This is a genomic window from Austwickia sp. TVS 96-490-7B, from assembly GCF_019331795.1.
In the GTDB taxonomy this organism is placed as follows: Bacteria; Actinomycetota; Actinomycetes; order Actinomycetales; family Dermatophilaceae; genus Austwickia.
Genome location: NZ_JAHPZL010000007.1, coordinates 488,537 through 546,207 on the forward strand (window position 1 = coordinate 488,537; position 57,671 = coordinate 546,207).

A 57,671-nucleotide genomic window follows, 5' to 3' on the forward strand; every position below is an offset into this window, starting at 1 on the left:
GCTTGGATCGTCCAGCAGCGCGGGATTTCGTGGCAGCGTTGGGAGTTCCGGTCGTCGCGAAGCAGGGGTGGACCGATGTGGCTCGTTTCTCGGCCTTAGGGGTGCCAGCGGTCAACTTCGGGCCGGGTGATCCGTTGTTGGCGCACAAGGACGACGAGCGAGTCCCGGTGGTGCAGTTGCGGGCTGCGGAGGAGGCATTGGCGCGCTGGCTGTCCTGACGGGAGCTGCTCGGGGGTGTGGGTGGACGGAGTGACCTGATTCGCGTTTCCCAGCGGACCAAAGGAGTTGCGTGGGAGGAAGACTGCTGTGTCCCAACGGTGTTGCCATAGCTCCCCCCTATGGGGGGCATCCATACAAACGATCGACGTGACCTCGTAAAACCCGATGTTTCGATATAGAGTTCTTATCGGAAGCTCACCCGAGACCACGAAGGAGCATCAGACACCATGTCGTTGATGAACACCCAGATCCTCCCGTTCAAGACCACGGCGTATAAGGCCGGTGAGTTCGTCGAGGTCTCCGACGCGGACGTCAAGGGCAAGTGGGGCATTTTCTTCTTCTACCCTGCCGACTTCACCTTCGTCTGCCCGACCGAGCTGGGCGACCTGGCCGACCACTACGACGAGCTGCAGAAGCTGGGCGTTGAGGTCTACTCGGTCTCCACCGACACCCACTTCGTCCACAAGGCCTGGGCGGACACCACCCCCACCATCGGCAAGATCAAGTACTTCATGCTCGGTGACGCCAGCGGCGAGATCACCAACAACTTCCAGAACATGCGTCCGGGCGTCGGCCTCGCCGACCGTGCGACCTTCCTGGTCGACCCCGAAGGCGTCATCCAGTACATCGAAACCACCGCCGAGGGCATCGGCCGTGAGGCTGACGCGCTGCTGCGCAAGGTCAAGGCTGCCCAGTACGTCGCGGCCCACCCGGGCGAGGTCTGCCCGGCCAAGTGGCAGGAAGGCGAGCAGACCCTCAAGCCGTCCATCGACCTCGTGGGCAAGATCTGACCCAAAGGGCCGATCGGCTTTTCCGCTGCTCCGCAGCACAGAGTTTTTCCGTGGTGGGCGGCCTCACTGGTCTACGGAACAATCTGTCACAGATGTTCCTTGCTGACCAGGTAGATGATTTCACCATCGACAGCTTCTCGAATCTATTGCAGGATGCTCCCGGTCGTCAATGAAGCTCTCCTCTTGACAGGTATCCCCATAGAGCAAGCAGCAAGTGATGGCCGAGCCATCCTCATCGACGGCACATACGTCCCAACTGGCAACCGCCCAGCTCAGGGGCAAGATCTCACCAAAGCCAACTACTCCGGTCAACGCCGTTGCCAGTGTGTCAGCATCCAGGTCGCTTCCACCTTGACCGGACAACTCTGAGCGATCTCCACACCGGTTCCCGGAGCTCGACATGACTCTGCTGCTCTCGACCTCACCGGCTGGTCACAGATCCTCGCAGAAAACCACACGCCATGGATTACAGACACCGCTGACATCGTCCATGGAGCACGAACGTCTCTCACAAAGAAGAAAAGACAAGAGCGAACCGACAACGAAAAACACTACAACACAGAATATCCAGTATTCGCAGCCATTTCGAACACGCCATCAGACACCTCACACAATGGACAATCCTCGCCACCGGCTATCGAGGCAGAACATCGACCCCCCCGATATCATTGCCGTCATCACCCGACTCGAGCTCTATCGACTTGGCTGGTAGCCAAGAATGACCTGGAAATACCTCGTGAATAACGCCCTATTTTTCTAAAAAGAGTTTTAAAGAAAAGAATCGGGAGCCGCCGAAAGTTAGATCGGCGAGCTCCCGATGCCTTATTCATCTCAGATGAACTGTCCAGAATATGGGAAAGGGGTGCCTAGGGATTGGCCACGAACGGCTGGCTTTGATATCACGTTTCCCCAAAAGACCGAACCGCTTCCGTTGGCCCCTACTCCAAGCCCTTTGAATACTTCGCGGTAACCCTTATACCCACAATCGGAACCAGGGAGAGGGACAGTAACATAATCGACGCATTCGTATCCTCTGGCTTGAACTACTGCTTGGGTGAATACACCATCATTCGCCTTCCAGGTGTATCCTCGAGTGTAACCCTTGTGGCCAAATACTCCACAGTTCTGCTCGGCTACTGGGCCAATTACGAACGGTGGCGCATAGAAGCTAGTCCAATCGCCACATCCTCTCATGGATTTTCCTCGCTGCATCTTATCAGCCGATTGTCCTGGTACCAGGGTTCCATCCGGGTAAAAAAGAACAGTACTCTTGTCGATGCTGCTGTCGATGTGAACATTAGAGTTCTTTGCTGCATCTGGAAGGCTCTTGAGTAAATCGAGGGAAAGCTGGGGGTTAGCTTTCACTAGAGGTAGATTCAGCAAATCGGAATCATGTGGTAGTGCAGCCAGAGACTCAGAGATTTTGGTTCGAGGTGAAGAAAATACTCCTCCATTCTCAGTGTCATTTGTTGCTGCATTAGCAGCCAAAACACCTGATGTGCAAGTGAAAGCTAAAACGGTCGGCACTGAGATCAAGATTTTCTTGACGGGTTTCACAGAATCCTCCAAAGTTGCGCATCGAGAGTGGATCACTGGACACATTTAGGGGTTCCTGATTGGAATTCGCTAGATACTAGTTGAATTCAAGCCGCTTAACTTATGTGAGCTTAGCGGGTACACCCAGGTTGCCCCATTTCGTGTACATTACAGGCAAAATGAATTTTTCATTGGAGATCGAAGCGACAATTCTGCATCTAGTTACGTCAGATATCTCTTGCCATCGTATATCTTTTTACAAAAGAAGTATGGGTGCCACTCAATGGTGGTGATCTAAGCATGCGAGAGTGATCCACTGTGCCATATGGGACTATTGGTCTAAGAGTTCAGATTGGTAAATCTGCGACTGGAAATACATAAGTGTTAGTTGAGATAGAAATCAAAACTCATCTCAGTTAGGAGCTGGAAATCTAGTGTCTTGAGTCGTTGATTCGTTGGCAGTAGCTGGCGAGGGTTTCGAGGATCTGGTCGGCGGATTTGGTCCACACGAACGGCTTGGGGTCCTTGTTCCAGTTCTGGGTCCAGGTGACGATGTCGCGTTCGAGCTCGATGACGCAGCGGTGGGTGGAGCGCTTCAGTTTGCGGCGGGTGAGTTCGGTGAACCATCGTTCGACCAGGCCCCGCCAGGACGGGCGAGGTTGGCGTGAAGTGCAGGACCACGCGGGGGTGCTTGAGTAGCCAGGCCTTGACGGCGGGCGTCTTGTGGGTGGCGTAGTTGTCGAGCACGAGGTGCAGTTCGAGGTCCGTGGGGGTGGCCTTGTCGACCTCTTTGAGGAAGCGGAGGAACTCAGCCGAGCGGTGGCGGCGGTAGTTCCGGGCGATGACCGCTCCGGTGAGAACGTCCATGGCCGCGAACACCGTGGTCGTGCCGTGACGGACGTAGTCGTGGGTCGCCCGCGCGGGCGTGCCCGGCATCATCGGCAGGATCGGTACTGTCCGGTCCAGCGCCTGAACTTGGGACTTCTCATCCACCGCCAGGACCAGGGCGTTCTCCGGTGGGGACATGTACAACCCGACGATGTCACAGGGCCTTGTCCACGAACGCCGGGTCTGTGGACAGCTTCCAGGAGTCCACCGCGTGAGGCTTGAGCCCGAACGCCCGCCACATCCGCGACACCTGGGTCTGATTCAACCCCTGATCGGCGGCCATCGAACGGGTCGACCAGTGCGTATCACCGTTCGGCGGCGCCCCTTCCAGCGTGCGCGAGATGAGTGCCCCGATCTGCTCATCGCTCAGCTTGCGCGGCTGCCCCGGACGAGGAGCATCCTCCAAGCCGTCCAACCGCGAGACCAAGAACCGGTCACGCCACTTCGTCACCGTCGGCGCACTGACCCCCAGCCGCCGCGCTACACCCGCAACAGAGGGCTCCTCCGCATATGCGAGCACAATCGAGGCCCGCTGAACCAACCTCACCGACGACGTCGGACGCTTCACCCACCCCGCCAAGACCGACCGTTCATGATCGGTCAGGACAAGAGACTTCGCGGCAGGACCCGGCACACACAGATCCTACCCGACCACCAGCGAACTAATGACTCAGGACACTAGCCTGGAGATTTTATGGCGGAGAGTGTGCCGTGACGTGAAAAATGCCCTTGAACTGCGAGGACAACGATTGTCGAATTCGGTATCCGCAGGTTAGAAGGGCACTTCATAGGTGAGTCGGCGTAGTGGGTCCCTAACCCAGATGTTGCATGGGGCGTTGCTGGTGGGGGCTGGGCCGTCGGTGACGCTCCGGTGGGGTTGATTGTGGTCGGTGGGTATGACAACGTGCCGGGGTGTCGCTCCCGGGTGAGTGTCGTCTTCCACGGGCGAAGGGGTGTCGGGGCCGTCGCTGGGATGGGGTGTCTGCTGTTCAGGGTGGGGACAGGCCGGTGAGGCAGTCCCAGCCGGTGGTGAACAGGACGGCCCAGGGCGCGGACTTCTTCACGTGCAGGAGACGTTGCCGGCTGGTGTGGGCCAGGGTCGCTGCGATGGTGAACAGCCGCAGCCGTAGCGTTTTCGGTTCCCACTGGCGGGCTTGGTGCTCGGGGTAGGCGAGCAGCCCGGTCCAGGTGAGGAGGTCGTTCGCGAGTTGGACGATGAGCAGCCAGATCCGGTTCTGGTCGAAGCCCTGCAACGGGAGGTTGGCCAGGCCACAGTCTTTGGCGATCCGGATCCGGTCTTTACAGCGGGCCCGGCGCCGATGGCGTAGTTCCAGGTCGGCGAGCTGCCCGCGGGTGGTGGGGGCACCTCCCGCTGCGATGATGGCGAAGCCATGCAGCGGGGGAGTGGTGACGAACGCGGTCAGCCGGTACCCCTCGACATCGCTGAACCGCAGTTGCGCGCCGGGGTGGGGCCGTTACTTCCGCACGATGACCCGCATCCCGGCTGGATACCCCGTCAGGAGGCCCTTGCTGGCGCGCAGGTCGGTGAACTCCACCACGGCAGCGCCCTGGCGGACGTCGCCGTCGGCGTCCAGGGCGACCTGCCAGGCTCTCTCGGGGATCAGGGCGTACAACGCCAGCGTGGCCGCGGGCAGGGTGTACCCGATCGAGTACGAGACCCCGCGGCAGTCCAGGAAGGACAAAAACTCGCGGGTGCCACCGCCGCCGTCAGCGCGGACCAGGACTTTCTTGCCCGGCCGGGACGGGTTGACCCCCGGAACGGCCGCCAGCGCGGTCTTGAGCACGGTGATGTGGTCGGCGGCCGTGTTCGAGCCGGCGTTGCCCGGGCGTAGCAGCATCCCCAGCGGTTCACCGGTGCCGTCGGGGCCATGGTCGACGAAGGCACACAGAGGATGGAACCCGAACCCGTGTTTGAACGTCGCCGCGGCCTGCTCCTTCTCGGAATGGGCCGTGATCAGCGTCGCGTCCAGATCGATGACCAGTGGATCCGCAGCCGAGGCCTGGTGGTTGGGAGCATACTGCCCGGCCCTGGCCCAGACGTGGGCCCGTGCCGCGGTACGGGCCGCGGCCACAGCTTTCTCCACCGAGTCGACGTCGGCGGTCAGGGCCGCGATCGTGCGGGAGATCGTGGCATCAGAGGCCACCAGGCCATACAGGCCCGGCTCAGCACGGATGAGCGCCACATCACGGCAGGCATCCCCACCCAACGCGAGAGTGATCGCCAGGTCCAGCAGCACCTTCGCCGGGTCGTGCCGCGCGAACGGCTTACGCCACGGCGACAATGCCGCACTCAATGCCCCGGTCAACCCCGCGGTCGCGCAGGCGGGGGCGTGTTGCTGGCCCGGCCCGCGAGAGTCTCGGGCCTGGCAACGGCGTCGAGCACCGCGGTGGCGCCGTGGCCCAGGCCGTTTGCTTGACGTGATCCGGCGAAGGTGCTGCTGGATGTAGCGATCTCGCTGGTCCTGGGCGGGTACGCCTGCCGTGATGTGGCGCTCATCCGTTCCGAGCCGGTCCTGTACGCCCCGATAGCTTCTGACGCCACGATTTCCCGCACGATTACAGCCTTGGCCACTGACGTGGCCGCTGTGGAAAAATCAGTGGCTGCTACGCATGCCGCGGCCCGGGCGCACGTGTGGACTCTGGCCGGTGGCCATGCCCCCTACCAGCAGAGGACGGTGACAGATCCGCAGGCCATCGACGTGGACGCGACGCTCATCATGGCCCATTCCGAGAAGGAGCAGGCCGGGGCCACGTTCAAGCACGGCTACGGGCTCCACCAGGTGCGTGCCTTCGCCGACCACACCAGACTGCTCAAGACTGCGCTAGCTGGGCTACCCCGGGATCAACACCTCCTTGTCCGGGGCAAAGTGTTGGTCTGCACCGATGGCGCCGGCAGCACCCGCGAGTTCTTGACCTTCCTGGGTCGCCGGGGTGTGTCATACTCGATCGGGTTCACCCTGCCCGCGTCGACACCAACATCATCTACGGACAGCTCGCCAACCTCGAACTAGGTCACCGGTGCCGGGACCGATACGAAGACCGAATCCGGATCGCCAAGGAGACTAGCCTGGCGAACATGCCGTTGCAGGGCTTCAATCAGAATTGGGTCGGGCTGCTGATCGTGCAGCTCGCGAACGACCTGCTCGGCCGGATTGGTCTGCTGCGTACCCCAACCAGGAAACCCTCCGCTGGGGACCCAAAACCTATGACTGCGGCTCTTCACCATCGCGGCGGTCCTGGCCCGCGCAAGCAGACAACGCTATCCCCACATCAAGAAGAACGCACCATGGGCTGATCTCTTCAACACCGGATGGGACCGCTTCGCTGTGCTACCCCCACCCTGAGCAGCACATACCCCTCCAAAAGACCGCCGTGACACCCTCGCCCCTAAACCATGACGCCCACCCGGGAGCGACATTCTGGTCGGTTCCACACCCAACAATCACAACCAACCCCACCGAGACGGCACCGACACTGCCACCCACACCAGAAACCCCCTATGCAACATCCTGACTAGACGGTATGTTAGCGACCCGGTCGTTGTGACGGGGTTGCGGGCCGGGGCCTCGCTCACGAGATTCGTGGGTTACCGGGCAGGCCGCCTGCTTGGCCTATCCGACATTCGTGGGAGGCCCCGGTGTTGACCGTGCGTACGAGCGTGGGGCTTGACGTGCACGCACGATCGGTCGTCGCAGCAGCGATCGAGGGCGTCACGGGCGAGCTCATCCAGACCAGACTGACCCCGTCGCATGAGCACATCCGTTCCTGGCTCGCCGATCTGCCGGGCCCAGTGGCGGTGGCTTACGAGGCGGGCCCGACCGGGTTCGGCCTGTCCCGGTCGCTGAGCGCAGCAGGGATCCGGTGCGAGGTCGTCGCGCCGAGCAAGCTCCAGGCGACCTGATGCGTGCCCGGCATCGGTTGTCCAAGCTGTTGTTGCGCCAGGGCATCGTCTACTGCGGCGGCCAGGCGTGGACCGAGGCCCACGACGTGTGGCTGCGCCGCCAACGGTTCGATTCACCGGCCCTGCGCATGACCTACGAGTCCGACTATGACGCGGTCCTGGCGGTGAAGACACGCCGGGACCGGCTCGATGAGGCGATCGCGGTGATGGCCGGCAACAGCGAGTTCACCCCCCTGGTGCGGCGGCTGGGGTGCCTGCGTGGTGTCAGCAACCTGAGGGCGCTGGCCCTCACGGTTGAGATCGGCGACTGGAACCGGTTCACCGGCAACACCATCGGCGCGTTCGTCGCTCTGGTCCCATCCGAGTACTCCTCCGGTCAGTCACGGGTGCAAGGCTCGATCACCAAGACCGGCAACACCCACGTGCGCAGGTTGCTAGTCGAGGCAGCTTGGCATCACCGTGCCCGCTACGTCGTCGGCAAGACCATGCACCAGCGGTGGGAACTCGCCTCACCCGCGGCTCGTGCCCGCGGGGACGCCGTCAACCGTCGACTGCACGCACGGTGGAACACCGTCCGCGAGCGTCGCAAGCGGCACGTGGTCGCCAACGTCGCCACCGCCCGCGAGCTGGCCAGCTGGTGCTAGTCCCTGGCCGTGCTCGAGGAGTAACCCGCCACCCACAAGCCGCTTCGTCGACCAGCGCGATGGAAGCAGCGCGTGCAGCGACCCGCGAAACAACTAGGAGCAGCCCAGCCGTGCTGGACGACGCTCGATCCTAGACACGCGGTCCGCTCCTGGCGAACACCCCGTCCTGCGGTAACCAACCCGCGCATATCAGTCTGACCGCGCGTCGCCAACGACACGCTCACCGCCGACCAGGTCGATGAAACAGAGACACCCGCCCCCACCAACGGGGACGGGCGCCTCACCCTGCCTCGTGACAGGCAGCCACCACATATCAGCTGTTGCGGGGCAGGAGGTTGGTGACGCGGTAGTGCGTTGAGGTGGGCAGGTCCCTGCGGCGACAGGATGAGGGTGTCGAAGCCTTCATCACGTCGAGTCAGCCGAGGAACCTGCCCTGTGTCGCACAGTAACGCCCCGTTGAGCCTGGAAGGCCGCCGACGTCTGGTCCAGCGCTGTCAGTCCCGCCCGATCAGCCATGTCGCAGCCGAGATGGGAATCTGCCGTGCGTGCGCCTCGAAATGGGTCAACCGGTGGCGGCGCTACAGCGACCTGAGCTTGCAGGACCGGCCCAGCACGCCCCGACGTACCCCGAATGCGACCCGCCCCGAGGTCGTCACCCGGATTGAGCGCTGGCGCCGGGAACACAAGTGGTCAGCGGCCCGGATCGCCCACGAACTGGCTGCCCAGGGCGTGTGGATCGATCGACGCACCGTCACACGCCACCTAGCCCGGCTCGGGATCGCACGACGGAAGTTCCTCGATCCCGACGCAACCACGACCCGTGAGCCCTAACCCATCGTCGCCCGCTGGCCAGGGCACATGATCCACATCGACATCAAGAAGGTCGGAGGGATCCTCGACGGTGGCCGGTGGCGCGCCCACGGACGGGACAGCGCCGCGCATCGCGCCGCCGCTCGGGCCAAGACCACCGGCGCGCGAGGCGGCTACGTCTACCTGCACTCGGCCGTGGACGGGTTCTCCCGCCTGGCCTACACCGAACACCTTCCCGATGAGAAGGGCACCACCGCCGCAGCGTTCCTGACCCGCGCGAAAGCCTGGTTCGCCGCGCACGGGATCAACCACATCCACCGCATCGTCACCGACAACGGGGCCTGCTACCGCGCCGGTGAGTTCAACCTGATCATCGGCACCGCGACCCGCCATCAATACACCCGGCCCTACACCCCACGACACAACGGCAAGGTCGAGCGGGACAACCGGATCCTGTCCGAAGAGCTGCTCTACGCCCGCGTCTACACCAGCGAAAACCGAACACGCCAACGCCATCGCGACCCGGAACATGCACTACAACTACCATCGACCCCACAGCACCGCAGGCGGCCTCCCCCAGCCTCACGCGTCCGCGACGCTGTCACCAACGGCCTGCCCTGCTACAACTAGATCTTCAAAGACGATTGCCATGCCGATGTCGACATCATTTGAAGCGCCTGCCAGCGGATCATCGTCGCCGACTCTGACCCCGATCCACCCATCTGGAAGACGAGGAAGGACTCTCCTGATCGACACCATCACCTGAAGCGACCCGGCAGCCCTAAGCGAGGCCATCCGCGTCAACTGGACACTGAACTATCGCGCCCGCAGCCTCACCTACACCGACAGAATCAAGTAGCACCCATACCGATGATTGGGAGGTGCTGAAAATCTCTCCGACGGCAACATAGACAAGAGCGATGCACCGTCATCTGGATCCCACCATTCCAAAGGTCGCCGTCCACTGCCCACAGCTACTGGTCCAGCTTACAGATGGAACCTCAGAGTAGCTCAACATGCCGCAAGCCTCTGTTAAGCAACGCAATGAGTACTTTATGGTAGTTTGAATTTCAATGTCTATTCATCAACTCTAAAGGAAAGGAAAAAGATGAAATTGTTGCATTAGGGCGTTATTCACGAGCGGTTAGAAGTCGGACGACCCGCCCGTTGCAAGGGCCTGCGACCTGCAGGTTTCCTGACTCTCCTTAAGGGGGTAAAACCCTCGTGAATAACGCCCTTAGTAGCAAGTATAAAAATACCCATCATTGATCCGATGTCGCATCGATTTCACAAGAAATCGGTTATGGAAAGAGGGCGTTATTCACGAGGGTTTCACCCCCTTGAGGAGAGTCAGGAAACCTGCAGGTCACAGGCCCTTGCAACGGACGGGTCGTCCGACTTCTAATCGCTCGTGAATAACGCCCAGAGAAGTCAATCCAAGAGTTTAACTTGTGGAATCAGTTAATAAAGGCGTTATTCACGAGGGATTAAACGTCAGGCGACCCACCCGTTGCAAGTGCCTGTGAACTGCAGGTTTCCTGACTTTCCTCAAGGGGGGTGAACCCTTCGTGAATAACGCCCTAATTAGGGGCTGCTTATCTCATCATTCCTACCGTAAACAATAGAAAGGCAAGTGGGCATCATGGAGAAGGTAAAATCTGATCTGCGGCGTGCAATCCTTCCATTTCTCATATTAAGTCTTCTGAAGGAAAAGCCTTGGTATGCATATGGGGTGGCGCTTCATCTGCAAAAAATTGCCCCGAATGCGTGCAGGAATTGTGATATCAGTACAGTTTTTACACGCCTCGCAAAGGATGGGCTTATATCTCCAACTAATGGCCCCTCCCCTCAGGGAAAGTGTCGTTTATATTACCAGATCACGCCAAGTGGGGCCAATGCACTCGAACAGTTTTATGAAGAATTCAACTTATGGCATACTTATGTCATGGAAGTTTGAAGCATTATATATCAGAGATTTATGCCCTTGGTGCAAATCTGAACGGGTGCGTCTCAAGGTCCACTCAGGCAATTGATTTGATCCAGTTCTCGGCATTCATGAATAACGCTCTAAAGGTTGCAATTATGGGGTGTTTAGTGCGTTATTCACGCGGCGTTTCTAGGCTATTCATGGTTGCTGGTCGATTCGGTAGAGCCCGAGTCGTGTGACCACGGCAATGACGTCGGTGATTTGGGTGAGTCTTCATGGCATCTTCATGGCAGCAGGTGGCGAGTGTTTTTCATTGTTTGAGGTGGCTGATGGCGTGTTCGCCATGGGGGCGAATGTAGGGGATGCTTTTGTTGTAGCGTTTTCGTGGTCGGCTCATTGTTATCTTTGCTTTTTCTTCAGTGGTGTCAGTGTGTCATGGGTGGCATAGGCGATGTCTGCAATCCATGGGCTGTGGTGTTCTGTCAGGATGTGTAACTTGCAGGTGAGGTCGAAGGATGCAGAGCCGTGTCGTACTCCTGGAACTGCTATGGAGGTCGCCAGGAGTTGCCCTTCCAAGATGGAGGCGACCCTGGATGCTCAGGCATTGACAGCGGTGCTTCCCTGGGAAGGCGACTTTTGTCACTGCTGTTCCTAGGGCTGGGCCGAGACAGTTCGGGACGGAGGTACCGTCGATCAAAATCACTCATCCATCACCAGCGGCTTCCTCTAGGGAGATAACGGTGAAGGTCAGGGATTCATCGATCACAGGGAGTATCCTGCGGTAGATCCTAGAAGCTGTCGATTGTGAAATGTCCACCAGATCAGCAAGGAACATCTGTGACAGATTGTTCCGTAGAAGTTCCAGGATGAGGGTGACTTTCTCTTTGGTTAGCAGCCGATGTTTTTATATATGTGTAAGGTGACAGGTGTGTATCGGCTGTTTCCTGGGGTGCGGGGCGCGGGTGGCTAGCACCCCAGGAATAACGCACTTATCTGATAAAATTTATGTTTGCTTTCTCGGTGTAATTTTTACTGCCGAGGAGTAAGTGCTCTTTCCCCTGGGCTGAGGGTGTTATTTACGAGCGGTGAGACGTCGGGCGACCTGTCCGCTGCAAGAGCCTGCTACCTGCAGGTCTTCTGGCTCTCCATAAGGGGGTAAATCCCTCGTGAATAACGCCCTGAGAAGATTTGCCGTAAAGATATTCCAGGATGCAGGGGTGGAGTCAGTCGAGAGATGAACGACGTTGTGAAAGACCGGGCCTGGCCGCAGTCGCATGCTGGCCGGTGGGCCATGGGAGTGGCCATGTGCCTACCGTTCGGGGTGTTCACCATGCTGGGCCTGCGAGGCGGCAGCAATTTGTGGCGCCCCAGGAGTTCACCGATCCAGTCGTCGAGGCACTGAGCGCGGCCCGACAACCTCGACTCCCAATGGGGTGACCCGGGACATCAGTCCCCGATCAGCGGTGGCCACGGTGACGACGACAGCTGGGCCGGCCACGGTGAGAGCTTCACAACAGTTCACGATCTCGTCATCGCCGCTGCCAGCCGCGTGCACTGTCTCCACCTTTCCCGCGATACCCGCGTCGACGCCGCTGCGGGCCCGCCCTTCCAGCACTAAAACCACTCGGTCATAGGTCAGACGGCCTGCCTCCACCGCAGTTGACACCGCTTGATGCAGACGCCGAGCCGCGCCAGCCCGGTCCCGCCACCAACCGTCCGGGACAGAACCCATCACGTTGGCGACGTCGACCACTAAGACGTGCTGGCCTCGTCCGGTCATCGCAGCACAGCTGGGTCGAGACGAGTGATCTCCACGACAGGCATGGCTCCATCCTCCGACACGAATGCCACCCTCCCCGCACTGGGTTGCCTCGCCCGGCAAAAGACCTGGTCCGGTGAGATGCGACCAGCTTTAAGCCTTCACGAAAAAGTCCACGAATGACCCCGCCCCCATCGGATCCGATTTGCGGAGATCGCCACTGATCGGCATTTTGTTGGCATCACGCCAGCAAACGCAGGGGGGCGGAGCGAAGTCCGACGGCATGTCAACGCCGACACCTCGAACTCGCACCGGGGATTCGCTGGTCGGCAACCGGAAGGACGCGGTGAACGCGCACCTCGTCAGTGTTCATGCCCGAGATGAACACGGTGTCGCCCCTAGCGTTGGCCACGCCAATGAGCTGGAGGGTCAACCGGAGGAAAGGCCAGACGCGGTATCGGATGGAACGCAAGGTGAGACGGTGGCGTCAGCTCGTCGTCACCAGGGGAGCAATCATTAGCAGGAAATCCTGCGCCGTCGACTCCGGGAGCAAATTCGGGTCCAGAGCGGCCACCGTCGCTGTCCCGCAAAGCCAGGCCAAGACATGCCCTGCAAGGTCCGGGGCGTGCTCTGACCACGACGGCTCCGAGGAACGCCGAAATAACGCCTCGCATCTGGCGTGCCAGGCCATCAAAGTGCCTGTCGGGACGGTCAATCCATCAGTGATAGACAGCGTGGGATGGAGTGTCAGTGACATGACGTCGCGGAATTGCCGGTCGCAGCGCAGCGCCTTCACCCACCGGTCCAGAAATAGCGCCAGGCGATGGGGCAATGGAGCATCAATGGCGAAGACCTCCCACGGGGCTTCAGCCAGCGACATCCAGTAATGGTCGACTACTTCGTCGTACAGCGATCTTTTGTCCTGAAAGTGGTGGTAGACGGCGCCGCGGGTGACTCCGGCGAGCGCGGCGACGTCGGCGAGGCGGGTCGGTCCGTAGCCGTCACGGGCGAAGACACTCAATCCTGCTGCGAGGATGTCGAGCCGGGTTTGTGCGGTGAGTTCCGCTGTGCGCCTCATGGTTTCAAACCTACCGTTGCGCTGAGCGGGGGTTCCGAGGGTCGGCGGCGGGGTGGCAGTGCCCGGCTGGTTGTCGGGTGTTGGCGCGCTGCGTCGAGTCAATCGGCGTACGTCGGTGCCGGTCGTCGACGCTGAAGGTCACGTGTTGGACACGTGCCCATGACGGGTGAGTCACACCCCCCCTGTCAGGGGTGCTCGGTCAATACGATCGGTGCCATGAAGGCGCCCCTAGCCGTGCTCGTCGCCGGCACACTCATGTCTCCTCTGCCCGCCGCTGCTGTCGGGTCCGCCCCCTCGCTCACCTCGATCCCTGCCGCCGTCTCGGCCGCCGCGGCATCAGCAGCTGCCACGCCGATCGCCGCGGCACCGGCCGCTGCCGCTGGGGCCGCCCGGTGGGGCACTGCTGGCCGGTGGATCACCGATGAGCAAGGTCGAGTCGTCATCACCCACGGTGTCAACGAGGTGGAGAAAAACAGCCCGTTTGCGCCTGATGCGGTCGGTTTTGATGAGGAGGACGCCAAGTTCCTCCAGCAGCAGGGATTCACCAGTGTCCGGTTGGGGACCATCTGGGCTGGAGTTGAGCCGAAGCCTGGCCAGTTCGACGACGCCTACCTGGCGCGGATTAAGCGCACCGTGGACATGCTGCACCGGCACGGGATTGCTTCTCTGCTGGACTTCCACCAGGACATGGTCAATCCCAAGTTCCAGGGGAACGGCTGGCCTGACTGGGCGGTCCTCGACGGTGGCGCGCCGAACGTCATCAAAGCGGGATTCCCCGGCAACTACTTCCTCAACATGGGTGTGAAGAACTCGTACGAGAGTTTCATGAACGACAAACCGGCATCTGACGGGGTCGGTATCGCCACCCATTACGCCAAAGCGTGGGCGCACACGGCGGCGTACTTTAAGGGCACCCCCGGGGTGATGGGTTTTGACCTGTACAACGAGCCGTTCCCTGGCCACGACTACCTGGGCTGCATCATGCGCGTCGACGGTTGTCCCGCGCAGGACGCGAAGCTGTCTGCGGTGCAGCAAAAGTCGATCGACGCGATCCGTGCGGTCGACCCGGCCACCACGATTTATTACGAGCCGATGCAGTTCTTCAACATCGCCAAACCCACGAATGTGGCGGTCAAGGGCAAGAACCTCGCGTTTTCCTTCCACGACTACTGCACTAACCAGGCCGTGTTCAAGAACTACTACGGGTGCAAGTCGCCGGACCGGAAGGTCTTCGAGAACGCCGAGCAGCAGTACCGCAAGCACGACCACGCTTTGCTGATGACCGAATTCGGTGCGATCACCGCTAAAGACGTGTTGCACGCTCAGACGAACCTGGCGATGGAAAATCGGGTCGGCTACCAGTACTGGGCCTACACCGGTGGCGACCCCACCACAGCTGGTCCGGGCAACGAGCAGGCCTTGGTCTTTGACACGAAGAAGCCCCCGACGGGCAACAACGTCGACTGGAAGAAACTCGAAGCGATCGCCGTGCCTCATCCCGACCGGGTCGCAGGTGTCCCGGGACGGTATGGCTACGACCGCAACACCAAGACCTTCACTATGAAGTGGGTGGCAGATAAAGCCACCAGCGGGGTCTTCGGGGCCGGATCGATCACTACGGTGCGGATCCCCGCTATCGCCATGCCAAAGGGCTACACCATCAAAGCAACTGGTGCGAAGGTGGTGTCCAAGCCGGATGCTCCGACGGTCGAATTGGCCTGGGAGAAGGGCGTGACGGCGGCTGAGGTGACCATCGTCGCGAAGCGCTGACCTGCGTCATCATCGGTGGCTTTGCCGGTTCACCCCGACAAGGCCACCGATGGTTGACCAACTTGACTGATTCTTGAACAGCTGTTGACGAGGCCGGGATGTGACTGGCCCCGTGCGTGTCGATGAGAACGGTGTACGGCAGACAGGGGGCCGGTCGGGGGACCGGAACGGGGAGTCGCCGTCCACGGGGTCGGTCGTGGAGACCGGATGGGGGGCTGTGGTGTGGGGCCACGGGGTGCGGAAAGTGGGGACGGGGAAAACAGGGGAAGGGGAATTGGGGGAGGGGAATGACGTGGATCGGGGACGGACGCCGGGGACTAGCGGGTCCCGGCGTCCGGATCCACGCTGGCCAGACTTTCCAGCACGGGCAGAGCAGCAGCCAATGTGGCTTGATCTGCGGGGGAGAGCTCACGCACTCGGTCATGGAGCACTTGAAGCCGGTTACCGCGTCGCGAGTCCAACATGGACCGTCCATTGTCGGTGGCAGTCACCAGATGCGCCCGCCGGTCTGCGGGATCAGTGGTGCGTTCGACCAGCCCAGCGGACTCTAGAGTCGCCAAAACTCGCGTCGTTGACGGCGCTGAGATTCCTTCGAGTTCCGCGAGTCGTCCCGGCCGGATCGGTCCTTCGGCCAACAGCGTGGACAGCGCGGAAAACCCGCCATGACCCAGCGGGGTCGGTGGCGCAGCTCGTCGGACAGACCGGGTGATCCGTCCCAGGGCGACATACAAGCGGGCACCGATGTCCTCGGTCATAGGGGCAGCGACCTCCTGGGCATAGCGGTGCCCGGCCCGCGCGCGATTCACGCTCGAGATCCATGTCAGGGCACCAGGTGCAACGGGGTAAGGGTAACTGTCGCACCTGAATTGGGAAGACCCTGGGGGCTGAGTAGACAACTGTGCACCCCAGAGCGCCACGCCGAGGACCAGATGCACCCCGCCCCGGATAAATCTGAGACGGTTAGGGGCAGACCGGCACCACCGCAGACCGGCCATCCCGCACCGAGGAGATGACGGGTGACCCTACGACTGGGACGACACCACTTCGACGACGACACCCCCCTGATCATGGCCATCGTCAACCGCACCCCAGACTCCTTCTACGATCGCGGAGCCACCTGGGCCGATGACGCAGCCTATGCGCGCGTCAGCCAGGTCATTGCCGAAGGGGCACAGATCGTCGACATCGGTGGCGTCAAAGCAGGCCCAGGCGCCGCAGTCGATCCCGCCGAGGAACAAGCTCGAGTCGTCGACCTCGTCGCCCGCATCCGCACCGAGTATCCGCAGGTGGTCATCTCAGTCGACACCTGGCGCGCTGAGGTCGCCGACGCTGTCTGCCACGCCGGAGCAGACCTCATCAACGATGCCTGGGGTGGAGCCGACCCCGACCTGGTGCACGTCGCCGCAACCCACGACGTCGCCCTGGTATGCACCCACACCGGCGGAATGACTCCACGCACCGCGCCCTACCGAGTGACCTACGACGACGTTGTCGCGGATGTCATCACCGCCACCACCAGCTACGCCCACCGCGCCCTCGCCGCCGGAGTCGCCCGCGAGTCCCTCCTGATCGATCCAGCCCACGACTTCGGCAAAACCACCTTCCACTCCCTCGAAATCACTCGACGACTCAACGAACTCGTCGCCACCGGATGGCCAGTCCTGGTCTCCTTGTCACACAAAGACTTCATCGGGGAAACCCTGGATGCCGCGCTCGACGACCGGCTCCTCGGCACCCTCGCCGCCACCACCGCCTGCGCGCTCGCCGGCGCTCGCGTCTACCGTGTCCACGACGTCCCACCGACCCTGCAGACGCTCGACATGGCCTGGTCCATCGCTGGACGCCGACCCCCTGCCCGGGCAATTCGAGGACTGGAATGACTGAGCATCTCGCACCAAGTCTCTCCGCCGTTGTCGCTCCCGCTGCGCCGCCCTCCCGGGTGGTGCTGCTCCCGGGGACCCCTCTGCTGCTGCGCCGGAATGCCTCCCTTCACGACCCCGTCGCGGAGCTGCGTGCGGCCTGCCACGCTGCCCTCGCCTGGGTAGGGCCGCACCCGCAGGTCATTGCTAATCCGGCAGGCGGAGAGATGGTGGAGGATCTTCTCGCCGCAGCTGCTGGTGACCCTCGGGAGGGTGAGGGCTGCCGGGGCGGGAGCGGCATCCTGACCGGCACGACGTACGTCGTCGTGGGCAATGGGACCGCGTGTCGCACACCGAAAGCCCCAGGGATGTACGACGAACGCGCCGCCGCTTTTGACGCCCTCATCCGGCGGGCCCTGGTCAACGCTGACGTGACCACACTGACCAGGCTGGACCCGGCGCTGCTCAACGACTTGAAAGTCGACGCGGCAGCACTTCCCGCGCTGATCAGACTCCTTGACACTCCCGGGCACGACCACCCGCCCCTGCGAGGTGAGGTGACCTACGACGATGCGCCGTACGGCGTGCAGTACTGGGTGATGCGATGGGAGCGCACGATCCGTGGCTGAGGGGGCGTCCCACCTGTCGATCAAGGTGAGCTCATCGATGACGACACGCCGACGGCGCACCTGGACGATGATCAGGCGCGCCGTCGAACGTGGACTGGTGCTCAGCCCTTGTGGGTCTTCAGCTGCAGGCCAAACTTCTGCAGCGCCGGGTTCAGCGGCTGGTAGTAAGCAACGTTCTGCTGACCGACCTTCTCCAGGCACTGGGCGCGCCCGTTGGGGCCGGGACGTCCGGCGCCACCACTGGTGATGCCTTGGGCTTGGCTGCCCGAGATCCACGCGCCACCGGAGTCGCCAGGCTCGGTGCACGCATTGGTCTGGGTCAGACCGGTCATCCGGTCGAAACCGCCAGGACGGGTGAAGTTGACTGAGACGTTCTTGGACTGGATCACTCCGCAGGTCCATTGGGTGGTGCGACCGGACTTGCAGATGGCCGCGCCGACCGGAGCTTCTTCGCTGCCCTGGACCGCGACGCCGCGGCCGTTCCACTTGTCGACGCCTGGCTGGCCGGTCCAACCTTGCTCCAGGACGGCGTAGCCCATGTCGGGGCCGGGGAACTCACCCTCGACCGGCCGAGCCAAAGGCTGATTGTTGTGGGTGAAGGGGGCCCGGTTAGGCATGCAGTGACCAGCAGTGATCAGCACATCCTTGCCGTCTTTGGTGGCATTGAAAGCGATGGAGCATTTGCTGCCACCAAATTCGATCTGCTGGCCGCCATAAATGTCGGCTTGAGCAGTGACCTCGGCGTCGGTGCCTTCGACCTCGACGCCGTCCATGCTTTTGGCGGTGTCCTTGGCCGGGTTGACCTGGTCCTTCTTCACCGTGGCCACGACGCGGTTCTTTTCCACGTCAACACGCGCGGAGACCAGCTTGTCGCCGAGCTTTTCGGTGAGTTTCTTGGCCTGGTCCTCCAAGGTCGACATGGACCGGGAGACGACCTTGATCTCGGTGTCCTTCTTGCTGATCTTGTCCTTGACCTTGTTTTTGGCCTCGTCCTTGGTGGCTTGGACCACCAAGACGCCGCGCTTCTGGTCGATGTAGGACCCAGCGTTCTCGCCACTCAGCTCATCTGATGCTTTCTTGGCCTCCTTGCCGAATTCGTTCTGAGCGTCGACGCGCTTCTTGGCGGTCTCCTGGTCGAGGCCGTATTGCTTGGCCAAGTAGTCGGCGGTGATCTTCTTCAGGGAGTCCATGTCCGACTCAATGGACGATGCGGTGCCACCGCGGTTGTTGTCGGCCTTGTTGTCAGCGGCTTGGGCACCGACGGTGGTAGGTGCGATCAGCAGCAGGCTGGCGGTGACGGCCAGCGAGGCGATGGTGGAGGTCTTCACGCGGAATTCCTTAGGGAGGGAACAGTAGAGAAGGCGTGACGGCCGTGGATGACGGGTGGTGCGCCTGAGAGTCTGCCCATGCGGTTAGCGCTAGTCAAGGCGAGACCACTTCCAATAAGCAAGCACCAGAAGGAAATTCATCGAGATATCATCGCGACGGCGCCCCAGGACGATGATCTGAGGCGCCGTCGAGCAAGGACTGGTGTTCAGCCCTTGTGGGTCTTCAGCTGCAGGCCGTACTTCTGCAGCGCCGGGTTCAGCGGCTGGTAGTACGCGGTGTTCGTCTTACCAAATTTCTCCATGCACTGCGGGCGACCGCCAGACGGCGGGGCGATGACATTGGAGCCACTGGTGATGCCCTGGGCCTGGCTGCCCGAGATCCACGCGCCACCAGAGTCACCCGGCTCAGCGCAGGCGTTGGTCTGCGTCAATCCGACCATGCGGTCAAAACCGCGTCCGCCGGGACGGCTGAAGTTCACCGCGACGTTCTTGGCTTGGATCACACCGCAGGTCCACTGGGTGGTGCGACCGGACTTGCAGACCGCCGCGCCCACCGCTGCTTCTTCGCTACCTTGAACGGCGACGCCGCGGCCGTTCCACTTGTCCACACCCGGCTGGCCGGTCCAGCCTTGCTCCAAGACGGCGTAGCCCATGTCGCTGCCCGGGAAGTCCTTCGCAGCCGGGCGGGCTAGCTGCTTGTTGTTATGGGTGAATGGCGTCTGGCCCGAGAAGCAGTGACCAGCAGTGACGAAGACGTCTTTGCCATCCTTCGTGGCGTTGAAGGCAATGGAGCACTTGCCGCCGCCGAATTCGATCTGCTGGCCGCCGTAAATCTCAGCGGTGGCTGTCGGCAGGGTCTCGGTGCCTTCGATGTCGACGCCGTCCATGCCTTTGGCAGCGTCTTTAGCGGAATTGACCTGGTCTTTCTTCACGGTCGCGATGAGCTTGTTGCTCTGGACGTCGACGCGGGTGGAGACCAGCTTGTCACCGAGCTTTTCGGTGAGCTTCTTGGCCTGGTCTTCCAGGGTGTTCATCGACCGAGAGACGACCTTGATCTCGGTGTCCTTCTTGGTGATCTTGTCCTTGACCTTGTTCTTGGCCTCGTCCTTGGTGGCCTGGACCACCAGGACGCCGCGCTTCTGGTCGATGTAGGACCCCGCGGAGTCACCGCGCAGTTCGTCGGAGGCTTTCTTCGCTTCCTTGCCGAATTCGTTCTGAGCATCGGCGCGCTTTTTGGCAGTCTCGTTGTCGAGGCCGTACTTCTTGGCTAGGAAGTCGGCGGTGATCTTCTTCAGGGTGTCTGAATTGGCGTCGATGGACGAGGCGGTCCCCGCTGGTTTGTTATCGGCCTTATTGTCAGCGGCTTGGGCACCAACGGTGGTAGGTGCGATCAGCAGCAGGCTGGCGGTGACGGCCAGCGAGGCGATGGTGGAGGTCTTCACGCAAGATTCCTTAGGGAGGGACTGGTACGGAAGAGGCGTGACGGCCGTGGATGACGAGTGGTGCGCCTGAGAGTCTGCCCAGAGCAGGACCCTCAGTCAAGCGAGCTCCGAATGAAATCACCAGAGCCAGTGGGGAATTCAAACCTTGGGGGCATAGCAAAGTGGCACGCCCGAAAGATCGGGCGTGCCACTTTAGTCACAAGAGAAGACGATCAACGACGGTTGCGGTACCGGTTCCGGTTGTTGTCGTTGTTGTTGTTGTCGTTGCCACCGTTGCCGTTGTAGGTCTTCAGCTGAAGGCCGTACTTCTGCAGCGCAGGGTTCAGCGGCTGGAAGTAGGAGATGTTCTCCCGGCCGACCTTCTCCAGGCAGCGGTCGCGACCGTCAGGGCCAGGAGCGCCGGCGCCACCACTGGTGATGCCCTGAGCCTGGCTGCCCGAGATCCACGCGCCACCGGAGTCACCGGGCTCGGTGCAGGTGTTGGTCTGGGTCAGACCGATCATCCGCTCGTAGCCACGGCCGTCCTTCTTGGTGTAGTTCACCGAGACGTTCTTGGCCTTGATGGTGCCGCAGGTCCACTGGGTGGTGCGACCGGACTTGCAGACCGCCGCGCCCACCGGGGCCTCTTCGCTGCCCTTGACCGCGACGCCGCGGCCGTTCCACTTGTCCACACCCGGCTGGCCGGTCCAACCCTGCTCCAAGGAGGCGTAGGCCATGTCCGGGCCCGGGAAGTCAAACGCGATCGGGCGTCCCAGCGGCTTGCGGTTGTGGCTGAACGGAGCCCGGCCGGCGGCGCAGTGGCCAGCGGTGATGAAGACGTCCTTGCCGTCCTTGGTGGCGTTGAAGGCCACCGAGCACACGCTGCCGCTGAACTCGATCTGCTGGCCGCCGTAGATGTCGTCCTGAGCCTTGGGCACGATTTCGGTGCCTTCGACCTCAACGCCGTCCATACCCTTGGCGCTGTCCTTGGCCGGGTTGACCTGGTCCTTCTTCACCGTGGCCACAACGCGGTTGTTTTCCACGTCGACGCGGGTGGAGACCAGCTTGTCACCGAGCTTTTCGGTGAGCTTCTTGGCCTGGTCTTCCAGGGTGTTCATCGACCGAGAGACGACCTTGATCTCGGTGTCTTTCTTGGTGATCTTGTCCTTGACCTTGTTCTTAGCGTCGTCCTTGGTGGCCTGGACGACCAGCACGCCACGCTTCTGGTCGATGTAGGACCCCGCGTTCTCACCGCCGAGCTCGTCCTTGGCCTTCTTGGCCTCTTTGCCGAACTCGTTCTGGGCGTCGACGCGCTTCTTAGCGGTCTCCTGGTCCAGGTTGTACTTCTTGGCCAGGTAGTCGGCGGTGATCTTCTTCAGGGCATCCATGTCCGAGTCGATGGACGATGCGGTACCACCGCGGTTGTTGTCAGCCTTGTTGTCAGCGGCTTGGGCGCCGACGGCGGTCGGGGCGAGCAGGAGCAGGCTGGCCGCAGCGGCGACAGAAGCGAGGACAGGGGTCTTCACGCGGATTCCTTAGGGAGGGAAGGGTACGGAGTGACTTGTCTGTCGGGGGTGACAGGTGGTGCGACAGAGAGTCTGCCCACGACTCACAGAAATAGTCAAGATTTCTCACAGGGCCTTGGCAGGCTTGAGTGCGTCCCGCATTGAGCAGGAGGAATCCGCGGCAGTGGTGGCGAGTTAGGTCGGCAAGAACCGGGATTCGCGCTGAGTGCCGCTCTGCTGCGCGAGGTGCGGCAGGGAGGTGGTGGGCCCCGGAATGGGGCTCCCGGCGCCGCAGAGAGGCTGTGAGGGTGCTTGAGTGGGTCGTTCGTCCAGCTTGCTCTCGGCTGGGGTGGAGACTGCCCGAAGGGGGCTCCCAGTGTGCCCCCGTGCTGTGCGGGGCTGATTCTCAGGTTTGATTCGGATTTCTCATCGTGGGACCAATCCCGGGCGGTGTCTCTCTTCGTGGACACCGGCTTCTCAGCGAGGAATGACGAAGAGGGCGTACCCGATACCTCGGGTACGCCCTCTTCGTCTCGATCGAGACTCAGCCCTGGTGGGTCTTCAGCTGCAGGCCGTACTTCTGCAGCAGCGGGTTGATCGGCTGGAAGTAGGCGTTGTTGGGTCGGCCAGCCTTCTCGCCGCAGACCCGCTTGCCGCCGACGTTGACACCGGAGCCGCCGCTGTGGACGCCCTGGGCCTGGTCACCGGAGATCCAGGAACCACCAGAGTCGCCACCCTCGGTGCAGGCGTTGGTCTGGGTCAGGCCCTGGACCACCTTGCCGCCGTAGTTAGCTGTGACGTTCTTGGCCTGGATGGTGCCGCAGGTCCACTGGGTGGTGCGACCGGACTTGCAGACCGCCGCGCCCACCGGGGCTTCTTCGCTGCCCTTGACCGCGACGCCGCGGCCGTTCCACTTGTCCACACCCGGCTGGCCGGTCCAGCCCTGAGCCAGCGGAGCGTAAGCCATGTCGTTGCCGGGGAAGGCGTACGCCGCCGTACGGGCCAGCTCGCGGCCGTTGCGGGAGAACACGGCGTTGCCGACGGCGCAGTGACCGGCGGTGATCAGGACGTCTTTGCCATCCTTGGTGCCATTGAAGCCCAGCGAGCAGACGTGACCGGTGAATTCGATCTGCTGACCGCCGTAGACATCGTCCTGGGTGCTGATCTCGACGTCGGTGCCTTCGACCTCAACGCCGTCCATGCCCTTGGCGGCATCCTTGGCGGAGTTGACCTCCTTATCGGAGACCATCGCGACGACCTTGTTGTTCTGGACGTCGACCCGAGCGGAGACCAGCTTGCTGCCCAGCTTGTCGGTGAGCTTCTTGGCCTGGTCCTCCAAGGTCGACATCGACCGGGAGACCACCTTGATCTCGGTGTCCTTGTCCTTGATCTTGCCCTTGACCTTGTTCTTGGCCTCGTCTTTGGTGGTCTGGACCACCAGCACGCCGCGCTTCTGGTCGATGTAGGACCCCGCGGACTCGCCGCCGAGCTCGTCCTTGGCCTTCTTGGCCTCCTTACCGAAATCGTTCTGGGCGTCGACGCGCTTCTTGGCGGTCTCCTTGTCCAGGCGGTACTCCTTGGACAGGTAGTCCGCGATCATGCCCTTGATGGCGTTGGAGTCGCCCTCGATGGAGGAGGCGCTCCCGCCGGGCCGCTTGTCATCGGCAGCCTGGGCGGCGGTGGCGGTCGGCACGAGGAGGAGGACTCCGGTCATGGCGGCCAACGAAGCGAGAGCTCGGGTCTTCAAAACGATTCCTTAGAACGAATGCGGTAGGGGAACAACGGGACTGACAGGGAGGACAGGGCGTGCAGTGAGTGTGCCTGGACGTCACAGATGGCGTCAAGGAATCTCATAGTTGTTTGACAGAAACGTCGTGGCGCTCGAAGATGGCCCCTCGGGCGAGGGTCACCCCTGGTAGGTCTTCAGCTGCAGACCGTACTTCTGCAGCAGCGGGTTGATCGGCTGGAAGAGGGCACGGTTGCCTCGCTGATTGTTCTTGCCACAGGTCGGTGAGCCCGCCTTGACCGGCACTGATCCGCCAGCACTGTGCACCCCCTGCGCCTGATCGCCGGCGATCCACGCGCCGCCTGAGTCGCCAGGCTCAGTGCACGCATCGGTCTGGGTCAGTCCATAGCCCATCCGACCACTGCCGCCGTAATTGTTGGTGACGTTCTTGGCCTGGATGACCCCGCAGGTCCACTTCGTCGTCCGGCCTGACTTGCAGATGGCTGCGCCGACCGGGGCTTCTTCGCTGCCCTTGACCGCGACGCCGCGGCCGTTCCACTTGTCCACACCCGGCTGGCCGGTCCAGCCCTGAGCGAGCGGAGCGTAAGCCATGTCGTTGCCGGGGAAGGCGTACGCCGCCGTACGGGCGATTTCTTTGCCCTCGCGGAAGAACGCGGCATTCCCGACGGCGCAGTGACCGGCGGTGATCAGGACGTCCTTGCCGTCCTTGGCGCCCATGAATCCGATCGAGCACATCCCGCCGCCCGATCCGACCTGGATTTGTTGTCCGCCGTACAACTCTGCCTGGGGAGTGAATTGGGTCTCGGTGCCTTCCACCTGAACGCCGTCCATGCCCTTGGCGGCGTCCTGGGCAAAGGCCACCTGATCCTTCTTGACCTCGACCACGACCCGGTTGTGGGCCACATCGACCCGCGCCGTGATCAGTTTGTCGCCGAGCTTGTCGGTGAGCTTCTTGGCCTGGTCTTCCAGGGTGTTCATCGACCGAGAGACGACCTTGATCTCGGTGTCTTTCGTGGTGATCTTGTCCTTGACCTTGTTTTTGGCCTCGTCCTTGGTGGTCTGGACCACCAGCACGCCGCGCTTCTGGTCAATGTAGGACCCCGCGTTCTCACCGCCGAGCTCGTCGGTGGCCTTCTTGGCCTTCTTGCTGAACTCACCCTGAGCCTCCACACGGTGTGTGGCGGTCTCCTTGTCCAGGCCGTACTGCTGGGCAAGATGCTCTGCGGCCATTTTTTTGACTGACTGAACGTCGGTATCAATTCCACCGGGGGAACCGGCATCAGCAGCCTGAGCGCCGGTCGCCGTAGGGGCGACGATCAGCACACCGGCTGCAGCAGTGACAGCAGCGAGGATTCGAGGTCTCACGAGTTATTCCTTTGATGACGGACCAGGTAGGGGAGGAGGAGTGACAGGTCAGCCCTGGTGCAGTTTCAACTGCAGGTTGTATTTCTGTAGGAGCGGGTTGATGGGTTGGAAGAACGCCGTGTTGCCACGGTCTTTGTTTTTGCCACAAGCTGGCGCGCCAGGCTGGAGGGGGACTGCTCCACCGGCACTGTGGATGCCCTGGGCCTGATCACCAGCGATCCATGCGCCGCCGGAGTCGCCGCCCTCAGTGCAGGTGTTGGACTGGGTCAAGCCATGCCCCATGCGACCGCTGCCGGAATAGTTGATCGTGACGTTTTTGGCGGTGATGGTGCCGCAGGTCCATCCGGTTGTCCGGCCAGATTTGCAGACCGCCGCGCCCACCGGGGCTTCTTGGCTTCCTTTAACACCGACGCCGCGGCCGTTCCACTTGTCCACTCCCGGTTGTCCGGTCCACCCCGGTGCGAGGAAGGCATAGGCCATATCGTTCTGCGGCCAGGTGAACTCAGCGACCGTGGCGAGGGGCTGACCCTGCCGGGTGAGGTTGGGGCTGAGCTCGGCGCAGTGACCGGCGGTAATCAGGACATCTTTGCCGTCCTTGGTGCCCATGAAGCCGGTGGAGCACATGGTCCTGGCCAACTCGTACTGCTGCCCGCCATACAGGTCGGCCTGGGGCTCGGGAATGGCTTCCGCCCCCTCGACGTCGACACCATCCATCCCCTTGGCGGCCTCTTTGGCGGGGTTGACCTGGTCTTTTTTGACTGCCACCACAACTTTGTTGTTGGGTACGTCGACGCGGGCAGAGACCAGTTTGTCGCCGAGCTTTTCGGTGAGTTTCTTGGCCTGGTCCTCCAAGGTCGACATGGACCGGGCGACGACCTTGATCTCGGTGTTTTTGTTTTTGACCTTGTCCTGGACTTTATTTTTGGCGTCGTCCTTGGTGGCTTGGACGACCAGGACGCCGCGTTTTTGGTCGATGTAGGACCCGGCGGAGTCGCCGCCTAGCTCGTCAGTGACCCGTTGCGCCCGGGAGCTGAACTCACCTTGGGCTTCCACCCGCTTCGTCGCGGTTTCTTTGTCAAGGCCGTATTGCTTGGCTAGGTAATCGGCGGTCATCTTCTTCACCGAGTCCAGGTTGGAGTCGATGGACGACGCGGTGCCGCCACGGTTCTTGTCGGTAGGGGCATCCGCCGCCTGCGCGCCGGTGGCGGACGGCGCGAGGAGGAGCAGGCCAGCCAGGGCGGCCAGCGAAGCGATGGTAGGGGTCTTCAACGTGAGGTTCCTTAGGTCGGATGCGGTAGGGGAACGGCAAGACCGTCAGGGAGGACAGGTGGTGTGCAGCGAGTGTGCCCGGGTGTCACAGCTGCCGTCAAGGAAAGCCATGGTTGGTTGACAGAAACGCCCCAGTAGGCCACTCTTGCTTAGCGAATACCTTGCAGCAGAACAAAATTCAGGTTTTTCGCGGTAGCTCGAATGGCCCGTGACAGTGGTCTGTGAGCGCCATTCGGTAGACGCCAAAGCGGCGTATCCGACCATGTCGGATACGCCGCTTCAGTGGCTGGTAAGTGACCTGTGGTCGGCTCAACCTTGGTAGGTCTTCAGCTTCAGGCCGTACTTCTGCAAGATGGGGTTGATCGGCTGGAAGTAGGACACGTTCTTCCGGCCTACCTTCTGGCCGCACATCTTGCCGCCTGGGCCATAGCCGGATCCGCCGCTGGTGACGCCTTGGGCCTGGTCACCTGAAATCCACGAGCCGCCGGAGTCGCCGCCCTCGGTGCAAGTGTTGGTCTGGGTGAGGCCGTAGACCATGTCGTAGCCACCCCGGTCACGGGTGTAGTTGACTGTGACGTTCTTTGCCTCGATGGTGCCGCAGGTCCACTTGGTGGTCCGGCCGGACTTGCAGACCGCCGCGCCCACCGGGGCTTCCTTGCTGCCTCTGACCGCGACGCCGCGCCCGTTCCAGCGGTCGACCCCTGCTTCACCCTTCCAGCCGGTGCCCAGCGATGAATATCCCATGTCACGTCCCGGGAAGTCATAGGCGAGGGTGCGGCCAAGGGGCTGACCTTGGCGGCGGAAAGTCGCATATCCCCGTCCGCAGTGACCAGCCGTGACAAAGACGTTTTGGCTGCCCTTCGTGGCATTGAAACCCAGGGAACAGACGTAGCCGTTGTTGAACTGGATCTCCTGGCCGCCGTACACGCTGCCCTCTTGAGTGGTCGGCGCAGCTTCGGTGCCTTCGACGATGACCCCGTCCATCGCAGCCAGGCTTTCGCGGGCTCGGCGGACGTCTTTGTCAGCGACCGTGGCGACGACCACATTGCGGGCGACGTCGACTCGGGTGGCCAACAGGCGCTTGCTGAGCAAGCCAGCGATGGACTGCTTGGTGGCCTGCAAGGTCGACTCAGATCGCGCCACCACCTTCACCTCGGTGTCGGCGGCTTTGATCTTGTTGGTGGCCTCGGCCCTGGTGGTGTGGACGACCAGGACGCCGCGCTTCTGGTCGATATAGGACCCTGCGGACTCGCCGCCAAGCTCGTCCTGAGCTTTCTGGGCGACCTTGGTGTGTTCTTCCTGGCTGCGGACTCGCTTGATGGCGGTGGCGCCATCAAGTCCGTACTGCTTGGCGAGGTATTCGGCCGTCATCTTCTGGACGGTGCTGAGGTCGGTCTCGGTGGCGCCGGCGCCATTGTCGGCGGCCTGCGCGCCACCGGCGGCGGGGATGAAGAGGGTCAGGCTGGCTGCGGCAGCCAGGGAGGCGAGGGCCCGGGTCTTCACGTGAGTTCCTTAGGGATGGAAGGGCAGATGTGACGGTACGGATAGGGGGTGCCGTCGTTGCGGAGGAGAGTCTGTCCTGCATTCTCAGCTTGAGTCAACATGGCGTTCAGCAATTTGACAGGAAAGTGGTTTAACGGCGACGCTAGGCGATCTCACGCCTCTGAACAGCAAAAATGTGTGTCACATAGTGGCCGACAGCCCCAGATGCGCGCCTCAATGCGGCATCTTGCGGCGTTTTGACGTCCCGCCGCCGTCGTCCATCCGCCGTATCGCTGTGATTCTGATCACTTATCGGCGGAGGTGTGACGGAGTCAGCCCACCTAGTCAGACCCTCACATCGGCGAAGCTGCGCGCCTCGCCGCCCCGCGAAAACCCAATTCCGCAAACAGTCCTCGCCGTACATCCCCTGAGGCCAGGTCGACCCTGCCCACCGATGTCCTCACGCTCCCCATCCACCCCGCCAGGCCTCTCCACGACGATCACCCTGACCGTCTTATCCGCTGAGACAACGGTCGCCGGGGGCTCACCCCCGGCGACCGCGTGACAACAACCGTCAGCCCAGCGTCGTGCTCTGCTGCTGGACCGTCGCCGAATCAGCCTCGATCTCCACGCCGTCAAGGTCCTCGATCGCCTCAGTGGCCGCATCCAGATCAGCGGGATCAACACCGATGATCACTGAGTTGTGCTCAGTGTCGACCCGGGCACTGCGGAACCGCTCACCCAACTTGTCCAGGGCCAGCTGCTGCAGTTCGTCCAACTTCTCCTGAGAACGAGCGACGGCCTTGACCTCAGTGCCATCGCCACGCAACTGCTCCGCCGTCTTCTCATCAGTGGTGAAGATCGTCAGGACGCCGCGCTTCTGGTCGATGTGGCTACCGGCATACGCCTTACCCAGGACCTGTCGCGCTCGCTGGTCGGTTTTGGAGTGCTCGTCCTGCTGCTTCACCCGGACGACAGCAACGTCCGGTTCGAGTCCGTACTGTTCGATCAACATTCGTGCCTGCATCTGCTGCAGCTCACTCAGGCCCGAATTCTCCACAGGGGAGGGCGAGGGATTAACGACGTAGCTGACCGGGGGAGGGGTCGCGGGAATCATGACTGCCAACCTAACAGTGCCATCGCCGCGAATCACCAGGTCCCCGACCGGATTGCCCCCCTGGCAGCGGCACGCACGTCGCCATCGCAGCTGGCCGTGGTTGCCGCGAGGTCGATCAAACCTGAGGGTCGGATTCAGGGAGCTATAGCAGGATGACGCTCCGCGGGAGCGCGCAGGCCGGTCGAGGGAGCGCCATGAGCGGTCGGACCTGGGGCGATGCCGCGTCTCATCACATCTGCATCATGATCCGCCCGGAGAGTGGGTCCGTCCTGGACCGCTGATGTGACATGTCGTTGACCGAGACCGATGAAGGGGAGTCCGCGTGTCCGACGCAACGTCGCCACGACCCGTCTACCACCATCCACCGGAAAAGGTGGAGACCTACCGTTTCCGTTTCATGCTGAAGCCGGACCTGCTGGAGAACCTGTTCTTCGGTGTGACCGCCCTGTTTACTTTGGTGTTCGCGGTCGTGCTGTTGAAGCAGTCCGTGAGTGGCTGGAGCGCGGCCGCCTATGTCATCGTCTTCTGGGCCGTCCTGGCGTACCTGGCTCTGCCCCGGGTGCATCGAGTGTTGACCTCACTTTACGTTCCCGACTACTTCATCGCTCGCTCACGCACCAGCGACGGGCTGCTCGGCGACCCGATCAACCTGGCTGTGACCGGCACCGAAGCCCAGATTCATCAAGCCATGCAAGACGCCGGATGGGTGCTGGCCGACCCGGTCAACCTGACCACTAGCTGGCGGATCGTGATGGCCTCGGTGACACGACGCAGTTACGCCGAAGCTCCAGTCAGCCCGTTGATGCTTTTCGGAAAACAACAGGCCTTCGCCTACCAGCAGGAAGTCGAGGGAAACCCAGCACAACGCCACCACGTCCGTTTCTGGCCGTGCCCCGACGGGTGGCTGCTGCCCGGCGGACACCGAGTGGACTTCTTGGCCGCTGGGACCTATGACCGGTCAGTCGGTTTCTCCTTATTCACCTTCCAGGTCACCCACAAAATCGACCGAGACATCGACGTCGAACGTGACTACATCATCGACTCGATGTGTTACGTCCGACCTGAGGTCAGCGTCACCACACTGGTGGATTTCTCCACCGGCTACCACTCACGCAACGGCGGTGGCGATGTGGTCACGACCGACGGTGACCTCCCCGTCGTCCATGTCGACGCCGTCCCCGTCACCGACGCTCGGCTCACCCCCCAAGACGATGCTGACGACCTGCTGCACAAAGTGGGACGCCGCCCCTTCTCCGTCGTCGCCGCTGGGGTGCTCACCACCTTGTCTCTGCTGTTCTCGCTCGGGGACATCCTCATCGACCTGATCAGCGGCACTGGCGAACTCACCGGCGGCGCTGGTGCCAGCACAGAAGAAGCCATCGGCGTCGGAATCATCGCCGTCATCGTGCTGCTCGGCTGGACCATCCTCGCCATCCTGGCCTGGTACACCTACCAAGGCCGTCGCGGAGCCCGATGGGGCATGCTCGCCCTGCTCAGCCTGGTGATCTTCGGTGAACTGAACCAGTCCTTTGAAGAACAACGAGTCACCGTGGACACCATGTTCTCCATGAGCGTGGATGTGCTGACCCTCTACGCCCTCACCAGCCTCTCCGCCCGTGAATGGACCCAACGACGCAGCAAAGAACACCTTCCCGACGAAGAACTCGGTGAAGTGCACTGGCAAAGCGCTGCCGTCGAACCCAGCGGGACCTATCACACCACCACCGAGCCTCGCCCCCACCAGGTAGAAGCTCTCCCCGAAGCTCCCTACGTGGTCGATCACGAATCCCCTGGACCCTATGTCGTTGAGCCTGTTCCCACCGGCCCTTACGTCGTCGAATCCGGATATCCCTATATCGAACCCGAACGGCCTAGCCGAGCAGATCGACCGCTCAGCCCACCGCCGGAGCAATCCGCCCCGACCACCCGCCGGGAACGTCGCAACAGGTGACAATCGCTTCATGAGCAAGGAGCGCTCGTCCTCAGTCGAGACCCCTCCCGCGCCCTCAGGTCTGCCGACCTCCGCCGGGGCGATCATCCTCGACGAGGGCGGCGACCTGCTCATCCTCAAACCGACGTACAAGAAAGGGTGGACGATCCCCGGAGGCATCGTCGAAACCGACGGGGAGTCGCCCTGGGATGCCTGTCGTCGCGAAGTCGAGGAGGAGACCGGTCTGATCGTGCGGACCGGCCGCCTCGTCGTCGTCGACACCCGACCGGGCCAGATAGCGAAACGCGGCGACAGCGCGCCCCCGCAGGCGCCCGCCCCACCAGTCGGCCTGCGCTTGCTCTTTCACTGCGGGGTCATCCCCCGGATCCAGACCCGACATGTGCGGATTCCGCCGCACGAGATCGCCGCATTCCGATTCGTCCCGCCGCCCCACGCCCTGGCACTGCTCCGACCCGCTGTGTCTCGTCGGGTCCGAGTCGGACTAGAAGTGGCGCATTGCGTTTACCTCGAAGACGGGCACCGTCTCGACGGCGTCTGCTGATCTCGCGCCTCCTCGCCGTCGACGACAGCGGCGGCAGCCTCCTGATCGTTGACGATGGCAGCAGCGGCTTCCAACGCCATCCAGGCCTGCAACTGGGGAGTGAGCTCACAGACCGAGCCGACCGGAAGGTCCACCTCCGCAGGGGTCATCGGATCCCGGGAAAACACCACCGCCGTACGCCGCCGACCCCGGGCGTCCTGCACGTCCTCATCCCACCGGCCGCCCTGCCACCATGCCTGAGCGGTGTCCAGCACCATGGCTGACGCGAGCCGCCTGGCCTGTGACGACAGTAGGGACTCCCGAGCTGCTACCCCCAGATACCGGATCAAGATGCCAGTGAACAACCCGCCATCACCGTCACCATGCGCCGTCACCACCCGTGGGGCGGAATCCTCCTCGGCGCACCACCGCCGATTCACCGCCGCAATCAACGCCTCAGCCGCCGCCATCTCAGCGGGGCCACCCACCGCCAACAACGCCCCCAACAATGTCCCCTGGTTGTAGGTATACACGGTGTCATCCCGCCGACCATCGACATATACGGTGTCTAATGCCAACCCAGCGGTCTCATCGAAACGTTCCCGGTAAATCCAATCCACGAGGTCTCGCGCCCGGTCAACATCACCCGAACGTGCTGCGTGAATCGCCGCAGGAGCGGTCGCCGGTACGTTTTTCCGGTCCCGCTGGACCGTCCAATACACCCCGCCGCCCAGAACATCATCCTGCGCTTCAATCAGCCGCGCACCGATCCGACGTACTGCCCGCTCCGCCTCCACCACCGGAGGTGCCCCCACGACCTGGCCCAACTCGGTTACCCGCCCGGCAGCCAAAACCAGCCAGCCCATGTCATCGAAAAACGCATTCGTCCAACGGCCCCCATTGCGCAGCCATATCCCACGCAATAACTCCCGACCCAACCGCAGGTAGGCGCGGGCAGCGGCATGCCCAGCAGGTGTGCCATCCCAATGCCGCCACCCCGCATCCACGATCGCATCGAGATGATGGGCCTGCCACCAATAGTTCCAACTGAGATCAACAGGCGGAGGGACCGGCAATGCGCGCACCGCCAGATGGGTGCCCGGGATCCCCCAGACCGCCCGTCCGTACGACGGCACCACGCTGCGGGCTGCCAGGTCGGCGCGGGTGGCAGCGGTGACAGCAGAGACGGGCCGTTCGGTCCGATCACAGGGTGAGTTCACCTGCCCAGCCTGCCCTATCACCGGCACGGACATCGACCTGCACACGGATCCGTTTACCGCAGTAGGGAGTCCCCGCCGTACTGTCATTCGCGCAAGCCTCAGGTTCGCGCTCTGGCGACCGTATCAACGACTGTGAGCGAACTGCGTCGAGACATCGTGGAGGCGGCCTCCCGGATGGCCGTCACCTTCGGCACGCGCTCCGCCATGCGCGACCTCGCCGAAGAAGTCGGTGAAACCGAGATCGTGGACGAACTTGCCGCCTGTACGTACGCCGGCGCCGCCGGACTCGTGGCACTCACCGACCAACGCGTCATCGCGATCCGTGACGACTACAGCAAACACCAAGTCCAGTCAGTGCAACTCGCCGACGTCGTCACCGTGGACTACAACCCGACCGTGCATGATGGCTTCGCGCTATTCACCACCAGCGGTCGGCTCGTTGTCCGCAAAATGCGACGAGACGACGGGGACCGGCTCGTTGACGCCTTGCTCACCCAAGCTCCCCACATCTCTATCTCAGTGACCCGCCCCTCCGGCGCCCCCGGCGCTGCACCGCAATCTTTACGCCCTCAGTTGGGCCGACACCGCAAACCAGCTGCGGTCAGTCCGGCCGCAGCAGCAAACGACCCCAGCCGAATGGCTCGCCCCCCAGCCGGAGCGACACCAGATCCCCTGGTCGCCCCCCGCATCTCACCGACCGTGGCCGCGCAAGCCAACGCCGCCCACGTCGCCAGCCAAGCTGTCCTTCACCAGCCGGGGGTGGCCCAGCAGCCTGCGCAGCCCACCTACCCAGGGCAGCAGCCCCTCCCAGGCGCCGTCGACCCGCACCAGTTCAATACGGCGGCAGCGTTTCCGGGAGCAGCGTCACTGCCCGCGGTGGGATCACCCCCGGGGACGCCGTACGGCGGGGCACCAGCTGGTGCGCCGGGGATCGGACCAGTGGGATCTGCGCCCCCTGCCGCACCCGCGATGCCCCCAGGACCCGCCGTGACCCCGACGACCCCCGCGCCGACGCCAGCCTCACCGGCTTCTGCTGGGCAACCCCCGGGAGCTCGGCCCGCTACCGATAAAGAGATCCTCCTGGGTGTCCTGGCTGATCTTCATGCCCAAGGGGTGTTGACCGCGGAAGAATTCGCTGCGAAAGTGCGACTCATCGTCTCCCAGCCCTGAGAAGCGGTCTCCCAGCCCTGAGAAGCGCTAGGAGAGATATGGCTTTTTTCGGGACGAGATGCCCTGCCATGCGGTAAAATTCGGAATTTTCCGATGGGTGAATCATGTCGGAAAAATGATCTGCTCTCGTTAAATCTGTGGGAACGAATAGGTAAGGCTTCGCCGCTCCCACCCCGCGGGTCGTCTGCTCTGACTACGTTGAAACCCGTCAGATGTCATGCCCTTCCGATGGGAGCGTCTCCACATGTCTTCAACGATGAAAGTCGGTCGTCCCCTCAGTGCTCTCGCCGCAGTCGCGATGATTGGCGCCTGCCTCATCCCCTCGGCCCAGGCCTCCGCCAAACCTGGCGACGTCGTAGACAAGCCAGACATCATCGGCGGTGTCGCCGCGTCCAGTGACGAGTTCCCCTTCATGACCTCGTTGCAGTACGACAACCAGCACTTCTGCGGCGGATCCTTGGTGAATCCACGAGTCATCATGACCGCAGCCCACTGCGTCTCCGACCTGGTCCCGTCTATGCGAGGGAAAGTCAAGCCGCACGGGGCGAAGATCGTTACCTTCCCCTTGGCGGGCAAGGCCGCTGCCAAACCAACCACGCCGACCACCACCGCGCCCAAGCCAACCGCCACCGCGCCGAAGCCGACCGCCACGGCACCCAAGCCCAAGGAAGACGACAGCCCCGCCCGCAAGGTCAGCCTGGTCATCGGCCGGACAACCCTGTCGGACAAGACCCAGGGCGTGGAACGCGCGATCCAGTTCCGTGGCGATGAGCCGATGATCCAAGTCCACCCGAAGTACGGCCAGGGCAGCGGATATGACATCGCTCTGGTGATCTTGGACAAACCAGTCGAGCAGGTGGTCCCAGTCTCCTTGCCCACCACGGGCACCGACTCACTGCTGACCCCCGGCGAAAATGCCACCGTCTCCGGATGGGGCAACACTGACGTCGTCCTGCCCTCCTTCCCCGACCGGCTGCGGAAGGTGAACGTGCCGATCCTGGCAATGAACGAATGCCAGATTGCTGGCAACGGTAACTTCAACGCGGCCACCGATTTCTGCGCTGGCAAACAAGGAAAGGATTCCTGCCAGGGCGACAGCGGCGGCCCGATCATGCGCAAGGTCCCCGGACGTGATGAGTACTACCAGATCGGTGTGGTCTCCTGGGGCTTCGGATGTGCAGGGCAAGGCGCTCCTGGTTTCTACACCTCAGTGGGCTCCCAAGAATTGTGGAACACCTTTGACGGGAACGTGCTGAAGCGCTGACCCGACCACCTCTGTTTTCGGCGTACCACCACCGGAACCGATCTGACTGGTGCCTCATCGTCTTTGACGGTGGGGCACCAGTCGTGTGGTGCACAGAGGCACCCGCACAGCCGCCCGTGGGTGGGTGTGGTCGGCGTGGTTGTCGCCCGTGGGTGGGTTGTGGAGGGGGTTTCTTGGGGTTTTGTGGTGGGAAAGCCGCCCGTGGGTGGGTGTGGTCGGCGTGGTTGTCGCCCGTGGGCGGGTGGGGTGCGATGTCCCGGGACGAGCGCAGCAGTACCCGTGGAAACTGACGTGTCTTGACTGAAACTCTCAGTGCGCCAAGGGGTCTCGCCGATAGGAGGGGGTCGGCTCTCGGCGCTGTCAGGAAACGAGGTCGTCCATGGCCGGTGGAGAAGCTCGCTTGCAGTGCGCTCACGTCCGTGACGCAGCTCGCCGGCACGGTGTCCTCGCAGATCCTGATGGACATCCGTGCGCTGGTGTCGGGGGACGTCGGCGGCGTATGTCGATGGTGTTGGTGCTCTGTGTCCTGGCTCAGCTTCTGGCTGCAGTGGCAATCGGTGATCGCGGGTGGGCGTCCGCCCCTGGCTGGCCGTACAACATCGCTGAACATCGCGGCACTCCTGATGGGAGCACTCCGGGTGCCGCGGCGACGATGTCTGTCATTCCTCAGGTGGCGCTGCCCGGTCAGATGGTGAGTTACGCCGCGACTGTCACGGTGCGGCGACCTACCAGTGGTCTCCCACTCACTGACGTTGTGGTGGTCCTCCAGCCTGCTGCGGCAGCGCCGTTCACCTCGAGCACTGTCACGGTGAAGGATGCTTCGGGAGTGACCCGGACCGCCTCGATGTCAGTCGCTCCAGATGGTTCGGGGACGCTGCACTGGTCTGGGAGCGCGATTCCGAGCTCGCCGTTCACGGTGACGGCGTCTGGGCGGGTCTCGGTGTCTGCCACTCCGGGGCAGGCTCTCACCCCAACGGTGACGGCGCAGGCGTATGCCGTTGTTCCGGGTACGTGGAATAGTGACGCTCGCGACTATTTCACGGGGGGTGGAGCTGGGTACGTCGAATATGTCTTCCAGCTGTCCAGTCTTAAACCTGGTTATGGCAGCTGGATTGCTGGGTTGAGTCTGGGCGGGTATGGGTATTCCTGGAATGGATCGATGACTGTCACGGCGACCAGTTCCACTCCGGGTGTTGCCACCCAGTTGGCGGCGATTCAGACGGATTTCACTGTTCGTAGCGCTATGCCGTTGCTGTATCCCTCTGCGCAGGACGATCCGATCGCTACCTATGACCGGCTCCTCCAGTATGCCTACGATCCGCAGACTTTTACCGGGGCCACCTGGGTGCCGGATAACACTCGTATCACGGTGCGGCGTTACTTTTCCGCCTCGTCGTCATACCGGCGGCAATATTTCCATATTGATTCCGGTGACCCGCCAACGAAAGCCGTCACCACTGCCACAGCGACTGGCTGGATAGGTGGACATCCGGCGATCTCGATCGACGTTGCTGCAGCTGGTGCTTCTGTTGCGGCGACGGCTGCGAGTCCTGGACCGGCTGCATCGTCGGGGTCGGTGCCGATGGTCTATACGGTGCGCAACACCGGTGATCTGACGGTGAAGGGGCTGCAGGTCACCGATCCAGCGGTCACCGGAATGAGCTGTGCTGACACCACGGTGGCGCCGGGAGCGAGTACGACGTGCACTGCGAGCGCTGCGGTGCAGGTTGGCGAACTGGTCACGCTGTCTCCGGTGGCGAGCGCTGTCCCTGATCTTGGGGTTGGCGCCCCCAATCAGTCGGCTGTCACTGCCAGCACCACCGGCTATGTTCATGCGCCTGGGGTGGTGTTGCGCACCTTGATTAATGGCGTGGATGCCAATGACATTGGTGCGCGGGTCCCGGTGACATCGGGCCAGACCTACACGGTCACGTATCAGGTCACTGCGACCGGCCCGGCAAACTTGACCGGGGTGAGTGTCATTGACACGACGGGGGGTGGTGCCGCCACGGTGCCGGGGTGTCCTTCCACTGTCCCGGCGCGCAGCACCCGGTCGTGCTCTCAGACTCGGACTGCTCCTGGTGATGGGGTTTTCGTTGATGAAACTGCAATGGTCCAGGGCGCTGATGGTGCCATAGCGGTCACCGCTTCTGATCCGGCGTACGCCGTGGCTACTGCTGCTGCGCGTCTTGTGGTGAGCGCGACGGTTGAGGGGTTGGCTGTCCCTGACGCTGCTGGTGTGCCTCTCGATCAGGGCACCCTTGCGACGGTGGTGTATACGGTCGCTAATGAATCCGGCTCGACGTTGACCGGGCTGACCGTGGCCGTCGATGTGGGAGCGACCCCGACTTGCGCGGCGACGACGATCTCCGCGCATGGCTCCACCACGTGCACTGTGCAGCTGACGGTGCCTTTTGCTCAGCAACTGACCGCTGATGGGTCCGCCGGAGCCAGTGCGGTCAGTGCCACTGCCACGGCTGCTGCCTTTGCGCCGTCGCTCACGGTGGATGTGGAGGTGAAGGACAGCTCATCAAGCACCTGGTCTGGTGCGCAGGGGGTGCCTGGTGCGTTGGTGCCTGCCGGTGCGACGGTCGATGTCCGGTACGTCGTGACGAACACTTCTCCAGTCTCTTTAACTGATCTGAATATTGACCTCCCAACGTCAGCGTCGAGCACGGTGACCTGCCCCCAGTGGACTCTGGCGGTCGGGCAACAACTCACCTGCACCTCTCAGCAGGTCGTCACCTCAGCCGGTGCCGTCACCACCACCCATCGCGGCGATGTCCGTGCGGTACCAACCGGATACACCCATCCGATGGCGGCAGCCACCGATCAGGCCACCACCACGACCGAACCGGTCTCGACGATCACCGCTGCCCTCTTTGTCGACGGCCAAGCTCTGACCGCCAACCCTGGGATGGATCCGGCTCAACGGTCTGTCCTTGAGGTGCAGGTGCGCAACACCGGCAATGTCCCCGTTGACACTCTCACCGCACCGCTCACCGTGAGCTGGCCGGATGGCCACGGCGGGACCCATACCGACACCGTCACGACGACATGCGATAGCGGCCACCTGGATGTCGATGCTGTCACCACGTGTCGAGCCCCGCTGACCGCGCCTTTTGCGCCGGTCGACGTCAACGTCGTCGCCCAGGTCAAGGCCACTCCGGTGGTGCCGCTGGGAGTTGCTCCGCCAGCTGAACCGACGGCCACGCCTACCGGGGTGGTCTCTGTCCATGCCGCACCGGGGGTGCAGATCTTGACCCGGGTGGTGACTCCATCTGGGGTGGATGAGGCTGATGTGCTGCCGGGAGTGTCGCTGCCCGCGGATGCTCCGGTGCAGTTGCACTACGTGGTGAGCAACACCGGGAACGTCCCGATGACGTTCACGGTCAGTGGTGCTGCACTTCCGGCTGGGACTCAACCTGACTGCGGCGGCACGCTTTCCTTGCCAGCGTGGTCCGGCACAGGCACACCACCGTCGACGACATGCACCGCCACGACCACCACTCCGCCACCCACCCAGAGCGCCAATGCCCTGGGCAGCGTCGACGCTCTGTATCAACTCCCCGGCGGGGTGACACAGCCTGGGTCGGCGAGTGATCCCGCCTGGATCCGTGCTGCTACCCCACCGGGGCCAGTCCCACCAGGACCGGTCCCGACTCCGCCGACGACGCCACCCGCCCCGACCGGCCCGACCCCATTCCCGACGCCTGAACCGTCACCGCTCACGCCGTCGCCCTCGGAGCATCGGCCACAGCCCTCTCCGGTCCCGCCGCCGTCACCGTCGCCGAGTAGGCTGCCCACCTCGGCACCGACCACCATCGTGAGCACCGATCACCCTGCCCCGAATCCGGATGCCCGGCCTGCTGTGGTCCCGTCGTCCCTGCCGGTAACCGGCACCGACGTGGGCTATCTCCTGATCTTGGACGTTGGCGTCATCGCCGTTGGCGTTGCCTTGATGAGAATGGGGCGCGGGTCACCCCATTCGGCACGTCGATACGCCGGGCGTCACCGTCCCACGAGATGACGGGAGATCACCAGTCGCTGAATCTGGTTGGTGCCTTCGAAGATTTGGGTGACTTTGGCCTCCCGCATGTAGCGCTCCGCCGGATATGCCTTGGTGTAGCCCACCCCGCCCAGGACTTGGACGGCATCGGTGGTGACCCGCATTGCGGCATCGGTGGCCACCAACTTCGCCACGGACGCCTCCTTGCTCATCGGCAGTCCAGCGTCCTTCAGCCGCGCCGCATGCAGGTACGTCGCTCGTGCCGTCGTCACGGCGGCTTCCATGTCGGCCAGCAGAAACGCCAGCCCCTGGAATTCACTGATACGACGGCCAAACTGATGCCGCTGTCCGGCGTACTCAACGGCGACATCCAACGCCGCCTGCGCTAACCCAGTCGCTGCTGCGGCGATCCCCAACCTGCCTGAGTCGAGCGCGGACAGCGCGATGGTCATCCCTTGGCCCTCGTCACCGATCCGTTGTGTCACGGGAACCCGCACTCCGTCCAGGACGACCTGGCCGACCGTGTCACAGTCCAAGCCCATTTTGCGTTCCGGTGGGGCAAACACCAGCCCTGGGGTGTCCGCTGGGACATGGAAACAGGACAGCCCGCGCGGGCCGTCCGCGCTGGTCCGCGCAAACACGGTGTAAAAATCGGCGTGTCCCGCGTGGGAGATCCACGCTTTGGTCCCGTCCAGGCGGTATCCGTCACCATCACGGGTGGCGCTGGTCGAGATGGCTGCGACGTCGGATCCGGCGTCCGGTTCGGAGAGGCAGTATGCACCCAGGGTGGATCCGTCCAGCATGGCTGGCAGGAACATCCGTCGCTGGTCGTCGGTCCCGAACGCTACCAGCGGGTTGCAGGTCAACGAATGCACTGACACTCCGACCGCCACGCTCATCCAGGCGCTGGCGATCTCTTCGATGACCTGGAGATACACCTCGTACGGTTGGCCGCCGCCGCCGTGTTCTTCCGGAGCAGGCAATGACAACAGGCCAAGCTCACCTAGGTGCGCGAAGACGTCGCGGGGGAAACGAGCCTGAGCTTCGGCGTCGTCGACGACGGGGCGCATCTGCTCGTCGCAGAACTCACGCACCATCGAGATCAGGGTGCGGGCTTCGTCGGTAGGCAGGTGACGTGTCACGGGCATGGGATGACAGTAGGGGGAAGGCCATCGACGACGGGCTGTTAAGCCTGAGTCAATCTCCCACAACGACAGGGAATGTCATTGTGACGCCGCGTCGATATCCTGACAGGGTGACCGCTGAGAGACCTCCCACGATCGCCGATGTCGCCGCTGTCGCAGGGGTCTCCCGGGGCACGGTCTCCCGCGTTCTCCGAGGAGGGGACCGAGTTTCCCTCACCGCCCAACGGGCCGTCCGCCAGGCCATCGACACTCTCGGCTACACCGGTAACGCCCACGCCCGGTCACTGTCGACCGGGCGCTCCGACTCCATCGCCTTCCTACTCAGCGAAACCGAAGAACGACTCTTCGCTGACCCGACCTTCTCGGTGCTGCTGCGCGGCTTAGCCAAAGCGCTCGCCCCCACCGACCTCGCCCTGACCCTGCTGATCGCCGGTGACGACGCAGGCCGGGAACGGGCCGCCCGTTTTCTCAGCGGGGGACACGTCGATGCGATCGTTCATGTTTCCGCCCACGAAAACGACCCCATCAGCGCCGATCTCGTCAGGTGTGATCGCCCCGTCGTGGTCTGCGGTCGTCCCCTCCAGGATCATCCTCGGTTCTGGGGTGTGCGGGCCGATGATTGCGGCGGCGCTCGACACGCGGTGCGACATCTCAAAGAACGCGGCTGCCGTCATATCGCCACCATCACCGGTGCATTGGACAGTGGTGGCGGCCAAGATCGACTTCGCGGCTATCTCCAAGAGGTGGGCGAGGACGTCCGGCCGGAATTGATCGTCCCCGGCGACTACACCGCCACCAGCGCGGTCACCGCAGTGGATCGGCTCCTCACTGAGGCCCCCGACCTGGATGGCCTTTTCGTCGGCAGCGACCTGATGGCCCGGGCAGCGCTGGTCCGGCTACGTGACCACGGGCGTCGCGTCCCGGAGCACGTCAAAGTCGTCGGATTCGACGATCTTGAAACGACCGTCAATGACGACGTCGGCTTGACTTCGGTGCGCCAACCCATTGAGCAGATCTGCACCGAGATCGTCCGAGCCGTGCACCGTGGCCGTGACGGCGAGGATCCCGTCGATGTCATCCTGCCGACCCGTCTGATCTGTCGATCCAGCAGCTGATTCCCTCTCCCGATGGGGGCAACCCCGATGGAGGGCGGTCCCGATGCAGGCGGTCAGCCAGAATCGGCGGTCAAAGCCGGTCCCGGTCGGGGTCGCTGGCCTGACGCCGACCGGGACCAGCAGCTCAGAGACGCACCCGCAGCGCTATGTCCACCGTGAACGGCTGCGGGGTCAACACCGACTCCGGTGCTGGACCCGGCCCGCAGGAACGAGATCCCAAGGGGTGCTGTGCCGCATCGACGTACATCCAGGTGGCACGACTCTCCGGCAGATCCACCGGGTGACCTGCCTGAGCTATTTCTGCGGCGGGGTGCTCATGCACCGACAGGCTCGGATGGACACCGTTGATCGCGGTGGTCACCACCGTCAATGCCCGCTCATCCCACGTGATGGTTGCGGTGCGCACCTCGGCTCGGCTGCCGCATTCCTGTGGCCGGGCCATCGGCGGATTGAAGGTGGCTAGGTCCATCACGTATCGACCCACGAGGGCGTCGTTCCCACTGTCTGGGTATCGCTCGTAGGGGCCTAAACCCAGCCATTCCACCCATCGGGCGTGGGGTGGTAGTCGCCACCGCATCCCGGCCCGGGCCCAGCTGCCCTTCCACCCCGGATCGGGGAGCGCCTCCACGCGGCAGACCAGCTGATCTGCACACCACTGGTATGTCGTAGTGACCTGCAGCCGATGTCGACGGGAGGGTGCCGCCACCACCGAAGACACGTGCATGGTGTCTTCGCCGACTCTGATGTCCACCAGCCGGGAGGACACCAGAGCCAGCTGTTCTTGTGCCCACAGGTCAGCAGGGGTCGGCAAGGACGGCGTCTGTGGGTGGGCACCGGTCGGGTCGCCAGGCAATCCAGGCTGCTCCCCGGCGAGCCGGTCGTTGTCGGTCGGGGCGCGCCACAGACACACCTCGGGGCCGTCGAGGGCCAACCCGTCCATACCGGTGAGTCGACCGGTCGAGGCGTCCCAACACAGCTCATGGCCGGGAGTGCGCCACACCAGAGTGCGGCCCTGCCGACGCGGTTGCCACCGAGTGGGCGCCGGTCGCGGCTGCGGGTTTTCCGCGAGTACCACCTGCCCGTGACCCAGCAGATGCCCCGCGCGAGCCCACGGGGTGTCGGCAGTGGTGGTGGCGGTCACCGTCAATGTCGCTACCCGAGGTTTGCCCGCAGGCAGTGATGCCAGATCCACGGGCACCACCACGCGCCGCCGGGCAGAGAGCAGAGGGACGTCGAGGCGGCCGTCAGCCACGACCACCCCGTCGTGCTCCACGCGCCACGGGAACTCCACCGCCGCAGTGGTCGACAGGTCAAACCGGTTTTCGACCAGCACGTCCACTGACCCGTCCTCGCCTCGACGAGGAGTGAGCCGGACCGGGCTGATCACGTGGGCGTAATCGGTCAGCGCTGGGCTGGGTCGCCCGTCGGAATGGCATAGTCCGTCGATCACGAAATTGCCGTCGTGGAGCTGCTCGCCGAAATCTCCGCCGTACCCGTAGAACGCTCGGCCGTCCCGATGGGTCAACAACCCGTGATCCCGCCACTCCCAGACAAACCCGCCGTGCAGCCGGGGATACCTGTCGAACAGTGCTTCATAGTCGGCGAGACCACCGGGGCCGGTGCCCATCGCGTGCGCATATTCGGTCAGCACACACGGGCGGGAGAAAATCCGGGCTGCCTCTTCGGCTCGGCCGTACACCAAAGGCCAGGCGCCTCGCCCCACCTGCTCGGTCTCGCGAAGCGTCGGATACATCCGGCCGTAGACGTCCACATACTCGCAGCTGAAATCGCGTTCGTAGTGGATGGGTCGTCCAGGGTCGCGCTCGCGAGTCCACTGGGCCATCTGCGCGAGATTGCGACCCATCCCGGCTTCGTTGCCCAGCGACCACATCACCACGCATGGGTGGTTCTTGTCCCGCTCCACGGTCCGGATCATCCGGTCGAGCAGGACGTCCTGCCAGGCAGGCTCGTCGCTGGGGTTGCCTTCCCATCCACACTCGTGAAAACCGTGAGTTTCCAGGTCGCACTCGTCGACGACCCACATCCCCAGCTCGTCACAGAGCTCCAGCACCCTAGGGTGCGGCGGGTAGTGCGACGTACGAATGGCGTTGATGTGGTGTCGTTTCATGGCGACCAGTTCGCGGCGGGTCTGCTCTGGGTCGTCGACCCGGCCCCAGGTAGGACTGATCTCGTGTCGGTTGACCCCGCGGAAACGGATGGGGGCGCCATTAACGGTGAACATGCCATCGACGATGGCGACGGTGCGGAACCCCACCCGCACGGTCACCTTCTCACCCTGGGCGGTGACATGCGCGTCGTACAACATGGGGTCTTCGGCGCTCCACGGCCGCACGAGCATCGTGATCGGGGCGACGTCCTGCGGACTGGCCCACACGTGATGCAGCCGCAATGCCGGGATGTCCACAGTGATGGGCCACGCCGATTCGTCAGCGTCGATCTGTGCGGTCACCGTGCCGGTCCGGCGTACGGCGTCGTAATCGCACTGCAGCCACAGATCGTTGAGGCATCCCTCGGGGCGGGAGAGCAGGGTGACGTCGCGGAAAATCCCGGGCAGCCACCACTGGTCTTGGTCTTCCAGATAACTGCCGGCCGACCACTGATGCACCCGCACCAGCAGGGTGTTGCGTCCTGGTGTCAGCGCAGCGGTGACGTCGAACTCTTGCACCAAACGGCTCCCGGTGCCGACGCCGATCTCGTTGCCGTTGAGCCATATCCGATAGCAAGACTCCACTCCATCGAATCTGAGCAGAGTGCGTCCCTGCGGCCAGGAGCGGGGAAGGTCAAAGACCCGGACGTGGTCTGCGGTGGGATTGTCATCTGGGACATGCGGCGGATCGATGGGGAAGGGGTAGGCCACGTTGGTGTAGATCGGAGCGCCGTGACCGTCCGTGGAGAGTACCCAGTGGGAGGGCACTGGCACGGTATCGACGGCCGCCGCGACAGCGGTATCCGGATCCGTGGGGCATGCGCGTGGGTCGGGATAGGTGCGCAGGGACCAGGTGCCGCTGAGGTCCACCGTCGGTGCCTCCGAGCGCAACCATGAGCGGGCCGGGGTGCGAGACCCACGGCCAGGCGAGATCTCGGTCAGGTAGTCGAGTTCGGTGACGACATCCGTGTCTGTGTGCTCGGGCACAACACCGATCGTACGTGATGATGCGCCTTGCCCCGATCGAGTCGTCTTGCGGGAGTAGATTCTTGTGTGCTCGCGCACACCGGCAATGTTGCCTGGGAGGTCTTTCGATGAAGACGTCGTGTCCAGCAGTCTTCACCCTCGCCCTCAGCGCAGTCATGGGGTAGCCCCCGGGGTGGTGACACCAGCCATTGCCTCGCCGAACACCGTGTACGTCGACTGCTCCGCCACCGACCCTGGCGTATGTATTTTGTGCTGGGCGGCCAGCCCACGTGGCGCTATGGCGACATCCGCTATTCTTCCTTCGCGACCTACCCACACCTGAGTGGCCAGGACAGCAGCAGCCACTGCGACAACCCACTCATCGCCAAGCGGACGTACGCCGCACCCACCCGCCCCACTTCGCCCACGGTGTTATCCCCACGTCCTGGATCACCACTGCTGAATGCTGGGCAGGTGCCCTTGATGATTCCGTGACACATTTGCTGCCGGATCGAATCCGCCAGGACATGCGCCAGGACACCTCGCTCTGGCACTGTGGACAGCATGGCGATGATGCTGCGCATACTGCTGGTGCTGGCTGTATCAAGCAGCCTGGTGGCGTGCGGCGGCGAGCCCGAAACCCACCAGGGCGCCCCGGCGCTCTCCCCATCGACCGCGACAACCACTGCTGACCCCAGCGCTTCCTCGTCTACCTCCGGACCGTCCTCAGCGAGCACCGCCAGTCAGCCGTCACCTGGACCGGGCAGCGCCTCCACCAGCGCACTCACTCGCCCTGGTACTCCTGACGCCCGCACCCCGAGCTCTCACCACGGCCGTGCGGTCGCCGCCGGACGAGGGCGCCGCGTGGAGCGCATCCCGGTCGCCAAGCTCCGGGCAGCATTCAGCCGCGCGATCCCGACGTCAACTCCGCTCGTGGCGTTCTGGAATGCGGAACGCACCGTCTTTTGCCGCCTCAGCAGCCACCGCGCCAGCTGCGAACTGCGCAGTGGGCGAGTCACTTCACCCACCTGCCCCGGTCAACCCGGGCCCACCTCCATCGGTCGGATCGACCTCGACCGAGCCCCCCGGCCGGTGTGCAACTCCGACAGCATCATCGACGCTGCCGTCAGCGCAGTCTTGCCCGACGGTCGGTGGACGACCGCCCCCGGTGGCGCCATCCGCTGCCTCGCCCGTAAACACGGCATCTCCTGCCTCGACGACACCATTCCCGCGGGGTTCACCCTCGCCCCATGGAAGATTCGCGTCGCTCCCTAAGCGCAGCGCAGCGCCGCCGCTACCTGCGAGGATGAAGGTATGCCCCGAGAGATCCTCGTCGTCGGAATCGCCACCGGCACCCTGGAACACCTGACCCTCGAAGCGGTCGACGCCCTCCGCCGTATCGACGTCGTCCTGGTCGCCGACAAACGCCAGGACACCGCCGACCTGACCGCGTGGCGCAGCGACGTCTGCGCGCGCGTTCGTGATGACGACGGGCCACGCGTCATCGCCGTGCCCGACCCCGATCGAGGACCAGACGCCACCCGCGACGCCACTGCCTATGCCACCGGGGTCCGCGACTGGCATCGGGCGCGCGTCGACGCCTACGAGGCCGTGTTGCGCGACCTGCCCGAGGACGACGTCATCGGTTTCCTTGTCTGGGGTGACCCGGCGTATTACGACTCCACCTTGCGCATCGTCGACGCCCTTGCCGAGCGAATCTCTCTGGACTGTCACGTCATTCCCGGGATCGGTGCCGTCTCCTTGCTCGCTGCTCGGCACCGCATCCACCTCAACCGCATCGGTCACCCCGTCCATATCACGACCGGTCGCAGACTCCTCCAGGAGTACGCCGCCCACGGCGCGGACCTCGGCGACATCGTCGTGATGCTCGACGGCTACCTACGCTGCACCGAACTCGCCGCCACCCACCCCGACCTGTGGATCTATTGGGGAGCCTATCTGGGGTCCGAGCGCGAGGAACTTCGATCCGGCCGCCTCGGCGATCTCGCCGACGAACTCCGCACCCTGCGCGCCGCCCTGAAGGAGAGCCACGGCTGGGTGATGGACACCTACCTGCTGCGACACCCTTGACCCGAGTGTCGGCCCGCTACATCCTGCAGCGGGCCGACACCTGATCACCGGACGGCGTTCAGCGTCCGACGCCGTCTTCCAGGTCGCCCTCCACCTCGAGGAAGACCTGCCGCAGCTGGTCCATCACCGCTGGATCGGGCTCCTCCCACAGACCACGTTCCGCGGCTTCATGGAGCCGCTCCACCATCGAATGCAACGCCCACGGGTTGGCGTCTCGCAAGAACTCCTGGTTGGTCTCGTCCAGGACGTATTCCTGCGCCAACGACTCGTACATCCAGTCTTGGACCACCCCGGCTGTCGCATCGAAACCAAACAGGTAATCCACTGTGGCCGCCATCTCGAAGGCGCCCTTATAGCCGTGCCGACGCATCGCCGACAACCATCGCGGATTGACCACCCGTGACCGGAACACCCGTGCCGTCTCCTCCGACAACGACCGGGTGCGCACCGCTTCAGGTGTTGTCGAATCACCCACGTACGCCGCCGGTTCGCTGCCGGTTAACGCCCGGACCGTGGCCACCATCCCACCGTGATACTGGAAATAGTCGTCACTGTCAGCGATGTCATGCTCACGGGTGTCGATGTTTTTGGCCGCCACTTGGATCCGGCGGAACGCCGTCTCCATGTCACCTCGTGCTGGCACCCCGTCCAGGTCACGGCCGTAGGCGTATCCACCCCAGGTGGCGTACACCTCAGCGATATCGGCGTCATCACGCCACGTCCCGGACTCCACCAACTGCAAGATCCCTGCGCCGTACGTCCCCGGTTTACTCCCGAAAATGCGGGTCGTCGCCCGTCGCCGATCACCATGCGACCCCGGCGCCGCCAGGTCCGCCTCCACATGCGCCCGCACGTAGTTGTCCTCCGGAGCTTCATCCAACCCCGCCACCAGGTGCACCGCATCGTCCAGTAAGGCAATGACGTGCGGGAACGCATCCCGGAAGAACCCGGAGATCCGCACCGTCACGTCGACTCGTGGCCGCCCCAACTCAGCCACCGGGACCACCTCCAACCGGGTAACGCGACGGGACGCCTCATCCCACACCGGCCGCACCCCCAGCAACGCCAACACCTCGGCGACATCGTCACCTGAGGTCCGCATCGCCGATGTGCCCCACACGGACAACCCCACACTGCGGGGATAGCTGCCGGTTTCCCGTAGATGACGGGCACATAGGTCATCCGCTAACGCTGACCCGGTATCCCAGGCCAACCGGGACGGGATGGCCTTCGGATCGACGGTGTAGAAATTGCGTCCGGTCGGCAGCACATTCACCAAACCCCGCAACGGCGATCCACTGGGACCGGCCGGGATATATCCGCCGTCCAAAGCATGCAAGACCGCATCGATTTCCCCGCAGGTCTGCACCAACCGGGGCACCACCTCACGGCAAGCAAATCGCAACGATGCCGCCACCGCCGCCGTATCGGCCCCGACCACCGCCTGACCCAACGCTGGATCTGCGGCCTGCGCACGCTCTAAAGCCGCGCAAACAAACCCGGTGAGATCACTGTCATCCCAGTCCCGCTCAGCCAAACCAGTGATCAACGACCGAGAGAATTCCTCAATATGGTCCAGCCGATGCTCGACATTCGACGGGACCGCCTCATCCAAGCCCAACGCCGTACGCAACCCCGGCACCGGCTCACTGCCGCCGGTAAACACCTGACGGGCACGCAGGATTGACAACACCAAATTCACCAGCGCCTCCCCCCGAGGCGCTGCACCCAAGATATGCAAACCATCACGGATTTGGGCGTCTTTGACTTCGCACAACCAGCCGTCGATATGCATCACGAACTCATCGAATGCCTCCGCATCCTCCACTGACATGTCCTGCACGCCCAAGTCCTGATGCAACTTCGCTGCCTGGATCAACGTCCAAATCTGGGCACGCAGCGCTGGAGCCTTCGCCGGGTCCATCACCGAGACATTGCCGTATTCGTCCAACAACTGCTCCAACCGAGCGATGTCGCCGTAACTCTCGGCGCGCGCCATGGGCGGGACTAAGTGGTCGACGATGGTGGCGTGGGCACGCCGCTTGGCTTGGGCACCCTCACCGGGGTCGTTGACCAGGAAGGGATAGATCACCGGGGTGTTGCCCAAGGCCGCGTCCGGTCCACAACTGGGGGAGAGCGCCAAGGTTTTGCCGGGCAACCATTCGAGATTGCCGTGCTTGCCGACATGCACGACAGCGTGCGCTCCGAAGGCCTCTTCAATCCACCGGTACGTCGCCAGATAGTGGTGGGTCGGGGCCAGATCCGGGTCGTGATAAATCGCGATGGGGTTCTCTCCAAAACCGCGCGGCGGTTGCACGAGGACCACCACGTTCCCGGCCCGCAGCGTCGCCGACACGATCTGCCCGTCCGGGTCAGCCGCTAGCGCTGCCGGAGAACGATCAACGAAAAGATCACCCGGTGCCTGCCCCCAGGCTTGGACGACGTCAGCGCGCAACTCTTCCGGCAGTTCAGCAAACCATTGGCGGTAGGTCGTGGCGTCAATCCGCACTGGCTGTCCGGCGAGTTGATCACTGGTCAACCAGTCCTCGTCCTGTCCGCCAGCGGAGATCAGCGCGTGGATCAGGTCATTGCCGGCGCGGGTGTCAGGGTCCACCGGCTCCTGATCCTTCGGCACCGGCTCGGCATAGGCAGACTCGTCAAGACCGGGAATCTCTCCAGGCGCTCCCACGTCGTACCCAGCGTCCCGCATCGCTCGCAGCAACCTGACCAGCGAGACGGGAGTGTCCAAGCCGACGGCATTGCCGATCCGGGAGTGCTTGGTCGGGTACGCCGACAAGACCACCGCGATACGCCGCTGAGCGGGCGGGACGTGGCGCAGCCGGGCATACCCCAGAGCGATTCCAGCGACCCGGGCACAGCGTTCCGGGTCGGCGACGTACCGTGGCAAGCCCTCACTGTCGATTTCCTTGAATGAGAACGCCACTGAGATGATCCGACCATCGAATTCTGGGACGGCGACCTGCGAGGCGACATCTAGCGGACTCATCCCGTCGTCAGCGCCCTCCCACGACCCGCGATCCCAGGTGAGACACATCGCCTGGATCACCGGGACGTCCAAGGCAGCCAGTGCACGCACATCCCACCCTTCGTCGTCCCCACCGGCCTGTGCCGTAGCTGGGGCTGTCCCGCCAGCGGCTAACACCGTGGTGATCAACGCGTCATATTCCCCGAGGTGCGCCAATAAATCAGCAGAAGCGCCACGCAGGGAGGTCACAAAAATAGGGACGCCCCTCCCACCGGCGTCGTCGACCGCGTCAGCCAACGCCTGAACATAAGTGTGATTCCCGGCGGTGTATTGCGCACGGTAGAAAAGAATGCCGATGCGAGGTCGGGTGGGACATCCCGTCCGGTCGACCACCTCAGGCGGCACCGGCCCAGGCGCGGGCCGATCCAACACGCCCCACACGGGGGGCGCCGTCGGAGGCGCAAAACCTTCCCCCGTGAGCAGCAACGTGTCCGAGAGGAAAGCGTGCAACTCACGGAGATTGTCGGGACCGCCGTACGCCAGGTAGCGGTGCGCTTCGGCCACGACACCAGCAGGCACCGTCGACAGCTCCATCAGTGCCGCATCCGGGGTCTGCTCACCGCCCAGGACGATCATCCTGGTGCCTGGCCGGACCCGCAATGCCCGGAAACCTTCGCACAGATCCTGCGGCCCGCCGAGGATGCGTACGACGACCACGTCGGCCGCTTCCCACACCTCTTTCATGGCGCTGTGAGCCGGGCGCTCGGGGTCCGGTCCCGGCCGGGTGGGATTGGCGTAGACATAATCTGCGCCACTCGCCCGGGCGGACAGCAGGTCAGTGTCGGACGTGGACAGCAACGCGATGCGCGTCATGGGTGCTCCTTCGGGGTGCTCCGCCCCTGGGTCGGGCCTGGCGCCACCGCCCGGCAGGGTGATGGTCGGACAAGCGAGGGAGGTCACGTCGGGCCGAGTTCCTGACTCGCCCCTGTCTATCCGGCACGCAGCCGAACATGCGGGGGTTCACAGTGGCGGGACCGTCCCGGGTTCACACCGGGTTCCTCGGACGACGACGCCGCGCGTCACGCTACCTGGTCGGGAGGGGAGGGAACGACGTACAGGTCGGTGCGCGGTGGCGCTGAGGGCTGGGCGGGAGACGTGCCTGAACGGTTAGGGTGGACGGCGCTGGTTCCCGTGTTCTCGGGTGACCCGCCGCGCGACCCCTCTCACGCGGCGGGTCACCTGAGGACAACGGGGCCGTCGGAGGGGACCGGCGTGGTCCTCGGGGCTGCTCGGGCAGCCTGATGCGGGTGGCCGTTCAGGATGACGTCGGCAGCAGTCATCGGGGATTCAGATCGCCGAAAGCGGCTGGTGCTGTCCCCCCGCGGTGGCGAGCAGACCCTGACGACGCGCCAGTACGACGTACCACCCGGTGCGTCGGGCCCGCCGATTGGGAGGTCCGTCCTCATGTCGCCCGTAGTTCCTGCGCATCCGATGATGCCCGAGTCGCTGTCGCCCCAGGCGACGCCGCACGAGGTGCCGGTGGATCGGTGTCCTGGATTGGTGCGTCCCTACCGATCGAACGACGGGATGCTGGTCCGGTTGCGCACCGGTGGCCGACCGATCTCGGTATCGACATTGGCCGAGTTGATTTCGTTGGCAGAAGAATTCGGCGACGGGACCGTGCAGCTGACCAGCCGAGGTGCCGTGCAGCTGCGCGGCGTGGTCAACCCCCTACCCGCAGCTTTAGTCGACCGGATCGGCGCCACCGGGATCATCCCGTCGCCATCCCACGAATTAGTCCGAAACATCGTCGTCTCCCCGCTCTCCGGGATTGATGGCGCCGGCCACGCCGACGTGCGCGACGTGGCTGCGGCGTACGACGAAGCCCTCCAAGCTGACCCCGACCTGGCAGCGCTGCCCGGACGTTTCCTCGTCGTCGTCGATGACGGACGAGGCGATGTCCTCGGTGAACAATTCGACCTGGCCTACCAGGCCCACGGCCCAGACCACGGCGTGGTCTACGCCGGTGACATCCGCCACGGATGGGCGGTTCAAGCAGATCACGCCGCACCAGCGATGATCGCTCTGGCGCGGGCCTTCCTCGTGGCTCGAGCGGCGATCGACCCGGCCCCGTGGCATGTGCGGGAACTTCCACTGCCGCTGCCCGCACCACTTCCCGGCGCCACCGAAACCAACCGTCACGTGGTGACCCGACGCCCGAGCCTGGGCGCAGTCGTCAGCGCAGAGGGCGCAGTGGCCACGATGGTGGGGGTGCCCTTGGGGCTGCTCACCCGGGGCATGTTCATGGCGGTAGCGCAGGTCGCTGTGGAAGCCCACTGCGGCGACGTGATCGTGACACCGTGGCGCAGCCTGGTCATCCCCAAGGTGAGCGGCCGCTTGTTAGACCTGGAACAGGCCGGACTAGTGACTGACGAGATGTCCGCCTGGGCCCGAGTCGCCGCCTGCACCGGCGCACCAGGATGCGCTCGCGCGGACCTGGATACTCGCGCTTTCGCCCGCGAGTTGGTTTCCAAAATCGATGGAGACGGCCGGACCGTTTATATCAGTGCGTGCGAGCGCCGCTGCGGTGCACCCAGCGGGGACTATGTGGATTTGGTCCGTCCGGTGTCGGTGGATGCGGCGATCGCTGTGACGAGGACCCCGCGGTGACCAGCGGCGGGGTTGTCGGTGCTGGCGGGCAGCCGGTGTGGGGTCCTGGGCTGGTGCGCTCCGACGTGCCGGCGCAGGCACCCTCGTCTCGGTATGACTACTGCCGTGAGGGCCGGGAGATCTATGAGCGGTCATTCGGGATGATCCGGGATGAGGCCCGACTGGAACGTTTTCCGGAAGGGGCCCGCACGGTGGCGGTGCGGATGATCCACGCAGCTGGGGATGTGGATCTGGTCGAGGACTTGGCTTTCCATCCTCATGTGGTGTCGGCGGCGCGTGGCGCATTAGCTGCGGGCGCGCCGATTTTCGTGGATTCGCATATGGTCGCGGCGGGGATCACCCGGGCCCGGTTACCGCGGGATAACGACGTGGTGTGCACATTGCGTGATCCTCGGGTGGCGGAGTTGGCCCAGCGGTGGGGGACGACGCGGGCGGCGGCAGCGGTGTCCTTGTGGGGCCCGCGATTGGCGGGTGCGGTGGTGGCCGTAGGCAACGCCCCGACGGCGTTGTTTCATGTATTGGAGCAGATCGCTGACGGGGGGCCGACCCCAGCGGCCATTGTGGGGATTCCAGTGGGCTTTGTCGGGTCCGCGGAGAGCAAGGTGGCGTTGGCTGCCAATCCCTACGGTGTGCCGTGGTTGGTGGTACACGGTCGTCGGGGCGGATCGGCGATGGCGGCGTCTGCAGTGAACGCTTTGGCGAGGTCGGAGGAGATCCTGTGAGTGTGGCCAGTCGTGGCGAGCAGGAAGGCGCGGTGATGCGTCCGGGGCGGCTGTGGGGTGTGGGCGTCGGTCCGGGTGATCCGGAGCTGGTGACGGTCAAGGCGGCTCGGCTCATCGCCGAGGCCGATGTGGTGGCTTTCCATTCCGGCCCGTCGGGGCGGAGCGGTGCTCGGGCGATTGCGGCGCCGTACCTGCGCGGGGATCAGGTGGAGGAGTTGATGATCTATCCGGTGACGACCGGGACGACAGATCATCCTGGGGGCTATTACGGCGCGATCGAGGAGTTCTACGATGCGTGGGCGCATCGGATCGGGGAGCACCTGGATGCGGGGCGAGATGTGGTGGTGCTCGCTGAGGGTGATCCGATGTTTTACGGGTCGTACATGTATCTGCATGATCGGTTGGCTGCGCGATGTGAAGCGACGGTGGTCCCCGGGGTGACGGGGATTGCCGGGTCGACGGCGGCGTTGGCGAAGGGGTTGTGCCGCCATGAGGATGTGGTGACGATCCTGCCGGGGACGTTGCCGGTGCCGGAGTTGGCGCGCCGGTTAGCAGATACTGATGCGGCGGTGGTGATGAAACTGGGGCGCACGTTCCCCGGGGTTGTTGAGGCGTTGCGTCAGGCAGGACGGTTGGATGACGCCTGGTATGTCGAGTTTGCCTCCCGTCAGGCGCAGCGGGTGGCACCGGTGCGTGAGGTGGACCCGGCAGGGGTGCCATATATGTCGATGGTGGTGATGGTCGGTCGGGATGTGCGCGCGGATGCGGCGGGCCGGGCCGCTCAAGCCGCAGCATTGGCTGCTGAGCAGCTCACCGCGCAGGCGGTGCCTACTCCGGCGGAGCTCGTGGTGGTGGGATTGGGCCCAGGGCCGGATCAGTGGCTCACCCCGGAGGTATCGGCCGCTTTGTCACAGGTCGAGCACGTCGTGGGTTATGCGCCGTACGTCGACCGGGTGCCGCAGCGGGTGGGTTTGCAGCGACATGCATCGGGTAACACCGTGGAGGTTGACCGGGCTCGGTTGGCGTTGGATTTGGCCTTGCGGGGGGAACGCGTCGCGGTGGTCTCCGGCGGGGACGCCGGGGTGTTTGGGATGGCCTCAGCGGTCTTCGAAGCAGCTTGCGGGTCAGCTGAAGACGGGACGCCGTACGCCGTGGTGCCAGTGCGGGTGTTGCCAGGGGTGACAGCGGCGCAGGCGGTCGCGGCGCGGGCTGGCGCTCCGTTGGGTGGAGATTTTGCGGTGCTCTCGTTGTCAGATCGGCTCAAGCCCTGGGAGGTCGTTGCCCAGCGGTTGCGGGCGGTGTCGCGCGCCGATCTGGTGGTGGCGATCTACAATCCGGCGTCGCGCAGTCGAACGGAGCAGATCAGTGCAGCCCGGGACATCTTGCTGGCGGAGCGAGGCCCGGAGGCCGTTGTGGTCGTTGGTCGGGATGTGGGGCGGGCTGAGGAGTCGTTGACGGTGACGACGCTCGGTGAGTTGGATCCCCAGACGATCGACATGAAATGTCTGCTCATCGTGGGGTCGAGGGGCACCTCGGTGGATGCGGCTGGTCGAGTGTGGACCGCCCGTTATGTCCCGCAGGAGTAACGAGCTGCGTGCGGTGAGCGTGAGCTGACGGTGTGGCTCCCCCCAGTCAGGGGTGAGCCACACCGGCCGTCTCTCAGAGTTTGTACGTGCCGCCAGCGGTGACGGTGACGAGTTTCTCGTGTCCTTCAGGAATCTGAATCGACAGGATGCGCGAGCGGGGATCCCAACCGGTGATGGTGGCGCCGCTGACGGTGACTGCAGAGAACGTGCCCCGGGGCAGATAGACCTGGGTGGTGCCGGGGCGGGTGGTGATCTGCAGGGTGCAGGCCGTGGGGGTGGTCTTCTGGTAACGGATGTTGCCAGAGGCGACAGGAACGAAGCAGTTGGCCATCGTCTTTTGCAGGTTGCGGGGCGTGCCGTCTTTCTCGTATGGACCCCACGGGCCGGGGTCGGAAGCGTAATACAGGGCGCCTGCGCCCATTTCGCCGACCTTGGTCAAAACATGTTCCAGGTAGCCGATAGACCCAGATTTAGTGGTGTCCATGCCGAATTCGCCGAGGATCAGCGGCACGGTGGTGTTGTCTGGAGAAAGCCGCCGGGCTTGATCGCGGACTCTGGCTTGCCATAGGGAAACCACGCCCTTTGCTCCGGGGACCGAAGCTGACGCCAAGCCGCCTTCACTGCCGAGCGGGTACAGGTGGGGGGCATACCCGATCTTGGGTGCGCCGGGGCGGGGATCGGTGAGGCGGCGTAGCTCAGAAGCACGACCGAAGTTTGTCCCGAAGGCAGTGGCTTCGAGGAAAACCCAGCTGTCCTTATCCGTTTTACGGATCTCGTTGACACATTTTTGATAAAGGTCGCTGAGGGGCCCTTTTTCGACGGTCCCCGGCAGGGAACTCCCGGCGTATGGCTCATTCATCAGGTCATAACCGACGACTCCACGATGGTGGGCGAATCTGCTGGCGACGTGCCCCCACATCTTGGCGTAGTGCTCGGCCAGCTCGGGGTGGTTGCCGTACTTGTTCCAGAAGTTATCGAAGGCCCGGATCACGCCGGGGGTGACGTAATACTCCCACCATTGTTTTTTCTTCGGGACGGGCTTGCCATCCATGTGCACCGCCCAGGCGGGGGCCCCGTTTCCGGCGTCGCTGCCTGGGGTCGCGTGGACGCTGTAGACGTCTTGGTGCATGTCGAGCAGGACGGTCATGCCGTGGGCGTTGTAATCGGCGACCAGTTTCTCTACTCGGTCTAGGTAGGCGTTGTCGTATGTGCCTGGTTGGGGTTCGACGCAGCGCCACTGCATGAGCAGACGGACAGCATTGGTGCCCATGTCTTGGTGTTCGCGGGCGATGTCCTTGGCGGTATAAGCGGGCATGCAGTCATCAGAGACTTTGACCCGGCCGTCAGTGTTGAAGCCACGCAGGATGACCTGACGTCCTTGGGCGTCGCGCAGGTAGCCTCCAGGCGACCCTTTACCCAGAACGTCGACGATCGAGGTGGGGCCAGTCGGTGCGGGCTTGGGTGGTGCCGGGGCCGGTGTTGGTGTCGGGGCGGCGACGGCGGTTGCGGCGGTGAGAGGGAGGAGTACGGCGGCGGCTGCTGCGGCAACCCGGATACGGACACGCATGATGCCTCCTTGGATCACAGTGGTCCGGGGGAAGTGAGTGCAGTGCGTTCACGACGACTGCCAGTCTGACGATCGTTCAACAACATTGGAACAATCTGAGTGATTCTGTATCACTTTGAGACCTTCCCCGGCCTCGGATCACCGCGCTCGACAGCGGTCGCCGTACAGGTGACTCTCCGCGAAGTGCTCTGCATCTAAGGCCCACCCCACGATGATCACCGCGGCTTGACGCAACTGCGCCGCCTCCACCTGATCAGCGATATCGCTCAACGTGCCCCGCAACACCAACTGCTCCGGTTGCTCGGCCCGGCTGACCACCGCCACCGGACAGTCGTCGCCGTACTCCTCGATCAGTTCTGTTGCCAGGCGACGGACATGCCGGATCGACAGGTGCAGCACCAATGTGGCTTGAGTTCGAGCGAAATTGGACAGTGCCTCCCGTTCCGGCATCACGGTGGACACGTGCTGGGTGCGGGTCAGCACCACACTCTGGGTGACCTCCGGGACGGTCAGCTCCCGGCTCAACAATGCCGCTGCGGCCGCGTACGCCGGCACGCCAGGGGTGACATCCCAGGGCACGCCGACGCGGTCTAAGCGCCGTCCTTGCTCCGCCACCGCAGAGAAAACCGAGGGGTCGCCGGAGCATAGTCGGGCGACATCCAGGCCACGGGAATGGGCCTCGACGAGAAGCTGAGTGATCTGATCTAGATCCAAATGCTGGGTATCGACCAGTTCCACTTCTGAGGGGCAATGCGAAAGGACATCGGCACCGATATAAGTGCCCGCATAGAGACACACTGGGCTGGCACGGAGCAATCGCACCGCCCGTAATGTCAGCAGATCGGCAGCCCCTGGCCCGGCGCCGATGAAATGGACGGTCACGAGATCTCCTGGTCAGGTTTGACGGCGCTCCACTGCACCACGGTGCGGGCTGGGGTCCAGCCCAGGAAAGCACCGATGGGTTCAGCGGTTTCCACCGCGATCCGGGCTATTTCACCACCCCATCGACGATAGGCCTGCACGCACAACGTCTCAGTCTCCGCGGTCACCCCGTGCACGACGATCCGGCCGCCCGGGGTGAGCAGGTCGTACGCCGCCGCCACGGTGGCCTCACGGGCGCCACCGCCCATGAAGATCGCGTCCGGAGGGACCTGCCGTCCCGTTACCGGGGTGTCGGCAGCCTGGTCTGCGAGGAAATCGTCGACGGCTCGGTGCACCACCGTCACCCGGTCGGCCACACCGCAGGTGTGGGCGTTGCGGACGATGCGAGCGGCCCGCTCCGGGTGGCGTTCCACCGAGACGGTCTGGTTACGCGGATGATGGCGGGCCCATTCGATCCCGATCGATCCGGCGCCAGCGCCCAAGTCCCACAACAGGTCCCCAGGGGTGGGGGCGAGATGAGCCAGAGCGGTGGCGCGGACATGTCGTTTAGTGAGTTGGCCGTCGTTGTCGAAGG

Annotated in this window: 43 protein-coding genes, 3 pseudogenes and 1 riboswitch (2 of these 47 running past the window's edge); of the genes and pseudogenes, 23 read left to right on the plus strand and 23 right to left on the minus strand. The window is 63.6% G+C overall.

The genetic code is table 11. The features are described 5' to 3' along the window. From dapE to KEM60_RS10320, 3 genes are all read left to right on the plus strand, one after another. Nucleotides 1-218, plus strand: the 3' portion of a protein-coding gene (dapE, locus tag KEM60_RS10310; protein WP_219107479.1) for a succinyl-diaminopimelate desuccinylase. Its footprint begins 859 nt before the window's first position; only the last 218 of its 1,077 coding nucleotides appear in the window; the start codon falls outside the window, past its left edge; it ends in the stop codon at nucleotides 216-218. A 228-nt stretch (nucleotides 219-446) separates the two neighbouring features. Further along, nucleotides 447-1,010: an alkyl hydroperoxide reductase subunit C gene (gene ahpC, locus KEM60_RS10315; RefSeq protein WP_219107481.1), complete on the plus strand. Its 564-nt coding sequence runs from the start codon at nucleotides 447-449 to the stop codon at nucleotides 1,008-1,010. Between the two features lie 153 nt (nucleotides 1,011-1,163). After that, on the plus strand, nucleotides 1,164-1,379 hold the full coding sequence (locus KEM60_RS10320) for a hypothetical protein (protein WP_219107483.1): 216 nt from the start codon (nucleotides 1,164-1,166) through the stop codon (nucleotides 1,377-1,379). Between the two features lie 462 nt (nucleotides 1,380-1,841). Here KEM60_RS10320 and KEM60_RS10325 read toward each other — a convergent pair whose 3' ends face one another. The 3 genes and pseudogenes from KEM60_RS10325 to KEM60_RS10335 all read right to left on the minus strand — a co-directional run bounded on the left by KEM60_RS10325 (nucleotide 1,842) and on the right by KEM60_RS10335 (nucleotide 5,878). Beyond that, a complete protein-coding gene (locus KEM60_RS10325) occupies nucleotides 1,842-2,567 on the minus strand; it encodes a hypothetical protein (protein WP_219107485.1) in 726 nt (241 codons plus the stop codon). 410 nt (nucleotides 2,568-2,977) lie between these two features. After that, nucleotides 2,978-4,068: pseudogene (locus KEM60_RS10330) on the minus strand (IS630 family transposase). A gap of 355 nt (nucleotides 4,069-4,423) precedes the next feature. Beyond that, nucleotides 4,424-5,878: pseudogene (locus tag KEM60_RS10335) on the minus strand (IS1380 family transposase). Nucleotides 5,879-5,887: 9 nt separating this feature from the next. Between KEM60_RS10335 and KEM60_RS10340 the strand changes: the two are divergent. The 6 genes and pseudogenes from KEM60_RS10340 (at nucleotide 5,888) to KEM60_RS10360 (ending at nucleotide 10,767) form a co-directional block, all read left to right on the plus strand. Then, the gene (locus tag KEM60_RS10340) at nucleotides 5,888-6,466 is read left to right on the plus strand and encodes a transposase (RefSeq protein WP_219107487.1); all 579 of its coding nucleotides are present in this window, start codon (nucleotides 5,888-5,890) and stop codon (nucleotides 6,464-6,466) included. Nucleotides 6,467-6,531: 65 nt separating this feature from the next. Further along, nucleotides 6,532-6,750, plus strand: a complete 219-nt coding sequence (locus KEM60_RS10345; RefSeq protein ID WP_219107494.1) for a hypothetical protein — start codon at nucleotides 6,532-6,534, stop codon at nucleotides 6,748-6,750. Nucleotides 6,751-7,092: 342 nt separating this feature from the next. Beyond that, nucleotides 7,093-7,356, plus strand: a complete 264-nt coding sequence (locus KEM60_RS16590) for a hypothetical protein (protein ID WP_255574491.1) — start codon at nucleotides 7,093-7,095, stop codon at nucleotides 7,354-7,356. Beyond that, nucleotides 7,317-8,000, plus strand: a complete 684-nt coding sequence (locus tag KEM60_RS10350; protein ID WP_255574492.1) for a transposase — start codon at nucleotides 7,317-7,319, stop codon at nucleotides 7,998-8,000. Before KEM60_RS16590 ends, KEM60_RS10350 begins: the two co-directional genes overlap by 40 nt. A gap of 435 nt (nucleotides 8,001-8,435) precedes the next feature. Next, nucleotides 8,436-9,440 (plus strand): annotated as a pseudogene (locus KEM60_RS10355) (IS481 family transposase). 1,012 nt (nucleotides 9,441-10,452) lie between these two features. Beyond that, nucleotides 10,453-10,767, plus strand: coding sequence for a PadR family transcriptional regulator (locus KEM60_RS10360; protein WP_255574513.1), 315 nt, complete (start codon nucleotides 10,453-10,455; stop codon nucleotides 10,765-10,767). A 673-nt stretch (nucleotides 10,768-11,440) separates the two neighbouring features. Here the strand turns inward: KEM60_RS10360 and KEM60_RS16940 are convergent. The 3 genes from KEM60_RS16940 to KEM60_RS10375 form a co-directional block, all read right to left on the minus strand. Next, complete coding sequence (locus tag KEM60_RS16940; RefSeq protein ID WP_219107588.1) at nucleotides 11,441-11,632, minus strand: transposase family protein; 192 nt, start codon at nucleotides 11,630-11,632, stop codon at nucleotides 11,441-11,443. Nucleotides 11,633-12,112: 480 nt separating this feature from the next. Further along, nucleotides 12,113-12,517, minus strand: a complete 405-nt coding sequence (locus tag KEM60_RS10370) for a hypothetical protein (protein WP_219107498.1) — start codon at nucleotides 12,515-12,517, stop codon at nucleotides 12,113-12,115. 466 nt (nucleotides 12,518-12,983) lie between these two features. Continuing rightward, on the minus strand, nucleotides 12,984-13,574 hold the full coding sequence (locus KEM60_RS10375; RefSeq protein WP_219107500.1) for a TetR/AcrR family transcriptional regulator: 591 nt from the start codon (nucleotides 13,572-13,574) through the stop codon (nucleotides 12,984-12,986). A gap of 216 nt (nucleotides 13,575-13,790) precedes the next feature. On the opposite strand from KEM60_RS10375, the gene KEM60_RS10380 reads away from it, so the two are divergent. Then, entirely contained in the window at nucleotides 13,791-15,344 is a 1,554-nt protein-coding gene (locus KEM60_RS10380; protein WP_219107502.1) for a cellulase family glycosylhydrolase, read from the plus strand. A gap of 317 nt (nucleotides 15,345-15,661) precedes the next feature. Here the strand turns inward: KEM60_RS10380 and KEM60_RS10385 are convergent, their stop codons facing one another. Continuing rightward, nucleotides 15,662-16,150 (minus strand): MarR family winged helix-turn-helix transcriptional regulator, encoded by a 489-nt coding sequence (locus tag KEM60_RS10385; protein ID WP_219107504.1) that lies wholly within the window; start codon nucleotides 16,148-16,150, stop codon nucleotides 15,662-15,664. Between the two features lie 210 nt (nucleotides 16,151-16,360). Here KEM60_RS10385 and folP point away from each other — a divergent pair, with 210 nt between their 5' ends. Further along, a complete protein-coding gene (gene folP, locus KEM60_RS10390; RefSeq protein ID WP_255574494.1) occupies nucleotides 16,361-17,224 on the plus strand; it encodes a dihydropteroate synthase in 864 nt (287 codons plus the stop codon). Then, nucleotides 17,221-17,832, plus strand: coding sequence for a hypothetical protein (locus tag KEM60_RS10395; protein ID WP_219107505.1), 612 nt, complete (start codon nucleotides 17,221-17,223; stop codon nucleotides 17,830-17,832). The genes folP and KEM60_RS10395 overlap by 4 nt, the downstream gene beginning before the upstream one ends. 101 nt (nucleotides 17,833-17,933) lie before the next feature. On the opposite strand, the gene KEM60_RS10400 is transcribed toward KEM60_RS10395, so the two are convergent. The 8 genes from KEM60_RS10400 to KEM60_RS10435 form a co-directional block, all read right to left on the minus strand. Then, the gene (locus KEM60_RS10400) at nucleotides 17,934-19,160 is read right to left on the minus strand and encodes a trypsin-like serine protease (protein ID WP_219107506.1); all 1,227 of its coding nucleotides are present in this window, start codon (nucleotides 19,158-19,160) and stop codon (nucleotides 17,934-17,936) included. 206 nt (nucleotides 19,161-19,366) lie between these two features. After that, nucleotides 19,367-20,602, minus strand: a complete 1,236-nt coding sequence (locus tag KEM60_RS10405; RefSeq protein ID WP_219107507.1) for a trypsin-like serine protease — start codon at nucleotides 20,600-20,602, stop codon at nucleotides 19,367-19,369. Between the two features lie 212 nt (nucleotides 20,603-20,814). Beyond that, nucleotides 20,815-22,107, minus strand: a complete 1,293-nt coding sequence (locus KEM60_RS10410) for a peptidase (protein ID WP_219107508.1) — start codon at nucleotides 22,105-22,107, stop codon at nucleotides 20,815-20,817. Nucleotides 22,108-22,630: 523 nt separating this feature from the next. Beyond that, nucleotides 22,631-23,833, minus strand: coding sequence for a peptidase (locus KEM60_RS10415; protein ID WP_255574495.1), 1,203 nt, complete (start codon nucleotides 23,831-23,833; stop codon nucleotides 22,631-22,633). A gap of 159 nt (nucleotides 23,834-23,992) precedes the next feature. Further along, the gene (locus KEM60_RS10420; protein ID WP_219107509.1) at nucleotides 23,993-25,198 is read right to left on the minus strand and encodes a peptidase; all 1,206 of its coding nucleotides are present in this window, start codon (nucleotides 25,196-25,198) and stop codon (nucleotides 23,993-23,995) included. Nucleotides 25,199-25,246: 48 nt separating this feature from the next. Beyond that, nucleotides 25,247-26,467, minus strand: a complete 1,221-nt coding sequence (locus KEM60_RS10425; protein ID WP_219107510.1) for a peptidase — start codon at nucleotides 26,465-26,467, stop codon at nucleotides 25,247-25,249. A gap of 309 nt (nucleotides 26,468-26,776) precedes the next feature. After that, entirely contained in the window at nucleotides 26,777-27,970 is a 1,194-nt protein-coding gene (locus KEM60_RS10430) for a S1 family peptidase (RefSeq protein ID WP_219107511.1), read from the minus strand. Nucleotides 27,971-28,523: 553 nt separating this feature from the next. Then, nucleotides 28,524-29,066, minus strand: a complete 543-nt coding sequence (locus KEM60_RS10435; protein WP_219107512.1) for a hypothetical protein — start codon at nucleotides 29,064-29,066, stop codon at nucleotides 28,524-28,526. Nucleotides 29,067-29,388: 322 nt separating this feature from the next. Here KEM60_RS10435 and KEM60_RS10440 point away from each other — a divergent pair, with 322 nt between their 5' ends. Together KEM60_RS10440 and KEM60_RS10445 are read left to right on the plus strand one after the other, a co-directional pair. Further along, on the plus strand, nucleotides 29,389-31,017 hold the full coding sequence (locus KEM60_RS10440) for an LssY C-terminal domain-containing protein (RefSeq protein ID WP_255574497.1): 1,629 nt from the start codon (nucleotides 29,389-29,391) through the stop codon (nucleotides 31,015-31,017). Nucleotides 31,018-31,027: 10 nt separating this feature from the next. Continuing rightward, nucleotides 31,028-31,558 (plus strand): NUDIX hydrolase, encoded by a 531-nt coding sequence (locus KEM60_RS10445; protein WP_219107513.1) that lies wholly within the window; start codon nucleotides 31,028-31,030, stop codon nucleotides 31,556-31,558. On the opposite strand, the gene KEM60_RS10450 is transcribed toward KEM60_RS10445, so the two are convergent. Further along, nucleotides 31,519-32,757: a glycoside hydrolase family 76 protein gene (locus tag KEM60_RS10450; RefSeq protein ID WP_219107514.1), complete on the minus strand. Its 1,239-nt coding sequence runs from the start codon at nucleotides 32,755-32,757 to the stop codon at nucleotides 31,519-31,521. The genes KEM60_RS10445 and KEM60_RS10450 overlap by 40 nt on opposite strands. 132 nt (nucleotides 32,758-32,889) lie before the next feature. On the opposite strand from KEM60_RS10450, the gene KEM60_RS10455 reads away from it, so the two are divergent. The 3 genes from KEM60_RS10455 (at nucleotide 32,890) to KEM60_RS10465 (ending at nucleotide 39,221) form a co-directional block, all read left to right on the plus strand. Further along, on the plus strand, nucleotides 32,890-33,927 hold the full coding sequence (locus KEM60_RS10455) for an SHOCT domain-containing protein (RefSeq protein WP_219107515.1): 1,038 nt from the start codon (nucleotides 32,890-32,892) through the stop codon (nucleotides 33,925-33,927). A gap of 244 nt (nucleotides 33,928-34,171) precedes the next feature. Next, nucleotides 34,172-35,191: a trypsin-like serine protease gene (locus KEM60_RS10460; protein WP_219107516.1), complete on the plus strand. Its 1,020-nt coding sequence runs from the start codon at nucleotides 34,172-34,174 to the stop codon at nucleotides 35,189-35,191. Nucleotides 35,192-35,570: 379 nt separating this feature from the next. After that, entirely contained in the window at nucleotides 35,571-39,221 is a 3,651-nt protein-coding gene (locus KEM60_RS10465; RefSeq protein WP_219107517.1) for a hypothetical protein, read from the plus strand. Here KEM60_RS10465 and KEM60_RS10470 read toward each other — a convergent pair. Further along, the gene (locus KEM60_RS10470; protein WP_219107518.1) at nucleotides 39,203-40,348 is read right to left on the minus strand and encodes an acyl-CoA dehydrogenase family protein; all 1,146 of its coding nucleotides are present in this window, start codon (nucleotides 40,346-40,348) and stop codon (nucleotides 39,203-39,205) included. The genes KEM60_RS10465 and KEM60_RS10470 overlap by 19 nt on opposite strands. Nucleotides 40,349-40,455: 107 nt before the next feature. On the opposite strand from KEM60_RS10470, the gene KEM60_RS10475 reads away from it, so the two are divergent. Further along, nucleotides 40,456-41,460, plus strand: a complete 1,005-nt coding sequence (locus KEM60_RS10475) for a LacI family DNA-binding transcriptional regulator (RefSeq protein ID WP_219107519.1) — start codon at nucleotides 40,456-40,458, stop codon at nucleotides 41,458-41,460. Nucleotides 41,461-41,584: 124 nt separating this feature from the next. Here the strand turns inward: KEM60_RS10475 and KEM60_RS10480 are convergent, their stop codons facing one another. Both KEM60_RS10480 and KEM60_RS10485 read right to left on the minus strand, forming a co-directional pair. Further along, nucleotides 41,585-44,614, minus strand: a complete 3,030-nt coding sequence (locus KEM60_RS10480) for a glycoside hydrolase family 2 TIM barrel-domain containing protein (RefSeq protein WP_219107520.1) — start codon at nucleotides 44,612-44,614, stop codon at nucleotides 41,585-41,587. Nucleotides 44,615-44,922: 308 nt separating this feature from the next. Then, nucleotides 44,923-45,159 carry a hypothetical protein gene (locus KEM60_RS10485; protein WP_219107521.1) on the minus strand — a complete coding sequence of 79 codons (237 nt, stop codon included), beginning with the start codon at nucleotides 45,157-45,159 and terminating at the stop codon, nucleotides 44,923-44,925. A 7-nt stretch (nucleotides 45,160-45,166) separates the two neighbouring features. On the opposite strand from KEM60_RS10485, the gene KEM60_RS10490 reads away from it, so the two are divergent. Both KEM60_RS10490 and cobF read left to right on the plus strand, forming a co-directional pair. Then, entirely contained in the window at nucleotides 45,167-45,868 is a 702-nt protein-coding gene (locus tag KEM60_RS10490) for a hypothetical protein (protein ID WP_219107522.1), read from the plus strand. 39 nt (nucleotides 45,869-45,907) lie between these two features. Next, a complete protein-coding gene (cobF, locus tag KEM60_RS10495; protein WP_219107523.1) occupies nucleotides 45,908-46,684 on the plus strand; it encodes a precorrin-6A synthase (deacetylating) in 777 nt (258 codons plus the stop codon). Between the two features lie 58 nt (nucleotides 46,685-46,742). On the opposite strand, the gene cobN is transcribed toward cobF, so the two are convergent. Next, complete coding sequence (gene cobN / locus KEM60_RS10500) at nucleotides 46,743-50,543, minus strand: cobaltochelatase subunit CobN (protein WP_219107524.1); 3,801 nt, start codon at nucleotides 50,541-50,543, stop codon at nucleotides 46,743-46,745. 95 nt (nucleotides 50,544-50,638) lie between these two features. Further along, nucleotides 50,639-50,731: riboswitch (cobalamin riboswitch) on the minus strand. Nucleotides 50,732-51,134: 403 nt separating this feature from the next. On the opposite strand from cobN, the gene KEM60_RS10505 reads away from it, so the two are divergent. From KEM60_RS10505 to KEM60_RS10515, 3 genes are all read left to right on the plus strand, one after another. Then, the gene (locus KEM60_RS10505) at nucleotides 51,135-52,340 is read left to right on the plus strand and encodes a precorrin-3B synthase (protein WP_219107525.1); all 1,206 of its coding nucleotides are present in this window, start codon (nucleotides 51,135-51,137) and stop codon (nucleotides 52,338-52,340) included. A 65-nt stretch (nucleotides 52,341-52,405) separates the two neighbouring features. Continuing rightward, nucleotides 52,406-53,062 (plus strand): precorrin-8X methylmutase, encoded by a 657-nt coding sequence (locus tag KEM60_RS10510; protein ID WP_219107592.1) that lies wholly within the window; start codon nucleotides 52,406-52,408, stop codon nucleotides 53,060-53,062. A 35-nt stretch (nucleotides 53,063-53,097) separates the two neighbouring features. Beyond that, on the plus strand, nucleotides 53,098-54,648 hold the full coding sequence (locus KEM60_RS10515) for a precorrin-2 C(20)-methyltransferase (protein ID WP_219107593.1): 1,551 nt from the start codon (nucleotides 53,098-53,100) through the stop codon (nucleotides 54,646-54,648). 73 nt (nucleotides 54,649-54,721) lie between these two features. Here KEM60_RS10515 and KEM60_RS10520 read toward each other — a convergent pair whose 3' ends face one another. The 3 genes from KEM60_RS10520 to cbiE all read right to left on the minus strand — a co-directional run. Beyond that, on the minus strand, nucleotides 54,722-56,215 hold the full coding sequence (locus tag KEM60_RS10520) for a glycoside hydrolase family 5 protein (protein WP_219107526.1): 1,494 nt from the start codon (nucleotides 56,213-56,215) through the stop codon (nucleotides 54,722-54,724). Between the two features lie 138 nt (nucleotides 56,216-56,353). Then, nucleotides 56,354-57,097: a precorrin-4 C(11)-methyltransferase gene (gene cobM / locus KEM60_RS10525; RefSeq protein ID WP_219107527.1), complete on the minus strand. Its 744-nt coding sequence runs from the start codon at nucleotides 57,095-57,097 to the stop codon at nucleotides 56,354-56,356. Beyond that, nucleotides 57,094-57,671: the final stretch of a precorrin-6y C5,15-methyltransferase (decarboxylating) subunit CbiE gene (cbiE, locus tag KEM60_RS10530; protein ID WP_219107528.1), read on the minus strand. It continues 679 nt past the right edge of the window; 578 of the gene's 1,257 nt are visible here — the last part of the coding sequence; its start codon lies off the right edge, out of view — the gene reads right to left on this strand; it ends in the stop codon at nucleotides 57,094-57,096. The genes cobM and cbiE overlap by 4 nt, the downstream gene beginning before the upstream one ends.

Coding starts and splice junctions, on each gene's coding strand:
- ahpC (WP_219107481.1), top strand. CDS start 447: ATGTCGTTGATGAACACCCAGATCCTCCCGTTCAAGACCACGGCGTAT.
- KEM60_RS10320 (WP_219107483.1), top strand. CDS start 1,164: ATGCTCCCGGTCGTCAATGAAGCTCTCCTCTTGACAGGTATCCCCATA.
- KEM60_RS10345 (WP_219107494.1), top strand. CDS start 6,532: ATGCCGTTGCAGGGCTTCAATCAGAATTGGGTCGGGCTGCTGATCGTG.
- KEM60_RS10360 (WP_255574513.1), top strand. CDS start 10,453: ATGGAGAAGGTAAAATCTGATCTGCGGCGTGCAATCCTTCCATTTCTC.
- KEM60_RS10370 (WP_219107498.1), bottom strand. CDS start 12,517: ATGACCGGACGAGGCCAGCACGTCTTAGTGGTCGACGTCGCCAACGTG.
- KEM60_RS10375 (WP_219107500.1), bottom strand. CDS start 13,574: ATGAGGCGCACAGCGGAACTCACCGCACAAACCCGGCTCGACATCCTC.
- KEM60_RS10380 (WP_219107502.1), top strand. CDS start 13,791: ATGAAGGCGCCCCTAGCCGTGCTCGTCGCCGGCACACTCATGTCTCCT.
- KEM60_RS10395 (WP_219107505.1), top strand. CDS start 17,221: ATGACTGAGCATCTCGCACCAAGTCTCTCCGCCGTTGTCGCTCCCGCT.
- KEM60_RS10435 (WP_219107512.1), bottom strand. CDS start 29,066: ATGATTCCCGCGACCCCTCCCCCGGTCAGCTACGTCGTTAATCCCTCG.
- KEM60_RS10445 (WP_219107513.1), top strand. CDS start 31,028: ATGAGCAAGGAGCGCTCGTCCTCAGTCGAGACCCCTCCCGCGCCCTCA.
- KEM60_RS10460 (WP_219107516.1), top strand. CDS start 34,172: ATGTCTTCAACGATGAAAGTCGGTCGTCCCCTCAGTGCTCTCGCCGCA.
- KEM60_RS10465 (WP_219107517.1), top strand. CDS start 35,571: ATGGCCGGTGGAGAAGCTCGCTTGCAGTGCGCTCACGTCCGTGACGCA.
- KEM60_RS10470 (WP_219107518.1), bottom strand. CDS start 40,348: ATGCCCGTGACACGTCACCTGCCTACCGACGAAGCCCGCACCCTGATC.
- KEM60_RS10485 (WP_219107521.1), bottom strand. CDS start 45,159: ATGCTGTCCACAGTGCCAGAGCGAGGTGTCCTGGCGCATGTCCTGGCG.
- KEM60_RS10490 (WP_219107522.1), top strand. CDS start 45,167: ATGCTGCGCATACTGCTGGTGCTGGCTGTATCAAGCAGCCTGGTGGCG.
- cobF (WP_219107523.1), top strand. CDS start 45,908: ATGCCCCGAGAGATCCTCGTCGTCGGAATCGCCACCGGCACCCTGGAA.
- cobN (WP_219107524.1), bottom strand. CDS start 50,543: ATGACGCGCATCGCGTTGCTGTCCACGTCCGACACTGACCTGCTGTCC.
- KEM60_RS10505 (WP_219107525.1), top strand. CDS start 51,135: ATGTCGCCCGTAGTTCCTGCGCATCCGATGATGCCCGAGTCGCTGTCG.
- KEM60_RS10515 (WP_219107593.1), top strand. CDS start 53,098: ATGCGTCCGGGGCGGCTGTGGGGTGTGGGCGTCGGTCCGGGTGATCCG.
- KEM60_RS10520 (WP_219107526.1), bottom strand. CDS start 56,215: ATGCGTGTCCGTATCCGGGTTGCCGCAGCAGCCGCCGCCGTACTCCTC.